At 63.3% G+C, this 56,802-nt stretch carries 55 protein-coding genes and 1 tRNA gene (1 of these 56 only partly in view); 31 read left to right on the top strand and 25 right to left on the bottom strand.

Annotated features, from left to right (window positions below):
* From glmM to VK804_RS28485, 12 genes are all read left to right on the top strand, one after another.
* Positions 1-261 carry the final stretch of a phosphoglucosamine mutase gene (glmM, locus tag VK804_RS28540; protein WP_325376466.1) on the top strand. Its footprint begins 1,083 nt before the window's first position, so the window shows 261 of its 1,344 coding nt (coding positions 1,084-1,344); its start codon lies beyond the left edge, outside the window; the stop codon is at positions 259-261.
* Between the two features lie 166 nt (positions 262-427).
* Positions 428-1,687, top strand: coding sequence for an MFS transporter (locus VK804_RS28535; protein WP_325376460.1), 1,260 nt, complete (start codon positions 428-430; stop codon positions 1,685-1,687).
* Positions 1,688-1,909: 222 nt separating this feature from the next.
* Positions 1,910-2,773, top strand: coding sequence for an outer membrane protein (locus tag VK804_RS28530; protein WP_325376458.1), 864 nt, complete (start codon positions 1,910-1,912; stop codon positions 2,771-2,773).
* Positions 2,774-2,976: 203 nt separating this feature from the next.
* A complete protein-coding gene (locus tag VK804_RS28525) occupies positions 2,977-3,876 on the top strand; it encodes an outer membrane protein (protein WP_325376456.1) in 900 nt (299 codons plus the stop codon).
* A gap of 69 nt (positions 3,877-3,945) precedes the next feature.
* Positions 3,946-4,536: a glutathione S-transferase family protein gene (locus VK804_RS28520; protein ID WP_325376454.1), complete on the top strand. Its 591-nt coding sequence runs from the start codon at positions 3,946-3,948 to the stop codon at positions 4,534-4,536.
* Between the two features lie 18 nt (positions 4,537-4,554).
* Positions 4,555-5,025, top strand: coding sequence for a GNAT family N-acetyltransferase (locus VK804_RS28515; protein WP_325376452.1), 471 nt, complete (start codon positions 4,555-4,557; stop codon positions 5,023-5,025).
* 85 nt (positions 5,026-5,110) lie between these two features.
* Complete coding sequence (locus VK804_RS28510; RefSeq protein ID WP_325376450.1) at positions 5,111-5,398, top strand: hypothetical protein; 288 nt, start codon at positions 5,111-5,113, stop codon at positions 5,396-5,398.
* A 160-nt stretch (positions 5,399-5,558) separates the two neighbouring features.
* Positions 5,559-5,783, top strand: coding sequence for a hypothetical protein (locus tag VK804_RS28505; protein ID WP_325376448.1), 225 nt, complete (start codon positions 5,559-5,561; stop codon positions 5,781-5,783).
* Between the two features lie 79 nt (positions 5,784-5,862).
* A complete protein-coding gene (locus tag VK804_RS28500; protein WP_325376446.1) occupies positions 5,863-7,035 on the top strand; it encodes a phosphoserine transaminase in 1,173 nt (390 codons plus the stop codon).
* A 130-nt stretch (positions 7,036-7,165) separates the two neighbouring features.
* Positions 7,166-8,755, top strand: coding sequence for a phosphoglycerate dehydrogenase (gene serA / locus VK804_RS28495; RefSeq protein WP_325376444.1), 1,590 nt, complete (start codon positions 7,166-7,168; stop codon positions 8,753-8,755).
* Between the two features lie 645 nt (positions 8,756-9,400).
* Positions 9,401-11,065 (top strand): mucoidy inhibitor MuiA family protein, encoded by a 1,665-nt coding sequence (locus VK804_RS28490; protein ID WP_325376442.1) that lies wholly within the window; start codon positions 9,401-9,403, stop codon positions 11,063-11,065.
* 212 nt (positions 11,066-11,277) lie between these two features.
* Positions 11,278-13,251 (top strand): HAMP domain-containing methyl-accepting chemotaxis protein, encoded by a 1,974-nt coding sequence (locus tag VK804_RS28485; RefSeq protein WP_325376440.1) that lies wholly within the window; start codon positions 11,278-11,280, stop codon positions 13,249-13,251.
* Here VK804_RS28485 and VK804_RS28480 read toward each other — a convergent pair.
* Positions 13,147-14,370 (bottom strand): AraC family transcriptional regulator, encoded by a 1,224-nt coding sequence (locus tag VK804_RS28480; RefSeq protein ID WP_325376439.1) that lies wholly within the window; start codon positions 14,368-14,370, stop codon positions 13,147-13,149. The genes VK804_RS28485 and VK804_RS28480 overlap by 105 nt on opposite strands.
* Positions 14,371-14,622: 252 nt before the next feature.
* Here VK804_RS28480 and VK804_RS28475 point away from each other — a divergent pair, with 252 nt between their 5' ends.
* The 3 genes from VK804_RS28475 to VK804_RS28465 all read left to right on the top strand — a co-directional run bounded on the left by VK804_RS28475 (position 14,623) and on the right by VK804_RS28465 (position 16,466).
* Positions 14,623-14,829 carry a hypothetical protein gene (locus VK804_RS28475; protein ID WP_325376437.1) on the top strand — a complete coding sequence of 69 codons (207 nt, stop codon included), beginning with the start codon at positions 14,623-14,625 and terminating at the stop codon, positions 14,827-14,829.
* A 3-nt stretch (positions 14,830-14,832) separates the two neighbouring features.
* Positions 14,833-15,507, top strand: coding sequence for a response regulator transcription factor (locus tag VK804_RS28470; protein ID WP_325376435.1), 675 nt, complete (start codon positions 14,833-14,835; stop codon positions 15,505-15,507).
* A gap of 122 nt (positions 15,508-15,629) precedes the next feature.
* Complete coding sequence (locus VK804_RS28465; RefSeq protein ID WP_325376433.1) at positions 15,630-16,466, top strand: enoyl-CoA hydratase-related protein; 837 nt, start codon at positions 15,630-15,632, stop codon at positions 16,464-16,466.
* A 1-nt stretch (position 16,467) separates the two neighbouring features.
* Here VK804_RS28465 and VK804_RS28460 read toward each other — a convergent pair whose 3' ends face one another.
* The 4 genes from VK804_RS28460 to VK804_RS28445 all read right to left on the bottom strand — a co-directional run bounded on the left by VK804_RS28460 (position 16,468) and on the right by VK804_RS28445 (position 20,890).
* The gene (locus VK804_RS28460; protein WP_414642860.1) at positions 16,468-17,310 is read right to left on the bottom strand and encodes a carbohydrate ABC transporter permease; all 843 of its coding nucleotides are present in this window, start codon (positions 17,308-17,310) and stop codon (positions 16,468-16,470) included.
* A gap of 55 nt (positions 17,311-17,365) precedes the next feature.
* Entirely contained in the window at positions 17,366-18,322 is a 957-nt protein-coding gene (locus tag VK804_RS28455; protein ID WP_325376429.1) for a sugar ABC transporter permease, read from the bottom strand.
* 107 nt (positions 18,323-18,429) lie between these two features.
* Positions 18,430-19,770 (bottom strand): ABC transporter substrate-binding protein, encoded by a 1,341-nt coding sequence (locus VK804_RS28450; RefSeq protein ID WP_325376427.1) that lies wholly within the window; start codon positions 19,768-19,770, stop codon positions 18,430-18,432.
* A 76-nt stretch (positions 19,771-19,846) separates the two neighbouring features.
* Positions 19,847-20,890, bottom strand: coding sequence for a C-terminal binding protein (locus VK804_RS28445; protein WP_325376425.1), 1,044 nt, complete (start codon positions 20,888-20,890; stop codon positions 19,847-19,849).
* Positions 20,891-21,053: 163 nt separating this feature from the next.
* Between VK804_RS28445 and VK804_RS28440 the strand changes: the two genes are divergently transcribed.
* Entirely contained in the window at positions 21,054-22,739 is a 1,686-nt protein-coding gene (locus VK804_RS28440; protein ID WP_325376423.1) for a methyl-accepting chemotaxis protein, read from the top strand.
* A 2-nt stretch (positions 22,740-22,741) separates the two neighbouring features.
* Here VK804_RS28440 and VK804_RS28435 read toward each other — a convergent pair whose 3' ends face one another.
* Positions 22,742-23,665, bottom strand: a complete 924-nt coding sequence (locus VK804_RS28435) for a DMT family transporter (RefSeq protein ID WP_325376421.1) — start codon at positions 23,663-23,665, stop codon at positions 22,742-22,744.
* 204 nt (positions 23,666-23,869) lie between these two features.
* Between VK804_RS28435 and VK804_RS28430 the strand changes: the two genes are divergently transcribed.
* Positions 23,870-24,271, top strand: a complete 402-nt coding sequence (locus VK804_RS28430) for a DUF1330 domain-containing protein (RefSeq protein ID WP_325376419.1) — start codon at positions 23,870-23,872, stop codon at positions 24,269-24,271.
* Position 24,272: 1 nt separating this feature from the next.
* Here the strand turns inward: VK804_RS28430 and VK804_RS28425 are convergent, their stop codons facing one another.
* Both VK804_RS28425 and VK804_RS28420 read right to left on the bottom strand, forming a co-directional pair.
* On the bottom strand, positions 24,273-25,469 hold the full coding sequence (locus VK804_RS28425) for an alpha-hydroxy acid oxidase (RefSeq protein ID WP_325376418.1): 1,197 nt from the start codon (positions 25,467-25,469) through the stop codon (positions 24,273-24,275).
* A gap of 115 nt (positions 25,470-25,584) precedes the next feature.
* Positions 25,585-26,520 (bottom strand): DMT family transporter, encoded by a 936-nt coding sequence (locus VK804_RS28420; RefSeq protein WP_325376416.1) that lies wholly within the window; start codon positions 26,518-26,520, stop codon positions 25,585-25,587.
* Positions 26,521-26,678: 158 nt separating this feature from the next.
* Between VK804_RS28420 and VK804_RS28415 the strand changes: the two genes are divergently transcribed.
* The gene (locus tag VK804_RS28415; protein ID WP_325376414.1) at positions 26,679-28,769 is read left to right on the top strand and encodes a M13 family metallopeptidase; all 2,091 of its coding nucleotides are present in this window, start codon (positions 26,679-26,681) and stop codon (positions 28,767-28,769) included.
* Here VK804_RS28415 and VK804_RS28410 read toward each other — a convergent pair.
* Together VK804_RS28410 and ybaK are read right to left on the bottom strand one after the other, a co-directional pair.
* A complete protein-coding gene (locus tag VK804_RS28410) occupies positions 28,766-28,960 on the bottom strand; it encodes a hypothetical protein (protein ID WP_325376412.1) in 195 nt (64 codons plus the stop codon). The genes VK804_RS28415 and VK804_RS28410 overlap by 4 nt on opposite strands.
* A 31-nt stretch (positions 28,961-28,991) precedes the next feature.
* A complete protein-coding gene (gene ybaK, locus VK804_RS28405) occupies positions 28,992-29,468 on the bottom strand; it encodes a Cys-tRNA(Pro) deacylase (protein ID WP_325376410.1) in 477 nt (158 codons plus the stop codon).
* A 391-nt stretch (positions 29,469-29,859) separates the two neighbouring features.
* Between ybaK and VK804_RS28400 the strand changes: the two genes are divergently transcribed.
* The 6 genes from VK804_RS28400 to VK804_RS28375 all read left to right on the top strand — a co-directional run bounded on the left by VK804_RS28400 (position 29,860) and on the right by VK804_RS28375 (position 37,429).
* Entirely contained in the window at positions 29,860-31,152 is a 1,293-nt protein-coding gene (locus tag VK804_RS28400) for an adenylosuccinate synthase (RefSeq protein WP_325376408.1), read from the top strand.
* 37 nt (positions 31,153-31,189) lie between these two features.
* Entirely contained in the window at positions 31,190-32,845 is a 1,656-nt protein-coding gene (locus VK804_RS28395) for a hypothetical protein (protein WP_325376407.1), read from the top strand.
* Between the two features lie 46 nt (positions 32,846-32,891).
* Entirely contained in the window at positions 32,892-33,350 is a 459-nt protein-coding gene (locus VK804_RS28390; RefSeq protein WP_325376405.1) for a DUF5413 family protein, read from the top strand.
* Positions 33,351-33,532: 182 nt separating this feature from the next.
* The gene (locus VK804_RS28385) at positions 33,533-36,124 is read left to right on the top strand and encodes an Eco57I restriction-modification methylase domain-containing protein (RefSeq protein WP_325376403.1); all 2,592 of its coding nucleotides are present in this window, start codon (positions 33,533-33,535) and stop codon (positions 36,122-36,124) included.
* Positions 36,125-36,348: 224 nt separating this feature from the next.
* Positions 36,349-36,690, top strand: a complete 342-nt coding sequence (locus tag VK804_RS28380; protein ID WP_325376402.1) for a hypothetical protein — start codon at positions 36,349-36,351, stop codon at positions 36,688-36,690.
* A 166-nt stretch (positions 36,691-36,856) separates the two neighbouring features.
* The gene (locus VK804_RS28375) at positions 36,857-37,429 is read left to right on the top strand and encodes a DUF4112 domain-containing protein (protein ID WP_414642859.1); all 573 of its coding nucleotides are present in this window, start codon (positions 36,857-36,859) and stop codon (positions 37,427-37,429) included.
* A gap of 52 nt (positions 37,430-37,481) precedes the next feature.
* Here the strand turns inward: VK804_RS28375 and VK804_RS28370 are convergent, their stop codons facing one another.
* The 4 genes from VK804_RS28370 to msrA all read right to left on the bottom strand — a co-directional run bounded on the left by VK804_RS28370 (position 37,482) and on the right by msrA (position 39,580).
* A complete protein-coding gene (locus VK804_RS28370; protein WP_325376400.1) occupies positions 37,482-37,778 on the bottom strand; it encodes a hypothetical protein in 297 nt (98 codons plus the stop codon).
* Positions 37,779-37,994: 216 nt separating this feature from the next.
* A complete protein-coding gene (locus VK804_RS28365) occupies positions 37,995-38,159 on the bottom strand; it encodes a DUF3309 family protein (protein ID WP_325376398.1) in 165 nt (54 codons plus the stop codon).
* Positions 38,160-38,416: 257 nt separating this feature from the next.
* On the bottom strand, positions 38,417-38,830 hold the full coding sequence (gene msrB / locus VK804_RS28360; protein ID WP_325376396.1) for a peptide-methionine (R)-S-oxide reductase MsrB: 414 nt from the start codon (positions 38,828-38,830) through the stop codon (positions 38,417-38,419).
* A gap of 30 nt (positions 38,831-38,860) precedes the next feature.
* Entirely contained in the window at positions 38,861-39,580 is a 720-nt protein-coding gene (gene msrA / locus VK804_RS28355; RefSeq protein ID WP_325376394.1) for a peptide-methionine (S)-S-oxide reductase MsrA, read from the bottom strand.
* A 305-nt stretch (positions 39,581-39,885) separates the two neighbouring features.
* Here msrA and VK804_RS28350 point away from each other — a divergent pair, with 305 nt between their 5' ends.
* Positions 39,886-41,577, top strand: a complete 1,692-nt coding sequence (locus tag VK804_RS28350) for a caspase family protein (protein ID WP_325376392.1) — start codon at positions 39,886-39,888, stop codon at positions 41,575-41,577.
* Between the two features lie 108 nt (positions 41,578-41,685).
* On the opposite strand, the gene VK804_RS28345 is transcribed toward VK804_RS28350, so the two are convergent.
* Positions 41,686-42,795, bottom strand: coding sequence for an ATP-dependent RecD-like DNA helicase (locus VK804_RS28345; protein ID WP_325376391.1), 1,110 nt, complete (start codon positions 42,793-42,795; stop codon positions 41,686-41,688).
* A 180-nt stretch (positions 42,796-42,975) separates the two neighbouring features.
* Here VK804_RS28345 and VK804_RS28340 point away from each other — a divergent pair, with 180 nt between their 5' ends.
* A complete protein-coding gene (locus VK804_RS28340) occupies positions 42,976-44,184 on the top strand; it encodes an LLM class flavin-dependent oxidoreductase (RefSeq protein ID WP_325376389.1) in 1,209 nt (402 codons plus the stop codon).
* A gap of 31 nt (positions 44,185-44,215) precedes the next feature.
* Here VK804_RS28340 and VK804_RS28335 read toward each other — a convergent pair whose 3' ends face one another.
* Positions 44,216-44,599: a hypothetical protein gene (locus VK804_RS28335; protein ID WP_325376388.1), complete on the bottom strand. Its 384-nt coding sequence runs from the start codon at positions 44,597-44,599 to the stop codon at positions 44,216-44,218.
* 100 nt (positions 44,600-44,699) lie between these two features.
* Here VK804_RS28335 and VK804_RS28330 point away from each other — a divergent pair, with 100 nt between their 5' ends.
* Entirely contained in the window at positions 44,700-44,879 is a 180-nt protein-coding gene (locus tag VK804_RS28330) for a hypothetical protein (protein WP_325376386.1), read from the top strand.
* Here the strand turns inward: VK804_RS28330 and VK804_RS28325 are convergent.
* The 9 genes from VK804_RS28325 to VK804_RS28285 all read right to left on the bottom strand — a co-directional run bounded on the left by VK804_RS28325 (position 44,846) and on the right by VK804_RS28285 (position 53,389).
* On the bottom strand, positions 44,846-45,085 hold the full coding sequence (locus VK804_RS28325) for a hypothetical protein (protein ID WP_325376384.1): 240 nt from the start codon (positions 45,083-45,085) through the stop codon (positions 44,846-44,848). The two genes, VK804_RS28330 and VK804_RS28325, sit on opposite strands and share 34 nt — an antisense overlap.
* Before the next feature lie 114 nt (positions 45,086-45,199).
* On the bottom strand, positions 45,200-46,579 hold the full coding sequence (locus VK804_RS28320) for a sigma-54 dependent transcriptional regulator (RefSeq protein ID WP_325376382.1): 1,380 nt from the start codon (positions 46,577-46,579) through the stop codon (positions 45,200-45,202).
* A gap of 57 nt (positions 46,580-46,636) precedes the next feature.
* The gene (gene fliN / locus VK804_RS28315) at positions 46,637-46,987 is read right to left on the bottom strand and encodes a flagellar motor switch protein FliN (RefSeq protein ID WP_325376380.1); all 351 of its coding nucleotides are present in this window, start codon (positions 46,985-46,987) and stop codon (positions 46,637-46,639) included.
* 11 nt (positions 46,988-46,998) lie between these two features.
* Positions 46,999-47,628 carry a FliH/SctL family protein gene (locus VK804_RS28310; protein WP_325376378.1) on the bottom strand — a complete coding sequence of 210 codons (630 nt, stop codon included), beginning with the start codon at positions 47,626-47,628 and terminating at the stop codon, positions 46,999-47,001.
* Complete coding sequence (fliG, locus tag VK804_RS28305; protein WP_325376376.1) at positions 47,628-48,710, bottom strand: flagellar motor switch protein FliG; 1,083 nt, start codon at positions 48,708-48,710, stop codon at positions 47,628-47,630. Before fliG ends, VK804_RS28310 begins: the two co-directional genes overlap by 1 nt.
* A 6-nt stretch (positions 48,711-48,716) precedes the next feature.
* Positions 48,717-50,345, bottom strand: coding sequence for a flagellar basal-body MS-ring/collar protein FliF (gene fliF / locus VK804_RS28300; protein ID WP_325376462.1), 1,629 nt, complete (start codon positions 50,343-50,345; stop codon positions 48,717-48,719).
* A 174-nt stretch (positions 50,346-50,519) separates the two neighbouring features.
* Positions 50,520-50,795: a DUF1153 domain-containing protein gene (locus VK804_RS28295; protein ID WP_002714638.1), complete on the bottom strand. Its 276-nt coding sequence runs from the start codon at positions 50,793-50,795 to the stop codon at positions 50,520-50,522.
* A gap of 184 nt (positions 50,796-50,979) precedes the next feature.
* Positions 50,980-51,690 (bottom strand): flagellar hook assembly protein FlgD, encoded by a 711-nt coding sequence (locus VK804_RS28290; protein ID WP_325376374.1) that lies wholly within the window; start codon positions 51,688-51,690, stop codon positions 50,980-50,982.
* Between the two features lie 10 nt (positions 51,691-51,700).
* A complete protein-coding gene (locus tag VK804_RS28285; protein WP_325376372.1) occupies positions 51,701-53,389 on the bottom strand; it encodes a flagellar hook-length control protein FliK in 1,689 nt (562 codons plus the stop codon).
* A 384-nt stretch (positions 53,390-53,773) separates the two neighbouring features.
* Here VK804_RS28285 and mnmA point away from each other — a divergent pair, with 384 nt between their 5' ends.
* The 4 genes from mnmA (at position 53,774) to VK804_RS28265 (ending at position 56,326) form a co-directional block, all read left to right on the top strand.
* Positions 53,774-54,964 carry a tRNA 2-thiouridine(34) synthase MnmA gene (gene mnmA / locus VK804_RS28280; RefSeq protein ID WP_325376370.1) on the top strand — a complete coding sequence of 397 codons (1,191 nt, stop codon included), beginning with the start codon at positions 53,774-53,776 and terminating at the stop codon, positions 54,962-54,964.
* 32 nt (positions 54,965-54,996) lie between these two features.
* Positions 54,997-55,635 carry a class I SAM-dependent methyltransferase gene (locus tag VK804_RS28275; protein ID WP_325376368.1) on the top strand — a complete coding sequence of 213 codons (639 nt, stop codon included), beginning with the start codon at positions 54,997-54,999 and terminating at the stop codon, positions 55,633-55,635.
* Positions 55,636-55,687: 52 nt separating this feature from the next.
* A complete protein-coding gene (locus tag VK804_RS28270) occupies positions 55,688-56,047 on the top strand; it encodes a hypothetical protein (protein ID WP_325376367.1) in 360 nt (119 codons plus the stop codon).
* 202 nt (positions 56,048-56,249) lie between these two features.
* Positions 56,250-56,326: transfer RNA gene (locus VK804_RS28265), tRNA-Met, on the top strand.
* Positions 56,327-56,802 lie beyond the last annotated feature (476 nt).

Below are 56,802 nucleotides of genomic sequence, written 5' to 3'. Positions count from 1 at the left end.
TCGGAGGTCTGCCATCGCTTCGATCCGCTGCCGCAGATCCTCAAGAATGTGCGCTACCGCAGCGGCAAGCCGCTCGACGACGCCGAGGTCCAGTCGGCAATCGTCGCCGGCGAGAAGCGGCTCAACGGCCATGGCCGGCTCCTGGTCCGCTCGTCGGGCACGGAGCCGGTGATTCGCGTGATGGGTGAGGGCGACGACCGCATCCTGGTCGAGGAAGTGGTCGATCACATCGTCACCGCGCTCGGCCAGGCCGCGGCCTGACCGGCTTTCAGGGCGCTCATTATATTCTCTGCGCCGAACCGATTGCGCTTGCGCGGGATCAGGCGCGTCGGATCGCATCCCAGCCATTATCTTATGGCGCTGGTCGGCGGGACGCCGGCATCGTAGTAAACCGGCACAGCATTGGGAATCCATCGGGAATGGCCTCTTGAACCAGTCCATCATTGTCTCCGAAGAAGCGCTGGTCGAGCCGGTGGTGGTATCCGACATAACGCCCGTTTCGGTGGCGGGCAGGGCGGCTGTCGGGCCGGCCTACATCGTGCTCGCCGGCATCAGCTTCTCGCATTTCCTCAACGACACCATGCAGTCGCTGATCGCGTCGGTCTATCCGATCCTGAAAGACAGCTATGCGCTGGACTTCGCGCAGATCGGCCTGATCACGCTGGCGTTCCAGTTCACCGCCTCGCTGTTGCAGCCGGTGGTCGGGCATTTCACCGACAAGAAGGCGCAGCCGTTCTCGCTGGCGATCGGAATGGGGTTCACCTTCTTCGGATTGCTGCTGCTCAGCGCGGCCACCCATTACGGCGTTATTCTCGTGGCTGCCTCGCTGGTGGGCTTGGGATCCGCGGTGTTTCACCCGGAGTCGGCGCGAATCGCGCGGCTCGCCTCCGGCGGACGCTATGGCTTCGCGCAATCGGTGTTTCAGCTCGGCGGCAGTTTTGGCACGTCGATGGGTCCGGTGCTGGCGGCGTTGATCGTGGTGCCGTTCGGGCAACCGAGCATCGCCTGGTTCTCGCTGATCGCGTTCCTGGCGATCGTGATCCTGTGGCGGATCGGTCGCTGGTACCGGCCGCAGATCGCGGCAAAGAAATTCGCCGCCCCCGCGCCGCACCCGGATGCGCCGAGTTCGCGCCGGGTCCTGATCGCATTGGCCGTACTGGTGGCACTGTTGTTCTCCAAGCAGCTCTACGTGTCGAGCCTGTCGAGCTACTACATCTTCTATCTGATCGAGAAATTCCACGTCTCGACCCAGACCGCCCAGCTCTATCTCTTCATCTTCCTCGCCTCGAACGCGGCGGGCGCCTTCATCGGCGGACCGATCGGCGATCGCTTCGGCCGCAAATACGTGATCTGGTGGTCGATCCTCGGCGCGCTGCCGTTCACGCTGGCGCTGCCCTATGCCGGCCTGTACGGAGGCGCAGTGCTGACGGTTTTCATCGGGCTCATCATCTCGTCGACGACGTCCTCGATCATCGTGTTCGCGCAGGAGCTGATGCCGCACCGCTTCGGCATGATTTCCGGCATGTTCTTCGGCGTCGCCTTCGGCATCGGCGGCCTCGGCGCCGCGGTGCTCGGCAAGGTCGCCGACCATACCGGCATCGAATTCGTCTATCAGATCTGCGCGTTCCTGCCGGCGATCGGGCTGCTCGCGGTGTTCCTGCCGAAGCTGCCGCGCGGGGCGCACTGACGCGCCCAGCGCTGCGCCGGATTCACGTCAATAATTTGTTAGCGATTATGGCGAGTCTGCCATCTTTGGCCGTTCGTGTTTCACGGCCGCCAAAAATCTTCGGAGAATATCAACCTTAAGAATTAGGGTTAAGTGGCGCTTAAGCATTTGGTGGCATCGTCCGACCGTGAGTTTTGGATGTGGGGCTTTCGCTATGCCTCACCGGACAAGAGGACGAAGCCAATGCGTAGCGTGAAGTATCTGATGGCCGCCGCCGGTGCGGCATCCCTGTTTTCATCGTCGGCCTTCGCCGCGGACATGCCTTCGATCATGCCGCCCCCGCCGCAGCAGTATTATGCGCCGCCGCCGCAGGATTTCGGCGGCTGGTATCTGCGCGGCGATGTCGGCATCACCGCTCAGCGCGCGACGAACATTTCCAACCCGCTGGATACGACGCTGAACGTCACTGGTCCGAGCTACGCCGGGACTGGCCTGTCCGGCGCGGGAAGCTACGACATCGGCGTCGGTTACATTTTCAATAACTGGCTGCGCGCCGACCTTACCGCGGAATATCGCAATGCGGCCGCGCTGAAGGGTTCGGTCTACGGGCAGTTCAGCGCATTCGGCGGCAATTTCGCCGATGTCGACAACTACAGCGCCAACCTCTCCAGCTTTGTGTTCCTCGCCAACGCCTATGTCGATCTCGGCACCTGGTGGTGCATCACGCCGTTCATCGGTGCAGGTGTCGGTGTGGCGTACAACCATCTCGCCGACTTTCGTGACGACGGCCTGACGACCTTCAACGGCCTCACCGCCGGCACTCAGTTCGCCGCCAACGGCGACAAGACGAGCCTTGCCTGGGCCGCCCATGCCGGTCTCGCCTACCACGTCAACCAGAACCTGACCATCGAACTGGCGTACCGCTATCTCGATCTGGGATCTGCGGTGACGGGTTCCACCAACTTCGCCTATTCGAGCCCGGGCGTGCTCGGCACCCATTCATGGACCGTCAACGACCTGACTTCGCAAGACCTGCGGATCGGCCTGCGCTGGACCTGCTGCGATCTGCCGCCGGCGGCTCCGCCGCCGCTGGTGCGCAAGGGCTGATCGGGCTCGCGATCTCTTAACGATTGCTAACGGCGCGGGATGTTCCCGCGCCGTTTTGCTTTGCGCACGCGGCAGGATCCCGAAAGGCGGCAATCGCTTTTCGGACAACCTCATGCCCATCAAAAAAGTCCCGCGACAACGATTGGTTAAGGTTAACGAGCGATGATCATCGCCAAGTCGGTGGGTTCGATGGGAGCGTTGCGATGCGTGGGTTTCTGCTGGCGGTGGTGATGATCGGAGCAGTGTCGACCGCGCAAGCCGCCGACATGCCCGACCTGTCGGTTCTTCGCGGCAGCGTCCCGCCGAGCCTGAGCAGCGCCACCCGGAACTGGGACGGCTGGTACGCCGGCGGCCAGGTCGGCTACGCGTCGTCGTCGATGGATTTCAGCCAAACCGTCGTCGGCCTGACCAATTTCATCTTTCGCAACAGCGTGCTTCAGCAGCCGACATCGACATGGTCGTTGCTGAACAAGAACAGTCCGCAAGGCTCGGGCTTTGGCGCCTTCGCCGGCCGGAATTATCAATATGACGATCTCGTGTTCGGCTTCGAGGCCAACTACGTCTATTTGAACAAGCTCGCGAGTTCGTCGACGAGTTCGATCTCGCTCGGCATTGTCAATCCGCCGGGCTCCAGTCCGCCACCCAACCACACCTACACCTATGAAACGAGTCTGACCGGCACCGCCGCGCTGCAGATCAAGGACGTGGTGACGTTGCGCGGCCGCGCCGGCTGGGCGACCGGCAATTTCCTGCCCTATTTGTTCGGCGGCGTGGCCGTCGGCCGCATGGACGTCTCCCGCTCGGTGACCACCAACGTGGTGTTGCGCGACGACGCCACCGAGACGGTGACCGACCAGTTCGGCAACACCACGACGATCAACCTGCCGCCGGTCTTCAGCAACATTCCCTCGCTCTCCCAGAGCGACAGCGAAGAGCGAACCAACAGCTTCGTGGCCGGCTGGACCGCCGGTCTCGGCATGGAATACATGCTGTGGGGCAACGTGTTCATGCGGGGCGAGTGGGAATACATCAAGTTCCTGTCGGTGAAGAATACCTCGGTGTCGATGAACAGCCTGCATGCCGGCATCGGCTACAAGTTCTGACACAAGGGACGCCTTGACAGCCGATGACGCGGCTGGTCGGATATCCGCCGGTCGGGGATCGGCGCACCCATGAAAATCTATGGCGACGGCATTTCGGGCAATTGCCTGAAGGTGAAATGGGTCTGCGACGTCCTGGCGCTGCCCTATGAATGGATTGAAGTCGACATCCTCAAGGGCGAGAGCCGGACCCACGAGTTTCTCAAGCTCAATGCAGGCGGGCAGGTGCCGACCGTCGTGCTCGATGACGGCCGCGCGCTGGCGCAGTCCAACGCCATCATTCGCTATCTTGCCCGCGGCAGCGACCTTATCCCGACCGATGCCTATGACGCCGCCAGGATGGACGAGTGGCTGTTCTGGGAACAGTACAGCCACGAACCGTATATCGCGGTGTGCCGCTTCCAGGTCAAATATCAGGGCAAGCCGGCGTCCGAGCTCGATCCGGAAAAAATCAAGCGCGGCTATGCAGCGCTGGCGCGGATGGAGCATCAGCTCGCCGCGTCGCGCTACCTCGTCGGCGAACGCTTCTCGCTCGCCGACGTCGCGCTGCTGGCCTATACCAGGCTGGCGCATGAGGGCGGCTTTCACCTCGACGGCTATGCCTCGTTACGGCGCTGGATCGGCGAGGCCGAGCGCTCGCTTGGGCTGCCGCCTGCGCGTTGAGAGCCTCACGGAACCCGCATGACCGCAATCCCATCCGTCACCATCCATCGCGCCCGCCGCGACGACGTAGGCGCCATCATCGGCATGCTGGCGGACGATGCACTCGGCCGCGCGCGCGAGCGGATCGAAGATCCGCTGCCGCCAAGCTATTTTCAGGCGTTCGAGGCGGTCGAGCGCGATCCCAATATCGAGCTGGTGGTCGCGGAAGATGAAAAGGGCGCCGTGGTCGGCTGCCTGCAGCTCTGCATCCTGCCGGGCTTAAGTTCGCAAGGCGCCTCGCGCGCTCTGATCGAAGACGTTCGCGTCGCCAGCCATTGCCGCGGCCGCGGCATCGGCGAGCAGTTGGTGCAATGGGCGGTCGCGGAAGCGCGCGGCAGGGGTTGCAAGCTGGTCGAGCTGTTGACGCACCAAACCCGCGTCGACGCGCAGCGGTTCTACAAGCGGCTCGGATTTGCGCCGAGCCATGTCGGGATGACGCTGCGGTTTTGACCCGAGCCATCGCCGGGCAACAGATCGCGATCGCAACCGGCGCTGCTTCCCGCGTGTCGATCAAGTGCAAGGAGAAATGCCCGCCATGTCAGCCATCGATCCCCTGACTGCCGCCGCCGTCGTGGTCGCCACCGCCGCCACCGATGCGGTGTACGTCATGTTCACCTCCGCCGTGGTGGCGCGCCGGCGCGTGCCCGCGGCGACCTGGAGCAGCGTCTGGTATCTGCTGTCGTCGTTTGCGGTGATCAGCTACACCGAGAACTGGGTCTATGTCGGTTTTGCCGCGATCGGCTCCTGGCTCGGCGCGTTCGCGAGCATCACCTTTCTGCACCGTCCGCCCGGCGGCCCGCCGGTGGGCGCCGCACCGGAATGAGACATTCATCTATCGTCCGTTGCCATCGCTGCGAAACGCGTTTTGGCATTGGTTCCGGTTAACACGCGATAAACTAATCAGCCGATCGTAATTATTGCGATGGAACGGACCGTGACATGATCGCGTATCCCGTCGGGCTCGGGCAGCTTGGGGACCGCACATGAAAAATTATTCGATTGTCAGGATCGGTAACGAGTACGTGGTGCAGGCGGACGAAAAAAGCGTTCTGAAAATCGCGAGCCGGCGCCGGGCCGCCAAGCTTGTCAGCGATGCAACGGAATTGATGGATCCCGCGAAGGCAACACCGACGCCCTCCGACGTCCACGACTTGCCATCAACGGCCCGTGATCCCCAGGGCATAGCTGATCCCCACGAAGTTCCTTGACGATTCCGGACGATTCCCCTATTGACCGCGGCGGGACACCTCCCCCCAACGGGAGGCTAGCTATCTGGAAGGATAGATCATGACCGTAGCGAAGCCCGCTTCGCGGCCGAACGTGCCGCATTTTTCCTCCGGCCCCTGTGCCAAGCGCCCCGGCTGGAACCCCCAAACTCTCAAAGACGCAGCCCTTGGCCGCTCGCATCGCGCCAAGATCGGTAAAGCGCGGCTCAAGCTCGCGATTGATTTGACGCGCGAGGTGCTGGAAGTGCCGGCCGGCTACCGGATCGGCATCGTGCCGGCGTCCGATACCGGCGCCGTCGAAATGGCGCTGTGGTCGATGCTCGGCGCGCGGCCGGTGACGACGATCGCCTGGGAATCCTTCGGCGAGGGCTGGGTCAGCGACATCGTCAAGGAATTGAAGCTCAAGGACGTCACCAAACTGCATGCGCCCTATGGCGAGCTCCCCGATCTCAGCAAGGTCGATCCTGCTTCCGACATCGTCTTCACCTGGAATGGCACCACCTCGGGCGTGCGCGTCCCCAATGCCGACTGGATAGCCGCTGATCGTGAAGGCCTCACCATTTGCGACGCCACTTCGGCGGCATTCGCGCAAAAGCTCGACTGGCCGAAGCTCGATGTGGTGACGTTCTCCTGGCAGAAGGCGCTGGGCGGCGAGGCTGCGCATGGCATGCTGGTACTCAGCCCGCGCGCGGTGGAGCGGCTGGAGACCTACAAGCCGGCCTGGCCGCTGCCAAAGATCTTCCGCATGACCAAGGGCGGCAAGCTCAACGAAGGCATCTTCGAGGGCGAAACCATCAACACGCCGTCGATGCTGTGCGTCGAGGATTATCTCGACACGCTGAACTGGGCGAAGTCGATCGGCGGCCTGAAGGCCCTGATGGCGCGCGCCGACGCCAACACCAAGGCGCTCGCCGACTGGAAGGCGAAAACGCCGTGGATCGATTTCCTGGCCAAGGATCCAGCCGTGCGTTCCAACACCTCGGTGTGCATGAAGGTGGTCGATCCCGCCATCACCTCGCTGACCGCGGACGCGCAGGCGGATTTTTCCAAGAAGCTGGTTGCGCTGGTGGAAAAGGAAGGCGCCGGCTACGACTTCGCGCATTACCGCGACGCGCCGGCGGGCCTGCGCATCTGGTGCGGCGCCACGGTGGAAGCAAAAGACGTCGCGCTGTTGACGCAATGGATCGACTGGGCTTTCGCCGAGATGAAGTCGACGCTCGCCAAGGCGGCGTGAGTTTTCTCCTTCATCCCCATCATCGTCGTGGCCGGGCTTGACCCGGCCATCTATCGAAAGAGATGGACTCCCGGGTCAAGCCCGGGTGTGACGATTTTAAAATGTATCGTCCATCAAAGGACCACTCCATATGACGAAGCCAAAAGTTCTCATTTCCGACGCGCTGTCGCCCGCCGCCGTGCAGATTTTCAGGGATCGCGGCATCGAGGTGGATTTCCAGCCCAATCTCGGCAAGGACAAGGACAAGCTCGCCGAGATCATCGGCAATTACGACGGGCTTGCGATCCGCTCCGCCACCAAGGCCACCGCGAAGATCCTGGAAAGGGCGACGCGGCTGAAGGTGATCGGCCGCGCCGGCATCGGCGTCGACAATGTCGAGATTCCGGCGGCGACGGCAAAAGGCATCATCGTGATGAACACGCCGTTTGGCAATTCGATCACCACCGCCGAGCACGCCATCACGCTGATGCTGGCGCTGGCGCGCGAAATTCCGCAGGCCGATGCCTCGACCCAGGCCGGCAAGTGGGAGAAGAACCGCTTCATGGGCGTCGAGATCACCGGCAAGACGCTCGGCATCGTCGGCTGCGGCAATATCGGCTCGATCGTCGCCGACCGCGCGCTCGGCCTGCGCATGAAGGTGATCGCGTTCGACCCGTTCCTGTCGCCGGAGCGCGCCAAGGATATCGGCGTCGAAAAGGTCGATCTCGACGAGCTGTTCAAGCGCGCCGATTTCATCACGCTGCATACGCCGCTGACCGAGAAAACCAAAAACATCATCGACGCCGGCGCCCTTGCAAAAATGAAAAAAGGCGTGCGCATCATCAATTGCGCGCGTGGGGGGCTGGTCGACGAGCAGGCACTGGTCGATGCGCTCAATTCCAAGCAGGTCGCGGGCGCTGCCTTCGACGTCTTCGTCGAGGAGCCGGCCACCTCCAACGTGCTGTTCGGCCATCCCAACGTGATCTGCACGCCGCATCTGGGGGCTGCCACCACCGAGGCGCAGGAGAACGTGGCGCTGCAGGTCGCCGAGCAGATGTCGGACTATCTGTTGAGCGGCGCGATTTCCAATGCGGTCAATTTTCCTTCGATCACCGCGGAAGAGGCGCCAAAACTGCGCCCGTTTATCGAGCTTGCCGAAAAGCTCGGCTCGTTCGCGGGCCAGCTCACCGAGAGCGGCATCCTCAAGGTGCAGATCACCTATGAGGGCCATGTCGCGGAGATGAAGATCAAGGCGCTGACCTCGGCGGCGCTGTCGGGCCTGCTGCGGCCGATGCTGGGCGACGTCAACGTGGTTTCGGCCCCCGTCGTGGCCAAGGAGCGCGGCATGGTGGTCGACGAGATTGTCCGCGCGGCGCAGAGCGACTACGAAAGCCTGATCACGGTGACGGTGACGACCGAGCGGCAGGAGCGCTCGGTGTCGGGCACGGTCTACGCCGACGGCAAGCCGCGGCTGGTCGACATCAAGGGCATCCGGGTCGATGCCGAATTCGGCAAGTCGATGATCTACATTACCAACGAGGACAAGCCCGGCTTCATCGGCCATTTTGCAGGGTTACTCGGCGACGCCAAAATCAACATCGCGACCTTCCATCTCGGCCGCAACAAGCCGGGCGGCGACGCCATCGCGCTGGTCGAGGTCGACGGCGCGGTGCCGGCGGCCGTGCTCGCCAAGGTGCAGGCGCTGCCGCAGGTCAAGCAGGCCAAGGCGCTGGTGTTCTGACGACGGGCTCTTTACCCTCCCCTGGAGGGGAATATTATACTTGCCAAACCCATACCCTAGAGGGAGCGGTTTGAGAAAGACCTAAAGAAGATAGCGAAGGCGAAGCCTTCAAAGGGGCCAACATTAGCCAGCGTACAAAAGAGATACTGCTCTACGTTTTCTGTGCCGCCCTTGTGGCGAGCGTCCCAGTGTATTTCCACTACCATCAATTCCACTGGTGGCTGCTTATTGGGCCCGCGATTGGCACGCCCTTGGCGGTTATCGCCTCCCGTCGTCAGAAGCATTGGGACGATCTTCGTCGTCAGCGACAGTTCAGTGATGCAAAAGCCGCCGAGCAAGACCCTTCAAACTAGGCCCCGCTGCTGTTTTCAAATTAGGCCACTAGGGTCGAAACAGACCGGTACCGATCACAGTGGGTTTGCCAACTCTTATATTCACCTCCAGGGGAGGGTGAAGCAATTTTCCGCTACCCGTCGATCCGTCGCCGCGGCCCCGCCATGGCGGCGCCATACGGATACCTCAATCGAACAAGTTCCTTCGTCGCAGCGTCTCACGATCATGGTGAGACCGTATTCACGCGTCCGGGCGAACCAGACCGATCAGGTTCCGCGGCCGACGCAAAGCAATTTTGCGGGAGGGAATATCATGCGAACCATTGCCAACAGTCTTGTCACCACGAGTCTCCTCGTTATGGCGGTCTTCGCCGTGCCGGCGCGGGCGGCCGACGTCGACGCCACCTCGACAGTCGATGCGGTTACCGTTTATCCCGACGGCGCCAGCGTCACGCGCGTCATCACCGCCGATCTGGCTTCGGGCGACAACACGCTGGTGGCGAAGGATTTCCCGCTGACGCTCGATCCGGCCTCGCTGCGGGTCGAGGGCGAGGCAGGTGCCAAACTCACGATCGGCGCCATCGATACAAGGCCGCCGCGCGCGGCGCCGCCGGTCAATCTGCCGGAGCTCGACAAGCGCATCGAAGCATTGAAGGACGAACGCGCCAATCTTGCCGACGCGATCGAGGCCGCAAGCGCCCGCCGCAAATTCGCCGAGCGTTTTGCGGATGCCTCTCCGGCTGGCCTGGGCGAGAAGGGCGAGGCGCGTCCGCTTGCCGAGTGGCGTGCGGCCTTTGCTGCCGTGGCCGAGGAAGTGGCCGCAGCCGACGCTGCGATCCGCGACGCGGAACGCAAGCAGCGCGACATCGACCGTGACATCGCGCGGCTCGAAACCGACCGTGCGGCCAAGCCGCCGAGCAAGCTCGAGGTCCGGATCGATCTCGCTTCGCAAGCCGCGACCAAGGTAACGCTGCGGGTGACCTACGCCGTGCGCAACGCGCGCTGGATGCCGCTCTATGACGCCAGGCTCGACACCGGCGCCAGCGACCGCAAGCCCGTGCTCGAGCTGGTGCGCCGCGCCGAGATCACCCAGACCACGGGAGAGGACTGGTCGAATGTCGCACTCGCCGTCTCGACCGTGCGCACCGCCCGCGGCGGCAGCGCGCCCGAACTTGGCTCGCTGATCGTGCAGTACCCGGACGCGCCGAGGTCGATAGCCAGCGCTTTCTCGGATACGACGAAGCTTCGTTCGATGCAGCTGCAGGAAGAGCCGGCGCCGGGGCCGGCGGGGCTCGCGCCCGCGCAACGCGCCGACGAGCAGCAGGCCAAGGTGGAAGTCGGCGGCTTCCAGGTGACCTTCAGGATCCCCGGCCGCGTCAGCCTCGGCGCCAGCGAGGGTGCCAAGAGCCTGCGCGTGTCGACAGCGACCATTGCGCCCGATCTCGTGGTACGCTCGGTGCCGGTCAGGGATCCGACTGCATTTCTCGAAGCCAGCTTCAAGCAGAGCGAGGACGCGCCGCTGTTGCCGGGTCGGGTCTCGATCTATCGTGACGGCACCTTCGTCGGCCGTACCCAGATGGCGGCGGCCGGCAAGGACGAGACGGTGCGGCTCGGTTTTGGCGCCGACGACAAGGTCAAGATCGAGCGCTCCGTGGTCAAACGCAACGAGGGATCGGCCGGGCTGATCGTGACGACCTCGAAGACCGACGAACGCGCGTTCAAGACCACGGTGCGCAACGGCCACGATTTCCCGATCCGGATCGCGATCCAGGATCAGCTGCCGGTCAGCGAGAACGAGGATATCCAGGTCGAGATGCTGCCGTCGACGACGTCTCCGACCGCGACCGATGTGCATGACCGCCGCGGCGTGCTGGAATGGGCGTTCGAGGCCAAGCCCGGCGAGGCGAGGGACATCGCGTTCGCCTGGCGGATGCGCTGGCCCAAGGACAAGGGGGTCGTCATGATCCCGGCGGGGTGACGCCGGCCTTGACCGGCGGATGACTTCCCGGCCGTGCTCGGCAAGGCGCGGGCGCTGCCGGCGCCGTCGCGCCGGCCGCCCGCTCGATTGTATTCGCGTAGTTTTACGGAAGCCAAAATTTACCGAAAGTTGGAAACGCGGAGGTTACCGCTTGAGGGGAGCGCTCTTGGTTAGCGCGAGGACGACGGGCGTTTGTCCGCGGGGAACCCATCATGAGCAGCTTTGCTTTCCGGCTAACTCACAAGATTTCGGCGATTGGCGTCATCGGAGTGATTGGCGTCGTTCTGGTGGGCGGCATCCATTTGTACGGCGAGGCCGCGACGGCGGTCTATGGCGATGCGGCTGAAAACGCGCGAGCGATCTTTGAATTGAACAGCAGGATCGAGGTTGAATTGCTCGAAGCTCGGCGAGCCGAGAAGGACTTCCTGCTTCGCAATGACGCCGGGAGGGCCGATAGCCAGATCGAGATCGGCAAATCCGTGGTCGCCGACATCGACGCGCTTCACGGAAAAATAGCTGCGATCGGAAAGCCGGAACTGGCGCGTCAAACCGAGGCCATGAGCGAGTCGCTAAAGCAGTATCAGGCGCATTTTGTGGCGGTCGTCGAACAGAAGCGGCGGCTCGGATTGGACGAGAATTCGGGTCTCGAAGGGCAACTGCGCAAGTCGGTTCACGAGATCGAATCACAGGTCGATCAACTTCATCAGCCCGCACTTCTGACAACCATGCTGATGATGCGCCGCCATGAGAAGGATTTCATGTTGCGGCGCGACCGCAAATATGGCGACGAAATGAAGCAGCGCGCGTCGGAATTCACCGCCGGGATCGAGAACGCTGAGATACCAGCGGCCGCAAAGACCGAGCTCAGACAAAAGCTTTCCGACTATCAGCGCGACTTTTTTGCCTGGATGGAGACTGCCCTGGCGCTCGCCGGCGAGCTGAAGGCGACGTCGGATTCGTTTTCGGCCGTCGAGCCGGTCATCGCGGCGGTATCAAAGTCGGTCAACGACATCAGGTCCCAGGCCGAACAGTCAAACATCGCGGAGCGCGACAGCGTTCAGCGGCAGATCGAGATTGCTATCCTGCTGATCGCCTCCCTGGTGCTGGGGGCGGGGTTCTTCATCGGAAGATCGGTTTCCAGGCCATTGTCCGCCATGACTGCCGCCATGGTCGAGCTCGCAAAGGGCAATTTCGCGGTTGTCCTGCCGGGACTTGGCCGCGCCGATGAAATCGGCGAGATCGCGCAGGCGGTCGAAACCTTCAAGATCAATGCGGAGCAGAAGGCGCGCGACGAAGTCGAAGCCAGCATCAGGCAGGATCAGGCCGTGGCCCAGCGGCGCAAGGCCGACATGATCAAGCTCGCGGACGATTTCGAAAACGCGGTCGGCGAAATCGTCGAAACCGTTTCGTCGGCCTCCACGGAACTCGAGGCCTCCGCCTCGACGCTGACCTCGACCGCCCTTCATTCCCAGGAACTCGCAACCAAGGTCGCCGCGGCGTCCGAGGAGGCCTCCACCAATGTGCAGTCGGTGGCCTCGGCCACGGAAGAACTGACCTCGTCGGTCAACGAGATCAGCCGCCAGGTGCAGGAATCGGCACGGATGGCCAATGAGGCGGTCGACCAGGCGCGCGAGACCAACAATCGCGTCGGCGAATTGTCGAAGGCGGCAGCCCGCATCGGCGACGTCGTCGAACTGATCAACACCATTGCCGGGCAGACCAATCTGCTGGCGCTGAACGCCACCATCGAGGCGGCGCGTGCCGGCGAAGCCGGCCGCGGCTTCGCGGTGGTGGCTTCCGAGGTCAAGGCGCTGGCCGAGCAGACCGCGAAGGCGACCGGCGAGATCGGCCAGCAGATCGCCGGCATCCAGTCGGCGACCCAGGAATCGGTGAACGCCATCCAGGAAATCAGCGGCACCATCGAGAAATTGTCGGAGATTTCCTCGACCATTGCAGCTGCGGTGGAAGAGCAGGGCGCCGCCACCCAGGAAATCTCCCGCAACGTCCAGCAGGCGGCGCAGGGCACGATGGAGGTGAGCTCTCACATCGCCGACGTGCAGCGCGGCTCAAGCGAGACCGGATCAGCCTCGTCGCAGGTTCTGTCCGCGGCGCAGTCGCTGTCCGGCGACTCTAACCGCCTTAAGCTCGAAGTCGGAAAATTCCTCAATTCGGTGCGCGTCGCCTGACAACGGACCGGTGGAGCCCGATCGAACGGCGGCAGGTGACGGCGAGCGGCGGTGCGTGTCCTGAAATTGGTCAGACGCCGCTGGTGTCGGCGACGCCCCAGCATTTCCATTGCTCGGCATGGTCGGCCGGATACCGTTACGCCACTGGGTTATGCTGCATCCGAAGCGCCCGGCAAACCAGCGCGCCATCGCGCTTTGCGCAGAGAAGCCCAGCAGTTCGGCTATTCCCGCCAGGGGCCGGTCACTGTCCTCGATCAGCCGCATGACGAGTTCTGCACGCTGCGCGTCCAGAATTGCTGAAAAGCTCGTGCCGCAATCGGAGAGATGCCGATGGACGGTGCGTCGATTGCACCCGAGATGTTCGGCAACGCGTTCTATCGTGCAATATCCGCCGGGCAGCAGGGTGCGCACCAATTCGCTGACCTTGGCGTCCCAATTGTCGGGCCGGATGTCCATGGTTTCGATGCGGCTTTGCACGTAGCGGGCGATCTGGGGATGCGCGGTCGGGATTGGATGATCCAGATCATCGGCGGAGTACACAATGGCGTCGAAATCGGAATCGAAACTGACGTCGCAGCCAAAGAAATACCGGTAATATTTCCGGCTGCGCGGCGGAGAATGGGCGAAGTGAACCTCGAGCGGGCGCCAATCCGCGTGGAACAGGGAACGGATGACGCGATAAATGGTCCCGACAGCCAATTCCGTCGACTGGCGCGTGGCGCGCTGGCGTTCGCCGCGCAGCAGGAACACCAGCGTGACGATGTCATTCACCCGTTCGATGCGCAGGCGCATCGCTTCATTGTGAATGTGGATATAGCGCGATAGTGCCTCAATGGCCGCCCCCACCGTTGCCTGCTCGCGGACGATCAGCCCGACCGGTCCGAGGTTGGAAAGGTCGCCGCGGTCGGCCATTCGCAGCGCAAACTCGTCGATGCCGGACGCTTCGGCGGAGTCTTCGAGCAGGCGGCGGACGCCGCCGATTGCGACGCGCATGTCCTGTTGGTCAAGGCAGGCAAGCGGAAGCCTGACTTTTCTCAGCATCTTCCTGGGGTCGAGGCCCACCGACCGCGCGATTTCGGCATAGCGCGTCAGGCAGGCGCTGCGAATCAGGTCCGTCATCGCACGTATCCCGGCAATGTCCCCAATTGTAAAACAAATGTCCCGATCGGTCAAACGACGAGGGGCGTCCTCAGGTAGATTTACGCTCGAACGACCGACGTATCCGGCGCGAAAATGCCCGGGCTTGATTTTTGAAGCACGCATACGTCGCCCGGTTCAATTCCATGAAGTGCCGACGATGGCCATTTCAAATCGATGGACTTGCATGCCTTGCAGGAGGCCTGCGGCCTCAATCCGTATCGGGATATTCCAATGCACGTTTCAGACATCCTTCTCGAATGCGCCAGAGAGTGCGCGCGACTCTCCCGCCAATGCCGGGACAAGCGGGTTGGGCTCGCCCTGTTTGAAGTGTCGGCGCGGCTGTTTTCAGCAGCCCTTGGGCAGGCCGAATTGGCCACGGACGACAGCCTGGCCACGCCGCGGCCGGCCCTGCACGTCGTTTCCGGTGCCGGAGAATAAGTCATGGGGTGGAACGGGGCTTCCCGGGGCGAGATATTCGTTCTGGACGACGATGCGGCGTTGCGAGAGACCTTGTCACTCGCTCTGCAGGAAGAGGGCTACGACGTGATCTGCTTTGCGGACGGCGCGGCTCTGCTGTCGCTGGCACGGAATCGCGTGCCGGCCTGCATCTTCATCGAAGTGCGTCTTCCCGGGAAATCCGGACTCGATATTCTGAAGAAACTGCGCGCGGAGGATTATCCCTCGCCGATCTTCATTATTTCGGGACAGGGCGACATTCCGATGGCGGTCGACGCGATCAGGAACGGCGCGCTTGATTTCATTGAAAAGCCGCACCCCATCTGCGAGATCGTCGCGCCGGTCAAGGCGGTGATCGCCACGCTTCCACAACTCCGCGGGAGCGACGGCCGTTTGAAAATCCCGCCGCTGCATATGCCGGGGCGTGAACCCCTGACCCGCAGGGAACGCGAGGTGTTGGCGCAACTGGTCGTCGTGGCAACCAACAAGGAAGCCGCGCGACAGCTTGGGTTAAGTCCGCGAACGATCGAAGGCCATCGATCGAACATCATGAAGAAGGTGGGCGTGCGGAACGCGGCCGAACTCATTCACCGCATGCTCAGCGAGAACCCGGGTTCCAAGCCCTGGTGGGAAGGATCGGCGGAGTCCCGAGGGGCCTGACATCGCTTGGCGGCTTCTGGCGATTGGACCGTCTGTCGATTTATGATTTGGCGCGCGATCCGACTCGAAATCGGCTACCACTCTTGCTGATCGCGCGGCCCGCGATCGGGAGGAGCCATCCGATGACCTACCAGCACATTCTCGTCGACGATCCCCGCCCGCGGGTGCGGCGCATCACCCTGAACCGGCCGGAAAAACGCAACGCGCTGAACAACCGTCTGCGCGCCGAAATGTTCGAGGTGCTGGAAGCGGCCGATCGCGATCCCGGTGTCTCGATCACGATCCTGCGCGGCGCCGGTCCGTGTTTTTCCGCAGGCTATGACCTGTCGTCGAATAATTCGGTGGACCAGCCCTATCATTCGGCGGCGGGGCCGGGGCAATGGTCGCGGCATGTGGTCGAAGGCTGGTTTTCGATCTGGGATCTGGCAAAGCCCGTGGTCGCGCAGGTGCACGGCTATTGCCTCGCAGGCGGTACCGAACTCGCCACCGCCTGCGACGTGGTCTACGTCGCCGACGATGCCCAGATCGGATACCCACCGGTGCGGCTGATGAGCCCGCCGGATATGCAATATCATCCCTGGCTGGTCGGCATGCGCCGCGCCATGGAGCTGATGCTGACGGGAGACGCGATGTCCGGCCGCGAGGCCGCCGAATGGGGCTTTGCGACGCGCTCGTTTCCGCTTGCCGAACTCGAACAACGCACGCTCGATTTCGCCGAGCGCGCGGCGAAAGTGCCGGTCGAGTTGCAGCAGCTCAACAAGCGCTCGGTGCATCGCGCGATGGAGATCATGGGCGCACGCGCCGCGATGCGCGCCGGCACCGAAATCCAGGCGCTGGCCTTCACCACGGAAGCGAGCCGGAATTACATGTCGACGTTCCGCCGCGACGGCGGCAGCGTCAAGACACAGCTCGACCAGCGCGATACGACATTCGGCGATTACCGGACAAAAAAGGAATAGCTCACTCCTTCACCGCGCCGGTTAGCGACGACACGTAATAATCGACGAACAGCGAGTAGAAGATCGCGACCGGCAGCGAGCCGAGCAGCGAGCCCGCCATCAGCGCGCCCCATTGATAGACGTCGCCGGAGACGAGTTCGGTCAGGATCGCGACCGGGACGGTCTTGTTGGCGCTGCTCTGGATGAAGGCGAGCGCGTAGATGAACTCGTTCCACGACAGCGTAAAACTGAAGATGCCGGCCGAGATCAGGCCGGGCACGGCCAGCGGCAGCGTGATCCGCCACAGGATCTGCAGTCGCGTGGCGCCGTCGACCAGCGCGCACTCCTCGAGCTCGTAGGGAATCGATTTGAAATAGCCGATCAGCAGCCAGGTGCAGAACGGCACCAGGAAGGTCGGATAGACCAGGATCAGCGCAAGCGGACTGTCGAACAGCCCGAACTGCACCACCACGGTTGCGAGCGGAATGAACAGGATCGACGGCGGCACCAGATAGGCGAGATAGATGCCGAGCCCGACATAGGGGCTGCCGCGGAAGCGCAGGCGTTCGATAGCATAGGCCGCGAGCGTGCTCGAGAACAGCGAAAGAAAGGTGGCGCCGATTGCGACCGACATCGTCGTCAACAGCCAGCGCGGATAGGCGGTCTCGAACAGGAGATGTTTGATGTGGGCGAGCGTCGGCGAGGAGATCCAGAACGGATTGTGATCCCTGTAGTTCAGCAGTTCCGCGTTCGGCTTGAACGAGGTGATCGTCATCCAGTAGAACGGAAACAGCAGGATCAGGACGAAGCAGGACAGCGGCAGGTAGATCATCACCATCCGCCGTGCCCGCGAATCCCACTCCATGGTTTCGGGCGTGGCGCTGGCGAGATTGCCTGATTGCGCCGATGGCGCGAGCGCCTCAGTCATTGGCCTCTCCCTGCTGCCACTTGCGGCGCGCCAGGCCAAAATAGGAGAACAGCGTCGCGAACACGAGGAACGGGATCATCGAGACCGCGATCGCGGCGCCCTCGCCGAGTTCGCCGCCGGCGATGCCGCGCTGGAACGCCAGCGTCGCCAGCAAATGCGTGGAGTTGATCGGCCCACCGCGGGTGATGGCGTAGACCAGCTGGAAATCGGTGAAGGTGAAGATGATCGAGAACGTCATCACGATTGCCAGTATAGGGAGCATCATCGGAAAGGTGATGTAACGAAATCGCTGCCAGGCGCTGGCGCCGTCCAGCATCGCCGCCTCGTAGAGCGACGGCGAGATGGTCTGCAGGCCCGCGAGCAACGATATCGCAACAAAGGGAATGCCGCGCCAGATGTTGGCGGCGATCAGCGAGAAGCGCGCCGGCCAGGGGCTGCCGAGGAAGTCGACATTGGTCGAGCGGACGTGCAGCACGTCGACGAGAAGATAGGAGATGATGGAGAACTGCGGATCGTAGATCCACCAGAACGCCAGCGCCGACAGCACAGTCGGCACGATCCAGGGCAATAGCACGATGGCGCGCAGGATGCTCTTGAACGGAAAGTGATTGTTCAACAGCAGCGCCAGCCAGAAGCCGAGCGCGAATTTTCCGAAAGTGGCGACCGCCGTATAGAACACGCTGTAAAACACCGCGTTCCACCACAAGGGATCGGTCAGCAGATACTGGAAGTTTTCGAGGCCGATGAAATGGCCGCGGCGGCCGATAGTGGTGTCGGTGAAGGCGAGCCAGATGCCTAAGCCCAGCGGATAGGTCAGGAATACCGCGAGCAGGCCGATCGCGGGTGTGAGACATACGACGATCAGGAACGGCTTGTAGTCGAACAGCCGCACCAGCCAGCCGGGCTGCTGCTGGACCACGCCTCTTGATGGTAGCGTCGTTACCGACATCGAATGTTTGTCCTGAGTGTCTTGGTCATTCCGGGGCGATGCGAAGCATCGAACCCGGAATCTCGAGATTCCGGGTCTGGTCCTTCGGACCATCCCGGAATGACAATTCACCTCCGGAAATATCGCTTCGCCCGGCGCTCGGCCTCTGCCGCCGCGGCTTCGGGCGTGGCGGCGTCGGTCGCGACCGAGGCGCACATCTGCACCAGCACGTAGTCGGCGTTGACCGCGCCGGAGGCCGCGGAAATCGGGCCCTTGTAACCGGTCCAGTATTTGTTGGCCATGGTGTCCTTGAAGATGCGCACTTTGGGATCGCCCGACCACACCGCCGAGGTGGCATAGGCATTGAGCGGATGCGCCCAGTAGCCGCTATTGGCATTGAGCCACGGCTCGTATTGCTCGTGCTCCAGCATGAATTGCAGGAATGCCTTGGCGGCGTTCGGTGAGGGGCTGTGCTTGAACACCATCGCGTTCAAAGTAAGTCCCGCCATCGGTGAGGTCTTGGCGAGCCCCATCGGCACGAACTGGTGCTCGGTATCGTCGGCGATCGGCCTGGTGGCGGGATCGTTCTTCAGCGAGAAATACAGCGAGACGCCGTTCGAGGTCAGCGAGATGTCACCGGCCGAATAGGCGCGGTTGTTGCTGACGTCGTTCCACGACGGCGTGCCGGCGATGAAGGTCGGGTACAACTCCTTCAGGTAGTTCAGCGCGGCGATGGTTTCCTTGCTGTTGATCGTGACATTGCCTTCCTCGTCGAGCAGCGAGGCGTTGTGCGACCACAACAGCCAGCTGGCGAACCCGTTGCCGTCGCCGACGGCGTTGCCGAGCGCGAAGCCGGCGGGCTTTGAGCCCTTCTGCAGTTTCCGGCACAGCTCGAGAAAGCCGGCATGATCATCCGGAACCTTGTCGTAGCCGGCCGCCTGCACCATCGACTTGCGATACACCAGGGGACCGCCGCTGGCGCCGAACGGCAAGCCGATCCAAGCGTCGCCCTTGTGGCGCTTGCCGTATTTCTCGGCGAGGAACATCCAGCCGCCGTAACGCTTACCGAGATAAGTGGCGACCTCGGTCAGCTCGATCAGCTTGTCGGCATAGATATGCGGCGCGTCCGAGAAGCCGATGATGATGTCGGGGCCGGCGCCCGAGTTGGAGGTGACCGCGGTCTGCTGGTTGATGTCCTCCCAACCGACGAAATCGACCTTGACCGGCACGCCGGTCTTTTCAGTGAACCGCGCGGCGTTGGCGCGGAACACGTCCTCGTCGGGCTGCACGAACCGCACCGGCCGCAGCATGCGCAAAGTCGCGCCCTTTTCGATCGGGAGCGCCGGTGCCGGGACATCGGCGGCCTTGACGCTGGATGCGGCGGTCTGCGCTTTCGCACCGCTCGTGGCCAGCGCAGCGGCGGCGACGCCGAGCGCCAGCGCATCGCGACGGGTGAGGTCGTTGCTCATGGTTCTCTCCCTGTGTCCTCGCCCTGTATCCTCGGTTCCCGGCGTTGAATCGCCGGTGAATTCTTTCCACTAGGGCCTAGCTGTTCGGACCGCGCTCCATGCTGACAGGTTGCCAGCGGCGAAGCGAGGTATTTTGCAGTACCGAGGGGTTGACGCAGCTCACCGGCCACAGGCCCTGCAGCACCAGCGACAATTCATAGCCGACCCGGCGCTTGCGCGCCTCGTCGAAGCGCGCCGAGGCCGAGGCGACGTGCGCGGTCAGCGTGACGTTCTCCATGCCGAGCATCGGGTTGTTGTGCGAGGGTGGTTCCTTCTCCAGCACGTCGAGCGCGGCATGGGCGATCCAGCCCTCCTGCAGCGCCTTGATCAGCGCCTCCTCGTTCACGGTCGGTCCGCGTCCGGTATTGATGAAGATCGCGCTCTTCTTCATTTGCTTGAAGTGATTTTCGCCCAGCATGTGGTGCACCTCGGGCCGCGCCGGCGCATGCATCGAGACGAAATCGGATTGCGACAGCACCTCCGACAGCGTCGCCGGCAGCACGCCGTGATCGGAAATCAGCGTCTCGGCGATGAAGGGATCGTAGGCCATCATCCGCAGGCCGAAGGGAGCGGCGCGTTTTGCCACCGCGCGGGCGACGCGGCCGAACGAGATGAAGCCCAGCGTCTGTCCCATCAGCCGCGGAATCTTCAATAGCTGCGGCCGGCCCTCGGACCAGCGGCCCTGGCGCACCATCTTGTCCTGCTCGACCAGGCGGCGGAAACCCGACAGCAGCAGCATCATGGCATGGTCGGCAACTTCCTCGATGAAGGTGTCGGGAATGTTGGTGACGGGAATACCGCGTGCGGTGGCGGCCTTGACGTCGACGCTGTCGACGCCGACGCTGCCGAGCGAGATCACCTTGCAGTTCTGCAAGGCATCGATGATCTTCTTCGAAATCGGCATGCCCTTGGCGTAGACGGCGTCCGCGCTGCGGGCGGCCTCGATGAACTCCGCCTCGTTGGCGGGCGCCTCGATGATTTCGGCGTCGACCGGGTCGAGCGCCTCCTTTTCATAGGCATAGCCGCCACCGGCGACCGTGAAGCTCGCGCCCTTCGGCGTTACAATCCTGAATTTCGGCATTTCCTGCTTTCTCCCGATTTGACGTTTCGGTGTTGCTTATGGCCGCGACACACCGTCGATCTCAGTAGTTCTACGCGGCATCGTAACCAAGCGCTAAAGGGTTCACTATACCGTGCCCGGAATCAATCCGCCAATCACCCGCCAATTCCCCCGGAGACACCCCGTGACGCTGACCAATCTGAAGATCACCCCCAAACTCGGCATTTTGGTGGGTGTAACCCTGGTCGGCCTCTGCATCGCCAGCGCGCTCGCAGGCTATCTGATGCAGCGCGAGATGCTGAATGCCCGGATCGATCAGGTGCATTCGATCGTCGACATGGCGCGCAATATGGCCGCTGGATTGCAGAAGCAGGTCGAGGCCGGCCAGCTCACCAAGGAAGCAGCTTTGGCCGAATTCGGCCGCCGCGCCAATTCCATGACCTACGACAACGGCAGTGGCTACCTGTTCGGGACGACGTTCGACGGCATCACCGTGCTGGCGCCCGATCCCAAGCAGGTCGGCACGAACCGCATGGACGTGGTGACCAATGGCCGGATGCTGTCCCGCGAATTAATGGAAGGCGTCAAGGCCCATGGCGAAATCCTTCTGACCTATGAATATGTCAAGCCCGGCCAGGAGACGCCGGTCCGCAAGATCGGCTACGCCGTCGCGATCCCCGCCTTCAACATGTATCTCGGCACCGGCGCCTATCTCGACGATCTCGACACCAAGCTGAAGCCGGTGATCTGGGCGCTCGGTCTTGCGACGCTGATCATCGCGGTGCTCTCGGGCGGCATCGCCTGGATGATCGGCCGCAGCATCAGCCGGCCGCTCGGCCAGCTCGGCAACCGCATGCAGGCGCTGGCCGATGGTTCGCTGGAAGACGAAATCCCCGGCGTCGGGCGCGACGACGAGATCGGCGCGATGGCCGCGACCGTTCAGATTTTCAAGGACAACGCGGTGCGGATCCGCGGGCTGGAACAGGCCGAAGCCGAAACGCAAGCCCACGCCGCAGCCGAGCGCCGCGCGGCGATGGAAAGCCTCGCCGGCGATTTCGAGCGTAGCGTCAACGGTATCGTCCGTTCGGTGTCGACCGCCGCCGCCGGCATGCAGACCACCGCGCAATCGATGACCGCGACCGCGAGCGACGCCAGCGCGCGGGCCGCCACTGTCGGCTCGGCCTCGCAAAGCGCCTCCAACAATGTCGGCACGGTTGCCGCCGCCGCCGAAGAGCTGTCGAGCTCGGTCGCCGAGATTTCCCGTCAGGTAACGCGGTCGAGCGAGATCGCCAGCAAGGCTGTCGGCGATGCCGAGCGCACCAACGCCACCGTGCAGGTGTTGTCGACCGGCGCCGAGAAGATCGGCGAGGTGGTCAAGCTGATCCATTCGATCGCGGCGCAGACCAACCTGCTGGCGCTGAACGCCACCATCGAGGCGGCCCGCGCCGGCGAATCCGGCCGCGGCTTTGCGGTGGTTGCCTCCGAAGTCAAGGCGCTGGCCAACCAGACCGCCAAGGCCACCGAGGAAATCTCCGGCCAGGTGGCGGCGATGCAGGCTTCGACCAGCAACGCGGTCGCCGCGATCAGCGGCATCACGCAAACGATCGCGCAGATGAGCGAGATCACGGTCAGCATTTCCGCGGCGATCGACCAGCAGGGCGATGCGACCCGCGAGATCGCGCGTAACATCCAGTCGGTCGCGGCCGGCTCGAACGAGATTTCGGCCCATATCGGCGGCGTCACCCAGGCCGCGACGGCCACCGGCAAGGCTGCTTCCGACGTGCTGTCGAACGCCCGCGAACTCGACAACCAGTCCGGCATGCTGCGCAGCGCGGTCGACGGATTCCTGGCCAAGGTCCGCGCCGCGTAAGCTTACGCGGCCGACCCCTGCCGCGAGGCGGTCACGACGCCCGCCAGCACCAGGACGTAGCCGATCAGGTGAAACAGCCGCGGCTGCTCGCCGAGCAGCAGGATCGCCATCGCCGAGCCGAACACCGGGACCAGATGCAGGAACGGCGCGGCGCGGTTCGGCCCGATCAGTGCGATGCCGCGGTTGAAGAACAGATACGCCAGGGTCGAGGGAAAGATCACGACATAGATCAGGGTCGCCGCCGTCAAGGCGTCGAATTTCAAGGTGGCGCCGGTGGAATATTCGAAGACCGAGAGCGGCAGCAACAGCAGTGCGCCGCAGCCCATGGTGAAGGCAATCAGCGACAGCTGATGCGTCTTCGGCCGCCGCGGCATCAGCGCCGAATACAACCCGAAACTCAGCACCGCGCCGGCGAACATCACGTCGCCCTTGTTGAACTGGATGCTGGCAAGGGCCGCGAGGTCGCCGCGCAGGATGATGGTAAGTACGCCCAAAAGCGAAATCGCGATGCCGGCGAGCTGTGCCCAGGTCAGCCGCACCCCGAACAGGGTGAGCGACCACAGCGCCACGAACAGCGGTCCCGAGGACTGGATCAGCAGCGCGTTCAGCGCCTGGGTGTAGTGCAGCGCCCAATACGACAGCGCATTGTTGAAGGCGAAACCGGTCGCCGACAGCGTCACCATCAGCGGCAGCCGCGCCCGCAGCGCCGGCCAGTCGCGTTCGAGATGCGGTTTCGCGAACGGCAACAGCATCAGGAATGCGCCGATCCACCTGATACAGGACAGCGTCACCGGTGGCACATGGCCGGCGACATAGCGCGCCAGCACGATATTGCCGGCCCAGAACAGCGAGGTCAGGCTCAGGAGCAGATAGGGCTGGTTGTTGAGCCAGCGAAGCGGGGAGCGCTGCGGAGCCTGGTCAGTCAATGCGCGACAATCGAATCCTCTGATCCCCGCACGTTGCGCCCGAAATAACAGTGCCGGCAAGATACTGCGGCGGATTGGTGCCATGCAGCGATCCCTCCCGGCGAATCGCGCGCACGCCAGGTTGGACGCCCCGCACATCGCTTCAGGATGATACTGTGACACAATCGTTGCGGAGTTGATCGGGATCGATGAAGGAGCTTGGCCATGGCCGTGGAATTACTGAATATCGAAGGCCTCGAGGCGCTCGATCGTCGGGCGCCGGTCGTGATGGTGAACCTGATGCGCTTCCACGAGCGCTCGCTCGACGGTGACGGCAGCGGCTGGGACGCCTACTTGCGCTACAGCGCGCACACCGTGCCGATGATCAAGGCGCGCGGCGGTACGCTGCTATGGACCGGCAACGCCAAGGTGGTCGCGCTGGGTCAACAGGCCGGCAATCAATGGGATTACGTGGCGCTGGTGTATTATCCGTCCGTCGCAGCCTTCATCGACATGATGACGTCGCTGGACTACGAAAATCTGAGCGACCCGCATCGCCGCAACGGCTGCGCCGAGCATCTGATCATCGCGACCAGCGAGGCCTACAGCAAGTTCAAGGTGGGTTAGATTAGAACTTGCGCACCAGTTCCGAGGTGATCTCACCGATGCTGCGGACGCCCATCAGCGCCATGTCGCGATCGACCTCGTCGCGCAGCAGCGTCAGCGCGCGCGTGACGCCGGCTTCGCCGGCGACGACGGCCGCGAACAGGAACGGCCGGCCGATGAAGACGAATTGCGCGCCGAGTGCGAGCGCCTTCAGCACGTCGGTGCCGCGCCTGATGCCGCCGTCCAGCATCACCGTCATGGGGCCTGCTTCGGCGGCGATCTCCGGCAGCGTGCGCAGCGAGGACACGGTGTAATCGAGCTGCCTTCCGCCATGGTTGGAGACGATGACCCCATCGACGCCGGACTCGCGCGCGATGCGGGCGTCGGCGGGCGCGATCAAGCCCTTGACCACGAGCTTGCCTTTCCACCTCTTGCGGATCAGCTCGACATGCTTCCAGGCAAGCTGGTCGCGCTTGCCGATGTTGCGCATCAGGTTCTTGGCCAGCACCGGCGGGCCGCGCGCGGCATCCACGTTCTCGAAATGCGGCATGCCGTGGTTCGCAAGGGTGCGTGCCCAGGTGCCGAACAGCCAGCGCGGATGGGTGATCGTGTCCCAGGCGATCTGCGGCGTGACGGCAATCGGGGTCCTGAAACCGTTGCGGATGTTGTTCTCGCGGTTGGGCGGCACCGGCACGTCGGCGGTAACGACGAAGGTGTCGTAGCCGGCGGCCGCTACACGGTCGACCAGGGGCTCGATGCGCGAGGCGTCGCCCGCCAGATAGGCCTGGTACCAGGCCGCGGGGTTTTCGCGCCGGACCTCCTCCAGCGCAATCAGCGACGCGGCGCTGAGGATCATCGGCACGTTCATGGCCTTGGCCGCGCGGGTCAGCACGATGTCGCCGCGATAGGCAACCAGCGCCGCCGAGCCCATCGGCGGAATTCCGAATGGTGCGGCGTAGGTCCTGCCGAACAGTTGCGTGGTCTGATCGCGGCCGGAGACGTCGTTGAGCACGCGCGGGACAAAGCCGTATTCCGAAAACGCCCGGCGGTTATCCGCGAGCGCCGTGTCGGTCTCGGCGGCGCCGGCGACATAGCCGTAGAGGAATTTCGGCAGAAGGCGGCGCGCAGTCGCCTCGAAATCGTCGAGCGAAAGATAGCGGCGCAAGCCGCGCGGCACGGCGCTTTCGGGGCGCTGCACCGTGGTGGGTGGGGGTGTCATATTTGAAGTCTTGTCGTGCATGTCGGGGGGCGATCCGTCCTTGGAAGTCCTGTCACGATGGTCCGACAAGGCGGACGCGCGGTCAACCGCCTTGCGTTAGCACTTTGCCTGGAAACTACCCGGCGCCGGCTTGCTTCCTCGAAGCGATGAATACGCCGGTCAGCACCAGCGCGAAGCCGACGACGTGAAACAATTGCGGACGTTCGCCGAGAAACACGATCGCCATCAATGCGCCGAACGCCGGCACCAGATGGAAGAAGGGCGCCGCGCGGTTGGCGCCGATCAGCTGCACGCCGCGATTGAAGCACAGATAGGCGATGATGGACGGAAACACCGGGACGTAGAACAACGTCAACAGATTGGCGGTGTCGAGCTGCATCAGCGGCCGCGTCAGCAATTCCCATATCAACAGCGGGATCAGGCATGCGGCGCCGACGCCGGAGGTGAAACCGATCAGCGACAAAGCATGGATTTTCGGCCGTTTCAGCGTCAGCACCGAATACAGCCCGAAGATCACCAGCGCCACCGTGAAGATGAGGTCGCCCTTGTTGAAGGCAATGTTGGCAAGCGCGGTCGGATCGCCGTGCAGCAGGATCACCAGCACACCGGTCAGCGATACGACGATGCCGCCGGCCTGCGTCAGCGTCAGCCGGACGCCGAGCAGCACCAGCGACCACACCGCGACGAACAAGGGCGCGGCCGACTGCAACAGCAGCGTGTTGAGCGCAGTGGTGTATTCGAGCGCCCAATATTGCAGTGTATTGAAAACGCCGATGCCGGTGATGGAGAGCAGGATCATGATGCCGATCCGGCCCCGGATCGCCGCCCAGTCCTGCCGCAAATGCTTCCATGCGAAGGGCAGCACGATCAGGAACGCCAGCGACCAGCGCAGGAACGACAGCGTCACCGGCGGAATGTGGCCGGCGGAGAGCCGGCCGACGATGGCGTTGCCGGCCCAGCACAGGGAAGTGATGGAGAGCAAGAGATAAGGCTGGTTGGCGAGCCAGTTACCGGGCGAGGCGGCGCGGGTGGCTCGATCGGAAGCGGACATGAGGGTTTGGATTCTTGGCCCGGGTTCGACGACGCCGCGGCCCGGCCCGGCGCTCCGGGCCGGTCAGACCCGGCCCTCTCACAGACACGGATTTTCGCGCTGGTTCAATGGCGCGCGATGCATCGCGACCATGCGTGCAGCGGGTTCCGAAGCCGTGGTTGGAAATCGAAGGCCGCCTGGTCTATTGTGCGGCGATGTTGCGAAAATTCATTCTGGCCTTGGCGATCGGCGTGGCATTTCCGGGAATGCCGATGGCGGAGCCCCGCTCCGGCATCGACGTCTCGGCGATCGATCCGGCCGTGCGCCCGCAGGACGATTTCTGGCAGTTCGCCAACGGCAAATGGCTCGCTGCGACGACCATCCCGCCCGACCGCCCTGCCTGGAACACCTTCCTGCAGGTCTACGAGACCACCCAGAAGCAGTTGCGCGAAGCGATCGAGGGCATCGATCCCTTGAGCCCGGAGGGCAGCGAACCGCGCAAGCTCGCCGATCTCTACGGCTCGTTCATGGATGAGGCGGGCGTGGAAGCCGCGGGCCTGTCTGGCCTGCGCGACGAGCTTTCGCGCATCCACGGCATCGGCGACAAGGCGGCGCTGCCCGCGACCTTCGCGCGTCTTTCGCGCCTCTGGGTGCGCATCCCCTGGGACCTGGATATCGGCCCCGACGAGCACGATGCGACGCGCTATGTCGCGCATCTGGAGCAAAGCCAACTCGGATTGCCGGATCGCGATTACTATCTCAAGGACGACGCGCATTTCGGCGCAATCCGCGCCGCCTATCGGCAACACATCGTCAAATTGCTCGCGCTCGCGGGCGAGCCAGCGACGGCGGAGATCGCCGACGGCATCATCGCGCTCGAGATCGAAATCGCGCGGCTGCAGTGGACGCGGGTCGAAAACCGCGATCCGCTCAAGACCTACAACAAGCGCGAGATATCGGCGCTGCCGGCGTTGGTGACGACGGACGACTGGCCGGCCTATCTTGCCGCCGCCGGCGTCGGCGCGGATGTCAGCACCCTGATCGTGGCGCAGCCGAGCTATTTCGACCAAATCGGCGCGATCCTGCGCGAGGTGCCGCTCGCAACCTGGCAGGCCTATCTCGCCTACAACCTGCTCAGCGCCTATGCGCCCTATCTGTCGCAGCCCTTCGTCGACGAGGATTTCGCCTTCGAGCAGCACAGGCTGCGCGGCGTGCCGGAAAACCTGCCACGCTGGAAGCGCGGTGTCGCGACCGTCGATCGCCTGATCGGCTTTGCGCTCGGCCGGCTCTATGTCGCCCGCTACTTTCCGCCTGCCAACAAGGCCCGCGCCGAAGCCATGGTCGCCAATCTGCTGGCCGCCTATCGCGAGAGCATCGCTGCGCTCGACTGGATGGGTCCCGAGACCCGCCGCCAGGCGCTCGACAAGCTGTCAAAGATCCGCCCGATGATCGGTTATCCCGACAAGTGGCGCGACTATAGCAAGCTCGAGATCCGGCGCGACGATCTCACCGGCAATGTCATGCGCGCGCGCGCTTTCGGCACCGATTTCTGGATGGCCAAGCTCGGCCACGAGGTCGACCGTGATGAATGGCGAACCTCGCCGCAGACCATCAACGCCTATTATGATCCGAACCGCAACCAGATCACCTTTCCCGCCGGCATCCTGCAGCCGCCGTTCTTTGACGCATCAGCCGACGATGCCGCCAATTACGGCGGTATCGGCACCGTGATCGGGCACGAGATCAGCCACGCCTTCGACGACCAGGGCAGCCGCTTCGACGGCGAGGGCAACTTGCGCAACTGGTGGAGCGACGAAGATCGCGCCCGCTTCGACGCCAAGACCAAAAGCCTGGTCGCGCAGTACGACGCCTTCAGCCCGCTGCCCGGCTATCACGTCAACGGCGCGCTGACGCTCGGCGAAAACGTCGCCGACAATGCCGGCCTTGCCATCGCCGAGCGCGCCTGGCGGCTGTCGCTCGGCGGCTGCCCCGCGCCTAAAATCGACGGCTACAGCGGCGAGCAGCGGCTGTTCATCAGCTTCGCGCAAATCTGGCACGACAAGATGCGCGATGCCGCCCGCATCGAGCGCCTCAAGGTCGACCCGCATTCGCCGGGCCAGTTCCGCGCCAATGGCAGCCTGCGCAACCAGGGCGCTTTCGACTTAGCCTTCGACGTCAAGCCGGGCGACGCGATGTACCTGGCCCCGGATCAGCGCATCTCGCTCTGGCAGGTCGATCGCGACATCGAATGCAAGGAAAAGAATCGCTAGGTCGGGGACCGTTTAAATTTACCGCGGCCGACCTGCGCCAGGGCTTCGTCGACCGCGGCGAGTTCGTCGTCGCTGGCGACATAGGTTTCGCCGAGGCGATCCAGCGCCAGCAGCATTTCGGCTGCTTCGTCCTGTCGCGCCGTGGGCCAACAGCCTATGGCGGCGAGCGCCTCTTCCATCAGCTCGGTCATATCAGCTGGATAGCAGGAAACGGCGCCTCGCTCAAACCGTCACCAGCGCGTGCGCGACCGCACCTGCCGCGATGGCGGCGTCGTTGGGATCGATCTCGATCTGCAGGCCGCGCTGCCCGCCATTGACGAACACCGTGGTATGGAGCATCGCGACGCGTTCGATCGCGACCGGCACTTTCTTTCTCTGTCCGAACGGGCTGATGCCGCCGACATGATATCCGCTCAGCCGCTCGGCATCGGCGGGCCGCATCATGTGGCCGGCCTTGCCGCCGAACGCCGCGGCGAGCTTCTTCATGCTGACCTCGCAATCCGACGGCACCACCACGCAGACCGGCCGCTCGTCGACCACCGCCATCAGGGTTTTCAGCACCCGGCCCGGTTCGACGCCGAGCGCTTCGGCGGCCTGCAGCCCGATGCTCTCGGCGCCGGAATCGTAGACATAGGTGTGCAGCTTGAAGGCGATGCCGAGCTTGCGCAGTGCAAGGGTGGCAGGCGTCGACTTGGGCATGGCGTTTGGCTCCGTCGTCGGATTCCGCCGGAGTCCATCGATAGCAAATTTCCGGAGCAGACGCAGCGCTGGCGCCCGTTCGCTGCACGCCGTCCGACCGGTTGCAAAATGGGCGCGGCCGAACGACGCGCATTCGACCTTAGCCGTATCCGCCGCCATTCTCTCGACATAAATTTTCGGGGGATATCAAAGGCTTGAAGCCGATTTCGAGGCCGGCCAAAGGCCCGTTCTTGCTTGCGTCGCCAGCCTGCTTCCGTTATCCGGTGGGATGCCTCGCATGCGAGCGGCCCCGGCCGTGATTTAGGCTGGGCGCATGATCCGGAACGGCGGCCGGTTCTTTCGGACAATCATGCTCGTGTGAATTCTCACTTGCAGAGGGAAGTTTCGCGAAATGGCCAATGTCGTCGTCGTCGGCGCCCAGTGGGGCGACGAAGGGAAGGGCAAGATCGTCGACTGGTTGTCCGAGCAGGCCGACATCGTCGTGCGCTTCCAGGGCGGCCACAATGCCGGCCATACGCTGGTCATCAACGGCGTGACCTACAAGCTGGCGCTGTTGCCCTCGGGCGTGCTGCGGCCCTCGAAGCTCTCGGTGATCGGCAACGGCGTAGTGGTCGATCCGCAGGCCTTTCTCGACGAGGTGACAAGGCTGCAGGGCCAGGGCGTCGCCGTCAGCCCGGAAAACCTGCGCATCGCCGAAAACGTCACGCTGATCCTTCCGCTGCATCGCGACCTCGATTCGATTCGCGAGACCTCCAGCACGGTCACCGCGATCGGCACCACGCGGCGCGGCATCGGCCCCGCCTATGAGGACAAGGTCGGCCGCCGCGCCATCCGCCTGATGGATCTCGCCGATCTCGATACGTTGCCGCACAAGATCGACCGCCTGCTGGCGCATCACAACGCGCTGCGCCGCGGGCTCAAGCTGGAAGAGATCGATGGTGCGGGCATCTTGAAGGAGCTGACCGAGCTGGCACCGCAGCTGCTGCCCTATGCCGAAACGGTGTGGCGGCTGCTCGACGTCAAGCGCCGCGAGGGCAAGCGCATCCTGTTCGAAGGCGCGCAGGGCGCGCTGCTCGACGTCGACCATGGCACCTACCCCTACGTCACCTCGTCCAATACGGTCGCAGCGCAAGCCGCCACCGGCAGCGGCCTGGGCCCAAGCGCGGTCGGCTATGTGCTGGGCATCTGCAAGGCCTATACGACCCGCGTCGGGCAGGGACCGTTTCCGACCGAGCAGGACAACGCGATCGGCCGCCGGATCGGCGAACGCGGCCGCGAGTTCGGCACCAATACCGGCCGGCCGCGGCGCTGCGGCTGGTTCGACGCCATGCTGGTGCGCCAGACGGTGCGCACCTCCGGGATCAACGGCCTGGCGCTGACCAAGCTCGATATTCTCGACGGCTTCGATACGATCGAGGTCTGCACCGGCTACCGGCTGGACGGCCGCGAGATCGACCATTTGCCGGCCGGCGAGGGCGCGCAGGCCCGCGTGGTGCCGGTCTATGAGACCATCGAGGGCTGGAAGGAGCCGACCGCCAATGCCCGTTCCTGGGCGGATTTGCCGGCCCAGGCCATCAAATATGTCCGCCGGGTCGAGGAACTGGTGGGCTGCCCGATTGCGCTTCTTTCCACCAGCCCGGAACGCGAGGATACTATTCTGGTCCAGAACCCGTTCGAGGCTTAAGGAGATGTTACCGGAAAGCCTGCATTGTTGAGTAGAAATGGCTGATTACTACCCGCTGATCGCCCGCGCCATTGCCGGACTGGACCCCAGTGCTCCCGGCGAGAGCAGGCGTGCGCTTTACGAGCGCGCGCGCGCCGCGCTGATCGCGCAGCTGCGCAGCGTCGAGCCACCTTTAAGCGAATCCGAAATCACCCGCGAGCGGCTGTCGCTGGAAGAGGCCGTGCGCAAGGTCGAATCCGAGGCCGCGCAGCGCGCCCGGGACGCGTCGCGCTCCGGGGACGCATCGCGCTCCGGCGACGCCTCGCGCGGCAGCGGTGGCGATCGCTCCCGCGCCGGCGACGCGTTCCGCGCCAATACCCGTAACCCCGCTCGATCAGCCGATGCGCCGCCGCCGGCCGCTTCGCCAGCTCCGCCGCCCGCTCCGGCCTCGCAGCCGCCGGCGCGTCCGCGCCCGCCCGCGCCACAGGGGCGCAACGAGCGCCCGCCGCTCGGACAGGAAGATCGCGGCCCCCGCAACCTTCGCGCCGACGCCGGCCCGCCGCCAACGCGTCCGCAGCAGCCGCCGCCGGTCCCGATGCAGGATCCGCAATTGCCGCCGACCCGGGAGCGCACGGGCGCGCCGCGCCGCGGCCCCGACAGCTCGCCGCCGACGCAAGGCGTGCGCGGCTTTCGCGACATCGCCGCCGACGCCGACGATCTCGGCCGCGCCGCCGCGCAAGCCAATCGCGCCGCGCGAAAAACCTATGCCAACGTGCCGTCGCCCTCGCCGGAGTTCGACCGGCTGGAGCCTAACCTCGAAAACCGCGGCGCCGATCCCGACGCGCCCTATTCCTGGGACGAATCGATCGAGGAGGCCGAGCGCTACGCGCCGCCGCCGCAGGCCCCGCGCCCGCGGGTGGCGGCCGACCGCGAGCCGAAAAAGCGGGCGCGAAGCGGCGCGGTATTTCCGTTCAAGAGCGCGATCGCCATCGGCGTGGTGCTGATCCTGGTCGGCGCCGCGATCCTGTGGGGCAAGGCGGTGGTGACCTCGGTCAGCGGCCTGTTCAAGCCGTCCCAGCAGGTGGTGGAAGCGCCGAAGGATACTTCGCCGCTGGCCAAGCCGAAGATTCCCGACCGGGTCGGCCAGCCGGCGTCGTCGGACGTGGTCGCGCCGGTAGGGCAGCGCGTGGTGCTGTATGACGAGGATCCGAACGATCCCAAGGGCAAGCAATATGTCGGCTCGGTGGTCTGGCGCACGGAACAGATCAAGGGCGCAGCCGGACAGCCGGCCGACATCGCGGTGCGTGCCGACATCGAAATTCCCGACCGCAAGTTCAAGATGTCGATGTCGTTCCGCCGCAACACCGACGCTTCGCTGCCGGCGAGCCATACCGCGGAACTGACCTTCACCCTGCCGTCGGATTTCGTCGGCGGCGGCGTCAGCAACGTGCCCGGCATCCTGATGAAACAGAACGAGCAGGCCCGCGGCCTGCCGCTGTCGGGCCTCGCGGTCAAGGTGACCGACGGCTTCTTCCTGGTCGGGCTGTCCAACGTCGATGCCGAGCGTGCCCGCAACATCCAGCTCCTGAAGGAGCGCAGTTGGTTCGACGTGCCGCTGGTCTATGTCAACAAGCAACGCGCCATCATCGCCATCGAAAAGGGCCCGCCGGGCGAACGCGCGTTCGCCGACGCCTTCGCGGCGTGGGGGGAGTAGGCGAAGCGCCATCCGTCATTGCTCGGCAGAACGCGCGAGGAGCAGCATGAGACGTTACCTGATCTTCGCAGCCCTTTCGCCGTTACTCGGCGGATTCCTGCTGCTGCTGACCTCCACGGTGATGTCCGGCTACTGGAGCCGTCCGCCGAATGCGGCCGAGGCCGCGAAGCTTTTGACGGTGTTCGCCAAGACGTTGCAATACAGTTATCTGTTCGGCGTGCTGCCGGCGCTGATGATCGGGGCGGTGGACGACATCCTGTGGCACGTCCGGCGCATCAGCCCGGGCTTTCGGATGCTGATCGTCGGCGCGATCGCTTTCGTCGCCGCGGAGTTTGTCTATGGCGGCCGCGGACCAGACAGCGGCGCGCTGCAGTTCGTGCTCTATGGCCTGGTCGGCCTCGTCCCCGCAATGGTGTGCTCGTGGCTCGCGCACGAGGCGATCGACGAGCCGCCGAAGGCGGCGCTAGGGGAGGCATCGGCGGAGCCGGCGGTGAAGAGCGAATAGGGTATGGCCGCCCGCGTTGTGGGATGCATACGCTAAGACCATGCATACCCGCGATTGTGATTTGTCGCATGTCGTGGCACTTGTAGTAACCGATTCAATAGATTCGGCGGTCCACCGTGCCATCACCGTATAGAGATTTAGTCCGTATCGCAGATGCCGCTACTGCTCCCGATCAAAGAGCGATGGCGATGCGGAGCTTTGCTCAAGAGCTTAATTGGGTTCCAAGCTACGAGGTCCAAGGAAATTTCGGCATAAGCTCGGTAGCTGGTCATCTCATCGTTGAGCACGGCTTGGAGAATGCCGCAGCTATATCATTTCTAAAGGCCCCTTACCGCTCTGCTCAGTTGCGACCGGATCAACTAAAAGCTTTGCTGGCGGTATCCTATAACAATCTGATTGAGTGGCATCTATTCATTTCCGATAGCGACGCACGATGGGTGAACAATCTAGCTGATAGATTAGCGACGCCAGAAGCGGATAAAGTCGTCGCGTTCGATCCCAGCGACTTGATGCAAGTGGTGTCGTCTTCTAGACTCGACGAACTGGATCGAGAGGGTGGTCTCCGAAAGTCGATAAAATCTTGCGATGATGCACTTCTGCAAGTGATCTCACGCTGGAAGCTCCTATTAAAGGCCGACTATCCAGAGGTTGAAAATCGGAATTTTTCCGCGTTGTTCAACGCGTTGATTTTTGTTCGTGGCTGTGAAGATCGCAATCTCGACAATGCACCCGGAAGTACCCGTGTTCTACTCGCTTCATTGGCTGAGCAGCCGGCAGATCAGATTGACTTGTCCACGATACTCAAGGCCAGCTTGGCCAAAACGGGCATCCCAGACGTGTTGGGCGAATTTATTGACGAGAAGGCTTTGGAGCCATTTAAGACCCTGGATTCGGCTACCGCGCAAAATATCTTTCGAGAGCTTTACGCTCCGAAAGACGCTGCTTATGACTTCAATTTTGCTTTGATGTCGAAGCACGCGCTTAGTCGCATTTATGAAAAATATGTTGCCTTGCTTCGACCGGAGCAGTCGAACGCCGAGGCTGGTCAGCTTTCACTCTTGAGGCCGATACCTCAAGAGGTGCATCAACACAAATCGGGAGCAATTTATACCCCGCAATTCGTTGCCGGGTTTTTTTCCCGTTTTATTCGAGAGAATTTGACTCCGAAAAGTTTTCGCGAACTGCGTTCTATCGATCCCGCGTGTGGATCGGGAATTTTTTTGAGAAATCTCTTGGAGCTACAATGCGATCCTTTTGCGCCCGGAATAACTCCTGCTTCAATAACGCATGCATTCTCGCGAACCGAGGCTATAGATAAGGATATCAATGCCTGCGAAGCCACTAGACTGTCGCTTGCCCTGCTTCACCTTATTGCAACGGGGAGTTTGCCGAAGGCTAGTTCGCTTCGGGTAAGAAATGCCGACGCGATTGCTGCGATTATGGACGGTAGTCTTGCGCCACGAGCGTATGGCGCTGTTATGAGCAATCCGCCATACGTTAAGTTGGATCATCTTCCCGAGGAAGACAGAAAAATCTTTGCTCAGTATCTCGGAGAAGACCATTCTGGTAGAATGGATGCATACATACCCTTTGTGCGCCTTTGTCTCGAATTGTCTCAGCCGAGAGGTATTGTCTGTTTGGTTCTTCCTCAGACATTTATGACTGCGGCAAATGCGTCATTTCTTCGTGCAAAAATCTCACTAGAATTCGATGTTAGATGTCTTGTCGACCTCAGCGCGGTACCAGTTTTCGAGAGTGTGGGCGCGTACACGATTCTGCTGGTTCTTCAGCGAAGAATAGTAATCGCTGGATTGGATCGGCCGCCTGCACAGATTGCTCAGGTAACGGAGTCGGTAGGGGCCGCGCTACAGGCTTGTCTGGACGGTCGAGAAGTAAAAAACAATCTATTCAGTGTCTTCCCTGCTGCTCAATCGATATTTCTATCGAAGACGTGGGTACTGGTTAGCCCAGAGCAAATACGCATCGACGAGCGGCTCTCGAAGCTGCCAAAGCTTTCCGAATTCATGACCGTCGCTCAAGGCTTTGTAACCGGAGCCGATAGTGTATTTATCCGGCCCCGCGACGCAATTCCTGACGCGGAGGAACGTATCTACGTGGACTATCTGCCAGATAGGCAGATTGGTCGCTATTCCGTTCCAAGGCGCACGGCCGAGGTTGTCCTTTTCCCGTATGAGGGTGATAGCCAGCTTTCCGAGGAGGAAATTAAAACTCGTTACCCGGAGACTTGGGCCTATCTTTGCTCTCACCGAGAATCGCTGGAAAAGCGAAGGTCTGTAACGCGCAGTGGCGTTCCTTGGTGGAAGCCTGTGCGCTCACGAAGTCCCTCTACGCTCCTAAAGCCGAAAATCGTATGTCCGCATCTTATGCTGACGCCTCGGTTTGCTATCAATCCTAATGGCAAACTAGCCGTGAGCCATAGCCCATTTATCATTTCTAAAGATGAGGGAGAGGAGCAAACTCTCATTCGTTTCTTTTGCGCTGTCCTCAATTCCACGATCTGCAATTGGTATATACGAACTTATGCGCCCAAATATGGGAGGGGGTATAATCGGTTGGAAGTTACCCTGCTGAATGGAGTCCCGATTCCGGATCTGGCTGCGGTTGATTCTAGGACACTGTCATCGATCACGGAAATGGTCGATCAAGTTTCAAAGAGGGCTGATGAAAAACTTGACGACGAATTGGACAACTTAATTTGTAGCCTTTACGGCTTCACTCCCAGCGAGAGGCAAGGCCTTTTTGGTCTAAAATGATGCCCGCGATTATCGTCGAAAGTGCGACATTACACCGAGACAGACGTAGGGCGGTGCGACGCCTCGTTGCGCCGTTGCTACCGCAACCGCCGAACATAATCGTTGAGCAGGTCGGGGTAATTAGAAACGCCTATACGATAGGGGTTTTGCCGAATGGAAGGCGACCCAGTTCTTATCTAAATCCAGAGGAAGTTCTTGTCCCAACACGAGTTCCGAACATACTTATGAACTACTACGAGAGCTGGAAACAAGGTGGAAAAGCAGACGAGTACTATCTCGACAGAGCGTATATGCATATTCATTTAGCTGCTGGATCGCTTCCTCAACAGATTTTTTCCTTGCACTGTGATCCATCACTCCATCCCTCATCGGGTCATTTTCAGTACAAACGTGGCCCCCATGTTCACGTTGAGGGGGCAAAACCAAATGTCAGCCATGCTCACATCTCTCTTTGCTTGATGGATCAAAATTTGGGTGGCGCAGATTTACCGACCTTGACCTTGAGCTTCGGGCAAGCTGTGAAGATGATTGCTGACGAATTATTGCCTTGCTGGGAACGTACTTGAAGCGAGGTAAATCTGAGCAGAGCCGATGGCAAAGCCCGCTCTGTCGCCTTTCCGGTCGATTGGCTCTACTTTGGCATGTGCAGTTGCCGCGTATGCGGGGGAACGACGATACACCCTCGGCGGCATCGTGACGCAACTTGCGCTCTCCTTGCGCGTTACCCATCTGATGGCCATGTCGAACGAAGAGATCATTGTCCCCAAGCGAGCCCGTTATCAGGGCAACAGCTCCGCCGACGCGAGTTTTCGCAGGTCCCAACCGCATGGGCCAGTGATCGATCAGGACGGGCGTGAAATCCCTGCGGAGACCTTTCGTCCGCAGTTCCAGGGTTTTCGTCCGCAGTTCCAGGGTTTCCGTTTCGATTTCGGCAACTCCGCCGCCAATCCCTTTGCCAATCTCACCCGCGAGCAGCGGCTGGCGCGGCTGGAGGCAATCGCGAAATTGCTGGACATCGCCTTCATCCTGCCCGGCACCAACATCCGCTACGGCATCGACGGCATCATCGGGCTGATCCCGGTGGTTGGCGACATCATCGCCACCGCGTTGTCATTATGGCTGGTGCGCGAGGCGCGTGCGCTGGGCGCGCCCTGGCACGTCACGGCGCGGATGCTCGGCAATGTCGCGATCCAGGGCGTGGTCGGAGCCGTGCCGGTCGCCGGCGACGCCTTCGACGTGCTGTTCCGCGCCAACATGCGCAATGCGCGGATGTTGCGGCGCTGGCTCGACAGGCAGCCGCGCTAGAAATAATAAACCCCCGGGCGCGAGCCCGAGGGTGTCATTCCCGTGCAGAAGTTTAAGCCGCCTCGGTGTCGGCCTTGTCGCCGGCGGGCGCAGGCTCGGGCGCGCGCGGGCGGCGCGGCAGCGGAAAGTCCTGGCTCTCATAGAGGTTGCGGATGCCGCTCTGGTCGAAGCGGGCTTCGTCGACCTGCAGATAGGCGCCGTTCAGCGAATCCGCCGGCAATTCCTCGATCGCAAAGCGCACGGCTTCGGCCGCGGTGCCAAATCGCCGATACGCGAAACCCGCCCGCTTCTTCTTGCGGATCGCGGCGGGAAACAATTCGGCGGCAGTGTTGAAGCTGAAGGAAGCCATGGTCAGGGACCTCTGAATCTTTTTAGTGAGAACGCGATTACGGTATCGCGAACGGATCGCACGGGCGCGCGGACGCGCCGGTACACGTCATTTCAGGACAGCCCCCAATATAAGCTCGTTTGACAGAAATGCGACTCCGGAGCGGGGCGATGATGAATCCGCCCACCCCGGTACCGGTTCCAGAATAAGTCTTTTTATTTCAATAGCTTGCGAGGATTACAGCTTGCCCAACAAGAACAGGACGAGCAGCACGACCAAAATCACGCCGCCCAGCCCCATGCCGGAATGGCCCATGCCATAGCCGTAGCCGCCGAAACGGCCGGAAAAGCCGCCCAACAAATAGATGATCACGATGATGATGAGGATCATTCCGAGCGACATGGCACTCTCCTTCGCCGCGGATGGACATCCGCCACCCCGCGCGTCCCGCAGAAAAGCATATTGCGGCGACTGATTCCATAGCGGGAACCGCTGATGCGGTCGGGTCTCGTCGTCTTCGCCAACGCCGTGCTCAGGTCAGGCCAGCCCTGGAAAGGCGCCTCCGCCACTTGACATGCAACACGGTAGATCCCGGCTCGGAGGCCGGGACGACGTTAAAAGAGGGGCGCGATCGCAGCCCAATTGTCGGGCACTGCCGCTTACTTCGGCTCGAGCTTCAGCGCCGCCGAGTTGATGCAGTAGCGCAAGCCCGTGGGGCCGGGGCCGTCCTCGAACACATGGCCGAGATGGCCGTTGCACTTCGAGCACAATACCTCGGTGCGGATCATGCCGTGGCTGATGTCGCGTTCCTCGTCGACATGGCTTTCCGCCGCCGGTGCGGTGAAGCTTGGCCAGCCGCAGCCGGAGTCGAACTTGGCGTCGGACTCGAACAGGGTCTGGCCGCAGCCGGCGCAGGTGTAAGTGCCCGGCCGCTGCTCATGCTCATATTCGCCCGAGAACGGCCGCTCGGTCGCTTTTTCGCGCAGCACCGCGTACTGCATCGGCGTCAGTTCCTTGCGCCAGTCGGCTTCGCTCTTCTGGATCTTGCCGGGCATCGTCTTGCTGTCGGACATGGAGGTTCCTCACACGTTGCGAAAGGGCCGTCAGTTGGTGACCTTTGCGCTGCTCACCAGGGTCGGCTTTTCGAGATAATTGTCGGCGAACAGTTTCTTCAGGTTCTCGACCTTCGGAATGTCGTTATAGGCAATATAGGGCTGCGTCGGGTTCAGCGTCAGGTAGTCCTGGTGATAGGCTTCTGCCGGATAAAACCCCTCCAGCGGGGAAACCTTGGTCACGATCGGCCGCTTGTAGACCTTCGCGGCATTGAGCTGGGCGATATAGGCGTCGGCGACCTTCTTCTGCTCGTCGGAGGTGGTGAAGATCGCCGAGCGATATTGCGTGCCGCTATCGGGGCCCTGGCGGTTCAGCTGGGTCGGGTCGTGCGCGACCGAGAAAAAGATCTGCAGCAGCTTGCCGTAGCTGATCTTCTGCGGATCGAATTTTATTTCGACGGATTCGGCGTGCCCGGTCGAGCCGGTGGAGACGGTATGGTAGTCGGCGGTCGCCTTGCTGCCGCCGGCATAACCGGACACCGCGTTGACGACGCCGGCGGTGTGCTGGAACACGCCTTGTACGCCCCAGAAGCAGCCCCCGGCGATAACAGCGGTCTGGAGACCGTCGGTGGGCTTCACGTCGATGCTGGGGGCGGGGATCACCACGGCATCTTCCGCCGCGCGCGACGGCGCCACGGCGAAGGCGGCAACGGCCAGCGCGCCGAGGGCGGCGGCGCAAAGCGACAGGCGGCTGAATTGGCTGCGGGACATGGGATTTCCTCTAGGGGTTTGATAGCGCGCCGGACTAGCGGCAGTCTAATGCGGCGGTCGCCGTTCGCAAATCGGCGCCGGCCCGCCCGATGCCCCAAGATACGCGGCGGGCCTCACTTTGTTACATCGAAATGGACACGAGTTCGTGAGTAAATCGCGGCTGTTCAAGGCGTTAGCGGCTGGAGAAATGCGGCCGGGCGGACCGCCATCGGCAGTCCGGCTGGCACATCGCCCGCAACTGGTCTTAAATGAACCGCGATCGCCCCTGAACGACAAAGCTTCGATGCCCCGGAGCGTTCCTTAAAATGTTGCGCGCCTTTCTCTTGCCAATCATCCTGCTGGCGGTTTCGACCCTCGCGCCCGCGATTGCCGGCCCGACGCTTTCGGACGACCTCGAGACCTGCCGCAACAAGCAAGCCGAGGACAAGGCGGGACGCGCGCAGGCCTGCGAGCGGGTGATCGCGGGGGGACAGGCCACCGGCAAGGATCTCGCGCTCGCTTATGCGGTCAGGGGGCAGGCGTTCATGCAGAAGCACGCCCACGACAAGGCGATCGCGGCGTTCAGCGCGGCGCATGACGCCGATCCGGACGATCCCAACTTCCTCTATGCCCGCGGCTTTGCCTATGAGGCAAAGGGTGACAACGACAACGCCATGGCCGACTACAACGCGGTGCTGGAGAAGCGTCCGAAAGCCTTCAACGCCATCTATTTCCGCGGCACGCTATACATGCGCAAGAACGCGCTGCAAAGCGCGCTCGACGATTTCAACGCGGCATTGAACATCAAGCCGGATCTCTACCGGGCGCTGGCCGACCGCGGGCATTTGCGCACGGTGACCAAGGATTTCGACGGCGCGCTGGCGGATTTCGCCGAGGCGGAACGGATCAATCCAACCGGGCCGATGGCCCGCAACTACCGCTGTCAGACCTACGCCGCGATGGGCCAGTTCGACAAGGCGCTCGCCGACTGCAACAGCGTGATCGAAAAGGAACCGAAAAATCTGTTCGCCGTCACGAGCCGCGCCGACACCGAACAGGCCAAGGGCGATCTGACCGCGGCGCTCAAGGACTACAACTTCGTTCTCGGCCTCAATCCAAATCATGTGCGCGCCCATGCCGGTCGCGGTCAGTTGTTCGAGAAGAAGCACGATCTGGCGCAGGCGCGCGCCGACTACCGTTCCGCCGCCTTCGCCTTGACGCCCTATGACAATTTCGATGTCGGGCTGGCGCGCCAGATCGCGCGCGAGCGGTTGGCCGCGCTGACGCCGCAGGCGCCGGCCCCGACCGACAAGCTTCGCAAGATCGCGCTGATCATCGGCAATGGCGCCTACAAGAATGTGCAGGAGCTCGGCAACCCGCCGCGCGACGCCAAATTGGTCGCCGCGGCGCTGAAGGATGTCGGCTTCCAGACGGTGACGCTTTCCAACGATCTCGCCCGTGACAAGTTCTTCGAAACGCTGCGCGCCTTCGCCACCGACGCGGAAAACGCCGACTGGGCGGTGGTGTATTACGCCGGCCACGGTTTCGAGATCGGCGGCGTCAACTACCTGGTGCCGATCGACGCCAAGCTCGCCGCCGACAAGGATGCCGAAACCGAGGCGGTGGCGCTGGAACAGGTGATCGCCGCCGTCGGCGGCGCGCGCAAGCTGCGCCTCGTGATGCTCGATGCCTGCCGCGACAATCCGTTCGCGCCGACCATGCAGCACACCATGGAGATGAAGCTGGTCGACAAGGGATTTTCGGACATCGAGCCGGCGGCCGGCTTCATGGTGGTATACGCCGCCAAGCACGGCGAGACCGCGCTCGACGGCGACGGCGTCGACAGCCCGTTCGCAACCGCCGTGGCGCGCGACATCAAGGAGCCGCATGTCGAGGTACGAAAACTGTTCGACCTCGTCCGCGACGACGTCTGGAGCGCGTCAAAACACCAGCAGCAGCCCTTCACCTACGGCTCACCGCCGGGACGGGAAGATTTTTATTTCGTGGCGGGGAAATAGCGTCATCCTGAGGTGCGCGCTCTTGCGCGCCTCGAAGGATGGGCCACATGCACTCTCGCTTGTCATCCTTCGAGGCTCGCCGAAGGCGGCTCGCACCTCAGGATGACGTCACACCACCACGCTCAGCCGCTTCGCCGCCCGCGTAATCCCCGTATAGAGCCACCTTGCGCGGCTGTCCTGGAAGGCAAAACTCTCGTCGAACAGCACCACGTCGTCCCATTGCGAACCCTGCGACTTGTGCACCGTGAGCACGTAACCGTAATCGAACTCGTCGTAGGGCTTTCGCTGTTCCCACGGGATCGTTTCGATGGCGCCGCCAAAACAGTCGCCGCGAACGGAAACCTTCGTCACCTTGTGGCCGAACTCCTCGTCCGGCGACAGCCGCATGGTGATGATCTTGGATTTCGACGCCGCGCGCGACTTCACCCGCCACAGCCCGCCGTTGAACAGCCCCTTCTTGCGGTTGTTGCGCAGGCAGACCAGCTTGTCGCCGGCGACCGGCAGGGGGTCTTCGATGTGTTGCTTTTGCCGCACCCGCATGTTGTAGGCGCGCCTTGTGTTGTTACGTCCGACCAAAACCTGGTCGGCGCTCATCACCCGATCCGGATCGAGCTCGGCGCGCGCGACCACCTCGCTCTCGCCATAGCGGCCGATGTCGAGCTCGCGGCCCTCGCGAATATCCATCGACATTCGCACGATCGGATCGTTCTGCGCCTGGCGATGCACCTCGGTCAGCATCGCGTCGGGCTCGCAATCGGTGAAGAAACCACCGCCCTGGATCGGCGGCAGCTGCGCGGGATCGCCGAGCACCAGCAGCGGACATTCGAACGACATCAAATCGCGGCCGAGCTCGGCGTCGACCATCGAGCATTCGTCGATCACGATCAGCTTCGCCTTGCTCGCCGGCGCATCGTCCCACAGTTCGAAGCTCGGCTGCTCGACGCCGGATTCGCGCGCGCGATAGATCAGCGAATGGATGGTGGAGGCGTTGTCGCAGCCCTTGTTGCGCATCACCAGCGCGGCCTTGCCGGTGAAGGCTGCGAATTTCACCTCGCCGTCGACGCCGTCGGCGACGTGGCGCGCCAGCGTGGTCTTGCCGGTGCCGGCATAGCCGAACAGCCGGAACACCGGCGGAGTGCCGTTCCTGCCGGGCTTGGCCTTCAGCCAGTCGGCAACGGCCTTCAGCGCGGAATCCTGATGCGGCGTAAAGATGGGCATGGGGGCTCGATGGGGAAGGATCGCGCGAGTGAGCGGCGACTCAACGAGCCCAAACCTAACCATTCGCGGCGCGAGCGCAAGCGGGCCTTCCGCCGTGCGGAATTGGCGCAAGGCTGGACTTAGGCCTCCCCGGGAATACACTATCGCAAACCAACAAGCCGGCCCCTCGGGAGAGACGTGATGAAATTCGGCATTTTTTATGAATTGCAATTGCCGCGCCCCTGGGTCGCCGGCGACGAGTTGAAGCTTTACCAGGACGCGCTGACGCAGTTGGAGACTGCCGACCGGCTCGGCTACGACCATGCCTGGGTGGTGGAGCATCATTTCCTGGAGGAATATTCGCACTCGCCATCGCCGGAATCCTTTCTCGCCGCAGCCTCCCAGCGCACCAAGAATATTCGCCTCGGCCATGGCATTATCCAGCTCACCACCAATCATCCCGCCCGCGTCGCCGAGCGCGTCGCGGTGCTCGATCTCTTAAGCCGCGGCCGCTGTGAATTCGGCATGGGCGAGAGCGCCTCGATCACCGAGCTGACGCCGTTCGGCCGCGACATGGAAACCAAGAAGGAAGTGTTCGAAGAGGCGGTCCGTGCGATCTTCCCGATGTTCAAGGACGGCGGCAGCGAGCATCACGGCAAGTATTTCGACATTCCGCTGCGCAACGTGGTGCCGAAACCCGTGCAGAAACCGCATCCGCCATTGTGGATGGCGTGCTCGCAGCTTCCGACCATCGAGCGCGCCGGCCAGAACGGCTTTGGCGCGCTGGGCTTCCAGTTCGTCTCGGCGGACGCCGCGCATGCCTGGGTGCACGCCTATTACAACGCGATCACCAAGCGGCTGAAGAAGCTCGCCGATTACCAGATCAACCCCAACATGGCGCTGGTGTCGTTCTTCATGTGCGCGAAGACCGACGAGGAGGCGCGCGCCCGCGCCGACGGGGCGACCTTCTTCCAGTTCGCGCTGCGCTTCTACGGCGCCTCGCAGAACCGCCAGCGCCCCGATCCCGGCACCGTCAACATGTGGGACGAATACAACAAGTGGAAGCGCGAGAATCCGGAAGCGCAGGAGGCGGCGCTGCGCGGCGGGCTGATCGGATCGCCGGAAACGATTCGCAGAAAGCTGCGGCGATTCCGCACCTCGCATATCGACCAGGTGATCCTGCTCAACCAGGCCGGCAAGAACAGCCATGAGCACATCTGCGACTCGCTCGAACTGTTCGCAAAGGAAGTGATGCCGGAATTCCGCGAAGATCCCGAGCACGAGGCCTGGAAGGCGGGTGTGATGAGCGGGGAGATCAAGCTCGAGGAGATCGATACCGAAGCCTTCAAGGATCGCTACGGCAAGCTCGCGGTCAGCGTCGCAAAGCCGGCGGTCGCCGCGGCCGGGTAGCCGCGCGCGACCGATGTCGGCCATGTGCGAGCTAATCGAAGATCGCGCTCAGCGTTGCCGGACTGTCGATTAGGACGGTGCTGCCGCGCACGCCGCTCCACATCCCGTGCACGATCTGTGGCTTGTTGGCCAGCGGAACGGCGAGGACCAGCGTGGTCGGGATGCGGCCGGGGCTTTGGGGCATCTGTTCGTTATAGGTGAAGGACGCAATCACCGGCGAGACGGCGCCGTTCACCGAAATACCGAAAGTTCCGCCCGGATAATCTCTCCCCGTCGCATACGGATTCGGCAGGTTCAGGATGACGAGCGCAAATGAATTGACGCCCTCGGGAAGGTTCAGCGTCAGGTCCGGAATCGGAACGAATGAGCCCGAGTTTGTCGTTTGTGTACCATTCGTCCGAGCATACAATGCCATGATCGCCCTCCCGCTGTTATTCCATAGAGTAACAACAAAAGGATTGAGTGAAGCAATCCCCGATTCGACGCACGGCTCCGCGACCCGATGATCCGATGAAATGAAACGTCTCGCCGTCTGGACCTTTTACGGAATCAGCGCACTGGCGATTCTCTATCTCGCGCTGTACGCCTATGCGATGTTCACCGGGCGCGCCCTGCAGCCGGGCGATCCGATCCACATCTTCCGCAAGCCCGACGCGCCGGATTATTCGGCGGCGACCGACATTGGCTTCGGCTGATGGCGGGAAACGAACGTGCGACCCATGGTGATGTTCTTCTGGGCGCGTATCTGGGTGTTGTCGTAGGTCCAGCACTCGCCGGAATCATCCAGGAAACAGACCCAGAGCAGATTGTATTCGGGTCCGTAGTCGATCAGCAGATGGGCGTAGGCCTCGCCCTTCGGCGTAACGACCGGGATCGGTGGATCTAGCTGCAGGATGGACATCGACGGCTTTCAATCAGGGGTGTGGCAGGACGCCTGATTGCAAACGTGGGGGGCGTGAAACGGTTCCGGCGCAAGGGAGCCTCGCGCCGGGTTTTGCGTACCAGCCGGCAGGAATTACGCCGACGCGGCGACGCGGTGGTAGTCGCCGGCGCCGGCGGGCGTGATCGGCAATCCGCCGTCGGCATATTCGTTCAGCTTGTTGCGCAGCGTGCGGATCGAGATGCCGAGGATGTTGGCGGCATGGGTGCGATTGCCGAGGCAATGTTTCAGGGTCTCCAGGATGAGGTCGCGCTCGACGTCGGCTACCGTACGCCCGACCAGCGCTCGGGTGACCTGTTCGGCCGCGAAGGTGGCGTGCGCCACCGCCGGCACGGTTTTCGGCGTATCGAGCCGGTCGCCATCCGGGGTGAGGATGGCGTCGACGCCGATCTCGTCGCCCTGCGCCATCAGCACCGAGCGATGCATGGTGTTTTCCAGCTCGCGGACGTTGCCCTGCCAGCGGTTGGAGGTCAGCACCCGCCGCGCGTCGGCGGAAATCGGCCGCAGCGGCACGCCGTTGGCGTCGGCATATTTCTTGGCGAAATGCTGCGCCAGTTCGAGGATGTCAGCGGGGCGTTCGCGCAGCGGCGGGATCTTGAGGTTCACGACATTGAGCCGGAACAGCAGGTCCTCGCGGAACGAGCCCTCGCGGACCGCATCGGCCAGATTGCGGTTCGAGGTGGCGATGATACGGATGTCGACCGGCACCGGGCGGGTGCCGCCGACCCGGTCGATCACACGCTCCTGGATCGCGCGCAGCAATTTCGACTGCAGCCGCACGTCCATTTCGGAGATTTCGTCGAGCAGCAGCGTGCCGCCGGTGGCTTCCTCGAATTTGCCGATGCGACGCGCGATGGCGCCGGTGAAGGCGCCCTTCTCGTGGCCGAACAGCTCGGATTCAAGCAAATGTTCCGGGATCGCCGCGCAATTGATCGAAATGAACGGACGCTTGGCGCGGTTGGAGCGGGTGTGGACATAGCGCGCCAGCACTTCCTTGCCGGTGCCGGATTCGCCGGTGATCATCACCGAGGCGTCGGAGCCCGCGATCTGCTGCGCCAGTTTTATGACCTTGGCCATCGCCTCGTCGCGGTAGACCAGGTCGCGCGAATCGTTGGCGACGGCGGCCAGCACTGCTGCGATCAATTCCGGATCCGGCGGCAGCGGGATGTATTCCTTGGCGCCGGCGTGGATCGCGGCGACCGCGGCGCGGGCGTCGTTGGAGATGCCGCAGGCGACGATCGGCACGTGGATGTGCTCGGCCTCGAGCCGCATCACCAGGTCGCGGATGTCGAGGGCGACGTCGACCAGCAGCAGGTCGGCGCCCTTGCCGCCGCGCAACACCCGCATCGCCTGTTCGTGGTCCTCCGCGTGCGTGACGGAAGCGCCGTTGTCCATCGCGATCTTGGTGGCTGTCGTGAGCTGGCCCTTCAATGTGCCAACGATGAGAAGCCGCATGGTAGTCTCCTGTTCGTCTGTTCGCGCCGGCCGTCCGCCGTATGCCTAAGAGAGCGTCTAGCTGCGTTCCGCCTTGATGATTTCCGTCATGGTCACGCCAAGCTTGTCTTCCACCAGCACCACTTCGCCGCGCGCAACCAGCCGGTTGTTGACATAGATGTCGATGGCTTCGCCGACGCGGCGGTCGAGTTCCAGCACGGTGCCGGGGCCGAGTTTCAGCAATTCGCCGACGTCCATCTTGGAGCGGCCGAGCACGGCCGACACCTGTACCGGCACGTCGAACACCGCCTCCAGGTCGGCGGCAATGCGCGAGGCCTGTTCGTCTTCGTTATAGGTCACGTCGCCGATCGGCGGGGCGTCGGCGGCGTTGAGATCCGGAAGCGGAACCTGTGCGTCGGTGTCGCTCATGATTTAGGCCCTCACTTCCTTGCGGTCTGATTGCGCGACGCCATGTAGCGCCCGACAAGTTCATTGATCTTGGCTTCGATCGCCGCGCGCTCCAGCACCACGCCGCCATCGGCCCACTCGATTTTGCAGTCGCCGGTCTCGATCGCCGGCTCCGCCAGGATCACCAGCCGGCCCTCGAAGCCGCTCTGTTTCGCCAGCCGCTCGATCCGCTCGCGCGCCGCTTCATAGAGCTGCTCGTTGATCCTGACCACCAGATGCGGCGTCGACACCAGGTGCGAAAAGCAGTCGCTGACCAGGCCGGTGATCTCGCCGAGCGGCTCGCCGGCGATCAACTCGCTGCACAGCTTGCGCGCCACCGCGACCGCGACGTCGACTGCCTCGGTCTCCATCCTGGTCTCGATGCCGGAGAAGCGCGCGGCGATGCCGCGGATGCCGACCCCGATCTCCTCCAGCGCCAGCGCGGCGCGGCGATCGCTTTCCGCCTTGGCCTCGCGTTGCCCGGCCTCGTGCCCGTTGCGATAGGCGCGGCCCTCGGCGGCGGCGATCTTCTGGGCGATTTCCGCGGCTGTCGCCGGCCGCTCGCGCGCCTTGTCCGGGGCGGAGAAATCCATGTCGAACAGGAATTTTGCGGGGGCGGCCATCAGTACACCAACTCGTCGTCGGCGCGGTTCTTGGTCAGCGTGATTTCGCCCTTGGCCGCGAGATCCTTGGCGAGATTGACCAGCAGCGCCTGCGCCTCGTCGACGTCGCGCAGCCGCACCGGTCCCATCGCCGCCATGTCGTCGAGCAGCATCTTGCCGGCGCGCGACGACATGTTGCCGAGGAAGAAGCCGCGGACTTCCTCGTTGGCGCTCTTCAGCGCGATGCCGAGCTTGTCCTTGTCGACGTTGCGCATCAGCGTCTGCGCCGAGGCGGTGTCGAGCTTGATCAGGTCGTCGAAGGTGAACATCAGCGCCTTGATGCGTTCGGCGGATTCGCGGTTGTCCTCTTCCAGCGAGGTGATGAACCGGGTTTCGGTCTGGCGGTCGAAATTGTTGAAGATTTCCGCCATCACCTCGTGGGCGTCGCGCCGTCTGGTCTGCGACAGGTTCGACATGAATTCGGTGCGCAGCGTCTGCTCGACGCGCTCGATCACTTCCTTCTGCACCGCCTCCATCTTCAGCATCCGGCCGACCACGTCGAGCGCCATGTCCTCGGGCAGGATGGCCAGCACGCGGGCGGCATGTTCCGGCTTCAGCTTCGACAGCACCACGGCGATGGTCTGCGGATATTCGTTCTTGAGGTAGTTGGCGAGCACCTCTTCCTGGACGTTGGAAAGCTTTTCCCACATGTTGCGGCCGGCGGGCCCGCGAATCTCGTCCATGATGCCGGTGACGCGCTCGGCGGGCAGATATTGCTGCAGCAGCCGCTCGGTGGCGTCGAAGGTTCCCATCAGCGCGCCGGAGGCCGACATCCGCGAGACGAATTCGAGCAGCAGATCTTCCACCACCTCGGCCTCGACGGTGCCGAGCGAGGACATGTGGATCGACAGTTCGCGCACCTCGTCGTCGTCGAGCAGCGACCAGATCTTGCCGCCATATTGCTCGCCCAGCGCCAGCATCAGGATCGCGGCGCGCTTCGGTCCGCTGATCTTGGGTCCCTGCGGACGATTGGCCTGACGGGACGCCAGCGAGGAAATGACGCTGGAGATGTCGTTGGCGTTGGAGGTTTGCGGCAGGGCCATGTCAGATCACGCGGGCTCGGAAAGCCATTGACGAACAATGGTCGCGGTTTCGTTGGGATTGCGCTCCGCCAGTTCGCCGACGCGGTGTACCGATTGCGCATGGACCTGGCCCTGGACCTGGGCGACGTCGATCAGCTGCGCGGTGGTGTTGGTGCCGGGAACCAGGCTCTGGCCGGTGCCATCGGCCGGCGCGCTGCCGTCGGTCAGCGCCGGCATCGAACCGCCGCCGGCGAGCGTGTGGACCTCTTCGGACGCCAGGATGCGCTTGACCAGCGGCCGGATCACCATGAACAGCACCACGATGCTCAGCATCATCATGACGCCGAGCTCGATGACGTACATCACGTCGTCCTTGGTGAACTGCAGCATGCCGAACATGCCCGTCGGCTCCGTCAGCGGGGCGATGGCGGGGGCCTCGGCGAATTTGAGGTTCACGACCTCGACCTGGTCGCCGCGCTTCTGATCGAAGCCGATCGCCGAGCGTACCAGGGTCGCGATGCGGTCGAGCTGCTCCTTGCTGCGTTCCTGATAGACCAGCTCGCCCTTTTCGTTCTTGGCATAGCTGCCATCGACCAGCACCGCGACCGAAATGCGGTTGACCCGGCCGGCCTCGGTCACTTCGGTCTTGGTGGTGTGGGATATCTCGTAATTGTTGGTTTCCTCGGTCTTCTTGCTCTGGTCGCGCGCGGCCTGCGCGTTGTTGTTGGTCTGATTGCCCGGCAGTTCGTTGTTGACGGTGACCTGGCCGTTACTGTCCGTGGTCGCCGAGGATTCCTCGCGGGTCTGGGTCGAACGCAACACCCGCCCTTCGGGATCGAATTTGTCCGAGGTCTGGGTAATCTTGTTGTAATCCATATCGGCCGAGATCTCGACGCGGGAGCGGCCGGCACCGACCACCGAGGATACGATCGCCTCGACCTGATTGCGCATCCGCTTCTCAAGCCCGGCCCGGCGTTCGTCGGCGACGGCGTTGTCGGCGTCGTTGCCGGTACCGGCGCCGTCGGCGAGCAACTGGCCGGCTTCGTCGACGATCGACACCCGCTGCGGCTTCAGGCCGTTGACGGCGGAGGCGACCAGATGGCGGATCGCCCGGATCTGCTGGGGTTCCAGCGCGCCGCGCACCCGCACCACGATCGAGGCCGAGGGCTCGGGGGTTTCCCGCGAAAACAGCGGCCGCTCCGGCAGCACCAGATGCACCCGGGCCGCCTGGATGCGGTCGATGGCACGGATGGTGCGGGCCAGTTCGCCCTCCAGCGCGCGCAGATGATTGATGTTCTGGACGAAGCTCGTGGTGCCCAGCGCGTCCGACTTGTCGAAGATCTCGTAACCGACGCCGCCGCCCTTGGGCAGCCCGCCCTCGGCAAGCTTCATGCGCAGCCGGGTGACCTTGTCCTTCGGCACCATGATCGCGGCGCCGTCGTTGCGCAGTTCGTAAGGAATCGCCTGGCGGTCTAGGTCCTTGATGATGGCGGAGGAATCCTCGACGCTCAGGTCGGTGAAGAGCGTGGTCATCTGCGGCGTCGTGACGCGCATGATGACGAACGCGAAGAAGCCGATCAGCGCGGCCGTCACCGCGACCATCGCCATCAACCGCGAAGCACCAAGGCTCCTCAGGAAACTGACCAGACTCTGCAAAACCAACCGTCCCCCAGATTCGGCTCCAGGAGCCGACTGGGCAATTATTGCCTATGGGATGGTTTCGATATGGTTAACGAAGGTTAAGGGCAGCGGCGAAACCTGGTCATGAAAAAAATCGGCTTCGCGAAGCGAAGCCGATTCTCATCAAATGCTACCGGTCGCAGCGAGGCTTTATTGCCGATATTGCTGAATTCGGGTGGTGCGCAGGCCGGCCAGGCCGTGCTGATCGATGGAAAACTGCCAGGACAGGAATTCGTCGACGGTCAGCGTGTAGCGGCTGCAAGCCTCCTCGAGGGAGAGCAGGCCGCCGCGCACAGCGGCAACGACCTCGGCCTTACGGCGAATAACCCACCGTTTGGTGCCGGGCGCGGGCAAATCCGCAATCGTCAACGGACTACCGTCAGGCCCGATGACGTATTTTACCCTCGGGCGATGGGGTTCTGTCATGGCGTACTCACAAACTCTCAACCACTGAACTCACTGTAACAACCTACGCCCCGCGGCTTAAAATTTGCCTAAGCCCAAGGCTTCAATACAAATCTCCTTGGAAATGCCGTAAACGCCCCGCGGCCCGGGGCGTGGGGGCACCGGGCCAAGGCAGGCCGATAAACGGGTTGGGGCTCGATCGCGGCTAGTCGGTGATGCTCTGGATCTGGCTGACCGTGTAGCTCTGGCCGTTGATCGACAACAGCGGCGGCGACTGGGTGAGGTCGACCGAACTGACCACGCCCTGAATCTGGGTGGTGATGGCGACGTTGTTGCCGGAGGCATCGGCAGCGGTTGCGGTGAGCTTGTATGAGCCGTCCGGATTTTGCGTGCCGTCGGTGCCGAGGCCGTTCCAGGTGAAGGGCTGGTTGTTGCCGGCCTGGACCGGGTAGGTGCCGCTGTACACGGTCTGCCCGGTGCTGTTCGTGATCGTGACATTCAGGGTAGAATTGGTCGGCACACTCAGCTCCCAAGTCGCCGACGAGTTGGTCAGCGCCGCGGTACTGCCGTTGACCACCGCGGTCTTGCCGACGAATCCCAGCGCCTGGGTCGACTGTGCGGTCTGCTGCAGCGACACCAGGGTCGCCAGCGAGTCGTTGGTGTTGATCTGCTGCTGCACGCCGGCGAATTCGACCAGCTGCTGGGTGAACTGGTTGGTGTCGAGCGGATCGAGCGGATTCTGGTTCTGCAATTGTGTCGTCAGCAGCGTCAGGAAGCTCTGGAAGTTGCCGGCGATCTGCGAGGACGCCAGCGCGTTGGCGGCCGCCGCCGAACTCGCCGCAGACGAGGATGAGGACGAAGCCGGCGGCGTGGTGGTTGCCGACACGACCGAAGGGGCGACGCTGTTTGTGGCCATGACTGTCTCCTCAAACCCTGATGTCGACGCCGCTGCTCGATCCGAGCGGGCGGCCGTAGCTTCGTCCGGCAATTGCCGCGGGAATCGTGTCGTCGTCGCTGATGACCAGCCGCTGCGTGTTGCCGCTGCTCTGGTTGCCGCTGTTCTGCCCGGACGACGACTGGTCGCGCAGGCTGAACTGCAGGCCGCCGTCGCCGGTCTTGAAGCCGGCGTCGTCGAGCGCGCGCTGCAGCTGGGGCGCGTCCTGTTGCAGCATCGACAGCGTTTCCGGCTTCTCGACCGTCAGATGCGAGGTCACCTGGCCGTTGTTGTCGACACTGATGCGAACGTCGATGCGGCCGAGGTCGGCCGGATCGAGCCGGATTTCGAAGCTGCTCTTGCCGGCTTTCACAGAGGCTGCGATCTCGATCGCGAGTCCGCTCAGCGGCACCGGCGCATTGGTCGCCGTTACGCTCAACGGCCCTGCGGCATTGGGCACCGCCGCGGCGGTGGGAAGCTGCGGCTGGATGGTGGCGGTCAGCTGGGAGCCGGTATCCGATGAACCGGCTGGCGTAGTTCCCGCACTGACCGACGAATGGTCATGGCCGGCCGCGGTGACGGGAGCTGCCGACGGGGCGGCGGCCGAGCCGCTGGCGGCAGGATCATTGCCGGCGTCTTTGCCCGTGGCGGCCGGTTGCGGCGTGGTGCTGCCGGTGACTGCCCCGTTTGGTGCGGCCGAGGCCTGCGGATCCGATTTGGCCGAATTGGTATCGCTGGCGCCGGCCGCGGTCTTGGCCTGCCCGGTGACCGGTGTAGTCGGGGCGGTGGCTTTCGGTGTAACCGGCGCGGCTGCCACGACCGCGGCGGTCAATGCGCCATCGGTTGCCACGGTCTGGGTCGACGGCTGCTGCGCCGGGGCGACGGTCGCCGGGCTCGGGGCCGTTTGCGCCGCGACCTTGGTGGTGGCCGAGGTCACGGCCGCTGCGGTAGCCGCCGTTACGGGAGCTGCCGCTGAGGTAACCGCCGCTGCGGTTGCGGTGGAATCGACATTGACCTGCGCTGATTGAGACGCCGGCGCCGCGCCGGCCGCGGTGCTGGCGGCGATTGCCGCTGCGGCAATCGCAAGCGGCGCCGTGGCGGCGTTGCCGGATGTCGGCGCGGCTGCGGGAGCATTGGTCGACGCCGTCGTCACCGCGATTGCAACCGCGACCGCGTTCGGCGTCGTCGCGGGCGTGCTGCCTTGCTGCGCCGCGGTGGCCGGGTCGGCCGTGGTGGCGCCGGCATTCTTGTCGGAAGCAGGCTTGTCGGATGATTTGGTGTCGTCGGATTTCGAGCCGCTGGAGTTGGAGCGGGACTGCGGGGCCGCCGCATTGGCGTTGGCATCGGCATTGGCGTTGGCGTTGGAAGCCTGCTGGGCTGCGGCGTTCGGAGCCGCCGAATTGGTGCCGGTCGAAGGGGCGGCGGATGCGGTGTTGCGCGACGCCGAATTGTCCGGCGCGGCCTGCGCATCGCTGCCGGACGGCTGTGGCGCCGGGGGAGGTTGCTGTACCGCCGGGGTCGGCTGCTGCGGCGCGGGGGCGGGGTCGTTGGCGGCGGCCGCCTGGATGTTGCTGTCGACCAGCGCGCCGAAACTGTCGTTGGCCTGCTGCGACGGGTCGGGCCAAGCGGGCTTGGGCGCAGCCGTCTGGAACGAAACGCTGTTCGCTGTATCTGACGTCACACTGTACACGGGGCGCGGCCTCTCGCAATGAAACTGGTATCTCCAGTCAGCAAGGACCGGGCCAGCCCCGGTCACAAATATTATCCAGATAATTCAACGGGTTATGTCGATATCCGATGAACTACGGAGTACCTTGGCGGCCGCCTTTTCTGCCCGGCGGCAAGATTTGCCGCTGGCCATGCGCAAAACGGGCAAGCGCAATTGCCTGCGGGGAATACGGCCTATATTAGAGAGCAGCTTTCGGGCGTTTCCCGCGGGGGCCGGTCGGCTTTTGCGGGAACCGCTTTCTAGTCGAACACGGGCCTTTGGCTGGCCCAAAAATCGCTTCCTGATCGCGGGACAGGCGTTCGATGCAGCCGCGATCGCATCGATTGAACCGGAACCATGCTCAACAGTCTGGATCTTGAGGGCCGTCCGCAGGACACCAGGGTCGTGGTCGCCATGTCGGGCGGCGTCGACTCCTCGACCACGGCCGCGCTGTTGAAGTCGGAAGGCTACGACGTCGTCGGCATCACGCTGCAGCTCTACGATCATGGCGCCGCGAGCCATCGCAAGGGCGCCTGCTGCGCCGGCCAGGACATCCACGACGCCCGCAATGTCGCCGAGCGGCTCGGCATCCCGCATTACGTGCTGGATTACGAGGAGCGTTTCCGCGAATCCGTGATCGACAATTTCGCCGACAGTTATGCTTCCGGCGAGACGCCGGTGCCCTGCATCGAGTGCAACCGGTCGATCAAGTTTCGCGACCTGCTCAAGACCGCGCGCGAGCTCGGTGCCTCCGCGCTTGCCACCGGCCATTACGTCGCCTCGCGTCGTCTCGCAGACGGCTCGCGCGCGCTGGTCTGTGCGGCGGATGCCGATCGCGACCAGAGCTATTTCCTGTTCGCGACCACCCGCGAGCAGCTCGACTTCCTGCGCTTTCCGCTCGGCGATCTGACCAAGCCCCAGGTGCGCGAGCTGGCGCGGCGGTTTTCGCTTGAAGTCGCCGACAAGCAGGACAGCCAGGACATCTGCTTCGTGCCGAGCGGCCGCTATACCGACATCATCGGCCGGCTGCGCCCGAACGCGGTGATGCCGGGCGACATCGTCGATCTCGACGGCCGCGTCATCGGCGCCCATCAGGGCATCGTGCATTTCACCGTCGGCCAGCGCCGCGGCATCGGGATTGCCTCCAGCGCGCCGCTCTATGTGGTGCGCCTCGATGCGGCGCAGGGGCGCGTCGTGGTCGGCCCGCGCGAGGCGCTGCGGATGGACCGGATTGCGCTGCGCGACATCAACTGGATCGGCGACGGCGCGCTCGATCGCGCGGTCGGCTGCGGGCTCGAGATGTTCGTTCGCGTCCGCTCGACCCGCGTGCCGCAGCCGGCATGGCTGCGCGCGACGGACGGCGGTTATGAGGTCGAACTGGTCGCAGGCGAGGAGGGCGTTTCCCCGGGCCAGGCCTGCGTGTTCTATGATGCGCCCGCGGGCCAGGCCCGCGTGCTCGGCGGCGGTTTCATTCAGAGCGCGAGCGCGAGGAATACATCGGCTGGCTTGGCGGCGCGGCCGCCGCTTGTCGAGGCCGTGCGCGGATAGAAATTTCAGGCAAATCATTTCAAGGCTGGGGCATGGCTGCAGATATCGACCGCGCGGGGGTCGCAAAGGCTTATGGGCGCTGGGCGCCGGTCTACGATCTCGTGTTCGGCAAGGTGTTCGACCACGGCCGCCAATCCACCATTGCCGAGGCCGACCGGATCGGCGGACGGATCCTCGACGTCGGCGTCGGCACCGGATTATCGCTGTCGGATTATGCGCCGACCACCAAACTGTGCGGCGTCGATATTTCCGAGCCGATGCTGCGCAAGGCGCAGAGCCGCGTGCGGGCGCTCGGTCTTGCCAATGTCGAGACGCTCGCGGTGATGGACGCCAAGAATCTCGCCTTCCGGGATTCCTTCTTCGACGCCGTGGTGGCGCAATATGTCATTACCGCGGTGCCGGATCCGGAAGGCACGCTGGATGATTTCATCCGCGTGCTGAAGCCCGGCGGCGAACTGATCTTGGTCAACCACATCGGCGCGGAAAGCGGTCCGCGCCGGGCCTTCGAACTGGCGTTCGCGCCACTGGCGCGGCGGCTCGGCTGGCGTCCGGAATTTCCCTGGGCGCGGCTGGAGAAGTGGGCGGCAAGACATGGCGGCGTTAGCCTGAGCGAGCGCCGCCCGATGCCGCCGATGGGGCATTTTTCCCTGATCCGCTACCGCAAATCCTGAAAGCATCAGGGTTCCCGGGGGAACATCCGCGCGCGCCGGCCGTTGCCTTCGTATGCGGATGAAATATGCGATTCCACTTTTGTGCGTGCTGATGGCGGCGGGCAGTGCGGCGAGCGCGCAGGCGCCACCGACGCCGGTCACCCCACCGGCGCAAAGCGTGCCGCCGGTTTCCGCCAACACCGATTGCGCGCCGACGCAGCCGGTGCCGCCGCGCGGCACCATCGCGCCGGAGGGCACGACCACCGGGCAGGCCGCGCCGCTCAGCGACAGGCTGGCAAAATCCGGCGGCGTGTTGTGCCCGCCCGCGGGCGTCGACCCGGAAATGCGGGCGCCGACGCCGGATGCCGGCAACATGCCGGTGATCCCGCCGCCCGGCAGCCCCGGCGGCGATCCCAATGTGCGGCCGAAATAAGCGCCATTTGCAGGCGTTTGGCTGATTACAAAGCGTTTTCGAGCGAAGTGGCTACCGGTTCGCGTGAAGAAAACGCGTCAAATAGAACAGGGAAAGCCTCGGTTTTGAGGCTCTTCCGCGTTTGCTTGACATGCCCTTGATGCACTTCTTATATGCCGCGCGTTCGCGACCGCGGTAGATAAAGCCGTGTGCGGGACGCCCTGGCGGGGTAGCTCAGCTGGTTAGAGCACGGGAATCATAATCCTGGGGTCGGGGGTTCGAGTCCCTCTCCCGCTACCATACTGCTTCGCGCCCGAGGCGCTTCGCAGGATTTCATCTTGCCAGACCGCGAAGCAGGCGCGACGTTTCCGTCCGATTCAATTGTCAAACAGCCTCTCATTTTGTCATTGCCGGGCTTGACCCGGCAATCCATCTTCTTCGAAAAGTGCTCCTTGCGAAGAAGGATGGATGCCCGGGTCAAGCCCGGGCATGACGAGTAGCGATCGATCGGCACAACTCCGCGATCTCGCCGCATGATTTTTTTTGCGCGAGGTATCCTTTTATTCCCGCCCTTCAATCAAAGGGCGCAAGGAATGCCGGGCGCCCGATGCGCCCGATAGCCGCGTGTGCAACGGGTAGTGGTAGAGCGCACACGCGTTAGCAGGTCACACCGGAATCACCCGGCATTCCCCACGCAATGGTTTACGGATTATGGGCGCGCTCTCCCCGGTGCTCGGGCTCTTTGGCCACCGTCACCCCTGAGAAGCTTGCTTCTC

Source organism: Bradyrhizobium sp., from assembly GCF_035484855.1.
GTDB lineage: Bacteria > Pseudomonadota > Alphaproteobacteria > Rhizobiales > Xanthobacteraceae > Bradyrhizobium.
The sequence above is the reverse complement of the archived record's forward strand: the minus strand, read 5'-3'. Positions and strand labels throughout refer to the sequence as shown.

Bases quoted from the DNA above. Each gene is read 5' to 3' on its own strand.
- VK804_RS28400 (WP_325376408.1), top strand. From the start codon at position 29,860: ATGGCCAATGTCGTCGTCGTCGGCGCCCAGTGGGGCGACGAAGGGAAG.
- VK804_RS28485 (WP_325376440.1), top strand. From the start codon at position 11,278: ATGAGCAGCTTTGCTTTCCGGCTAACTCACAAGATTTCGGCGATTGGC.
- VK804_RS28330 (WP_325376386.1), top strand. From the start codon at position 44,700: ATGAAACGTCTCGCCGTCTGGACCTTTTACGGAATCAGCGCACTGGCG.
- VK804_RS28345 (WP_325376391.1), bottom strand. From the start codon at position 42,795: ATGCCCATCTTTACGCCGCATCAGGATTCCGCGCTGAAGGCCGTTGCC.
- ybaK (WP_325376410.1), bottom strand. From the start codon at position 29,468: ATGCCCAAGTCGACGCCTGCCACCCTTGCACTGCGCAAGCTCGGCATC.
- VK804_RS28385 (WP_325376403.1), top strand. From the start codon at position 33,533: ATGGCGATGCGGAGCTTTGCTCAAGAGCTTAATTGGGTTCCAAGCTAC.
- VK804_RS28295 (WP_002714638.1), bottom strand. From the start codon at position 50,795: ATGACAGAACCCCATCGCCCGAGGGTAAAATACGTCATCGGGCCTGAC.
- VK804_RS28510 (WP_325376450.1), top strand. From the start codon at position 5,111: ATGTCAGCCATCGATCCCCTGACTGCCGCCGCCGTCGTGGTCGCCACC.
- VK804_RS28460 (WP_414642860.1), bottom strand. From the start codon at position 17,310: ATGGAGTGGGATTCGCGGGCACGGCGGATGGTGATGATCTACCTGCCG.
- VK804_RS28475 (WP_325376437.1), top strand. From the start codon at position 14,623: ATGCACGTTTCAGACATCCTTCTCGAATGCGCCAGAGAGTGCGCGCGA.
- VK804_RS28425 (WP_325376418.1), bottom strand. From the start codon at position 25,469: ATGACACCCCCACCCACCACGGTGCAGCGCCCCGAAAGCGCCGTGCCG.
- VK804_RS28320 (WP_325376382.1), bottom strand. From the start codon at position 46,579: ATGCGGCTTCTCATCGTTGGCACATTGAAGGGCCAGCTCACGACAGCC.
- VK804_RS28470 (WP_325376435.1), top strand. From the start codon at position 14,833: ATGGGGTGGAACGGGGCTTCCCGGGGCGAGATATTCGTTCTGGACGAC.
- msrB (WP_325376396.1), bottom strand. From the start codon at position 38,830: ATGTCCGACAGCAAGACGATGCCCGGCAAGATCCAGAAGAGCGAAGCC.
- VK804_RS28375 (WP_414642859.1), top strand. From the start codon at position 36,857: ATGGCCATGTCGAACGAAGAGATCATTGTCCCCAAGCGAGCCCGTTAT.
- VK804_RS28480 (WP_325376439.1), bottom strand. From the start codon at position 14,370: ATGACGGACCTGATTCGCAGCGCCTGCCTGACGCGCTATGCCGAAATC.
- msrA (WP_325376394.1), bottom strand. From the start codon at position 39,580: ATGTCCCGCAGCCAATTCAGCCGCCTGTCGCTTTGCGCCGCCGCCCTC.
- VK804_RS28310 (WP_325376378.1), bottom strand. From the start codon at position 47,628: ATGGCCGCCCCCGCAAAATTCCTGTTCGACATGGATTTCTCCGCCCCG.
- VK804_RS28390 (WP_325376405.1), top strand. From the start codon at position 32,892: ATGAGACGTTACCTGATCTTCGCAGCCCTTTCGCCGTTACTCGGCGGA.
- mnmA (WP_325376370.1), top strand. From the start codon at position 53,774: ATGCTCAACAGTCTGGATCTTGAGGGCCGTCCGCAGGACACCAGGGTC.
- VK804_RS28430 (WP_325376419.1), top strand. From the start codon at position 23,870: ATGGCCGTGGAATTACTGAATATCGAAGGCCTCGAGGCGCTCGATCGT.
- VK804_RS28340 (WP_325376389.1), top strand. From the start codon at position 42,976: ATGAAATTCGGCATTTTTTATGAATTGCAATTGCCGCGCCCCTGGGTC.
- VK804_RS28530 (WP_325376458.1), top strand. From the start codon at position 1,910: ATGCGTAGCGTGAAGTATCTGATGGCCGCCGCCGGTGCGGCATCCCTG.
- VK804_RS28515 (WP_325376452.1), top strand. From the start codon at position 4,555: ATGACCGCAATCCCATCCGTCACCATCCATCGCGCCCGCCGCGACGAC.
- VK804_RS28395 (WP_325376407.1), top strand. From the start codon at position 31,190: ATGGCTGATTACTACCCGCTGATCGCCCGCGCCATTGCCGGACTGGAC.
- serA (WP_325376444.1), top strand. From the start codon at position 7,166: ATGACGAAGCCAAAAGTTCTCATTTCCGACGCGCTGTCGCCCGCCGCC.
- VK804_RS28525 (WP_325376456.1), top strand. From the start codon at position 2,977: ATGCGTGGGTTTCTGCTGGCGGTGGTGATGATCGGAGCAGTGTCGACC.
- VK804_RS28275 (WP_325376368.1), top strand. From the start codon at position 54,997: ATGGCTGCAGATATCGACCGCGCGGGGGTCGCAAAGGCTTATGGGCGC.
- VK804_RS28365 (WP_325376398.1), bottom strand. From the start codon at position 38,159: ATGTCGCTCGGAATGATCCTCATCATCATCGTGATCATCTATTTGTTG.
- VK804_RS28420 (WP_325376416.1), bottom strand. From the start codon at position 26,520: ATGTCCGCTTCCGATCGAGCCACCCGCGCCGCCTCGCCCGGTAACTGG.
- VK804_RS28490 (WP_325376442.1), top strand. From the start codon at position 9,401: ATGCGAACCATTGCCAACAGTCTTGTCACCACGAGTCTCCTCGTTATG.
- fliN (WP_325376380.1), bottom strand. From the start codon at position 46,987: ATGAGCGACACCGACGCACAGGTTCCGCTTCCGGATCTCAACGCCGCC.
- VK804_RS28370 (WP_325376400.1), bottom strand. From the start codon at position 37,778: ATGGCTTCCTTCAGCTTCAACACTGCCGCCGAATTGTTTCCCGCCGCG.
- VK804_RS28325 (WP_325376384.1), bottom strand. From the start codon at position 45,085: ATGTCCATCCTGCAGCTAGATCCACCGATCCCGGTCGTTACGCCGAAG.
- VK804_RS28520 (WP_325376454.1), top strand. From the start codon at position 3,946: ATGAAAATCTATGGCGACGGCATTTCGGGCAATTGCCTGAAGGTGAAA.
- VK804_RS28465 (WP_325376433.1), top strand. From the start codon at position 15,630: ATGACCTACCAGCACATTCTCGTCGACGATCCCCGCCCGCGGGTGCGG.
- VK804_RS28445 (WP_325376425.1), bottom strand. From the start codon at position 20,890: ATGCCGAAATTCAGGATTGTAACGCCGAAGGGCGCGAGCTTCACGGTC.
- VK804_RS28505 (WP_325376448.1), top strand. From the start codon at position 5,559: ATGAAAAATTATTCGATTGTCAGGATCGGTAACGAGTACGTGGTGCAG.
- VK804_RS28455 (WP_325376429.1), bottom strand. From the start codon at position 18,322: ATGTCGGTAACGACGCTACCATCAAGAGGCGTGGTCCAGCAGCAGCCC.
- VK804_RS28410 (WP_325376412.1), bottom strand. From the start codon at position 28,960: ATGACCGAGCTGATGGAAGAGGCGCTCGCCGCCATAGGCTGTTGGCCC.
- VK804_RS28335 (WP_325376388.1), bottom strand. From the start codon at position 44,599: ATGGCATTGTATGCTCGGACGAATGGTACACAAACGACAAACTCGGGC.
- VK804_RS28380 (WP_325376402.1), top strand. From the start codon at position 36,349: ATGAACTACTACGAGAGCTGGAAACAAGGTGGAAAAGCAGACGAGTAC.
- VK804_RS28500 (WP_325376446.1), top strand. From the start codon at position 5,863: ATGACCGTAGCGAAGCCCGCTTCGCGGCCGAACGTGCCGCATTTTTCC.
- VK804_RS28290 (WP_325376374.1), bottom strand. From the start codon at position 51,690: ATGGCCACAAACAGCGTCGCCCCTTCGGTCGTGTCGGCAACCACCACG.
- fliG (WP_325376376.1), bottom strand. From the start codon at position 48,710: ATGGCCCTGCCGCAAACCTCCAACGCCAACGACATCTCCAGCGTCATT.
- VK804_RS28270 (WP_325376367.1), top strand. From the start codon at position 55,688: ATGCGGATGAAATATGCGATTCCACTTTTGTGCGTGCTGATGGCGGCG.
- VK804_RS28350 (WP_325376392.1), top strand. From the start codon at position 39,886: ATGTTGCGCGCCTTTCTCTTGCCAATCATCCTGCTGGCGGTTTCGACC.
- VK804_RS28450 (WP_325376427.1), bottom strand. From the start codon at position 19,770: ATGAGCAACGACCTCACCCGTCGCGATGCGCTGGCGCTCGGCGTCGCC.